Here is a 56,505-nt window from a genome sequence, read left to right on the forward strand (position 1 = left end):
GCCGTCGCGGCGGAGAAGCGCAGCCGGCGCAGCAGCCCGCGATCGAGTGCAGGCACGTCAGCAGTGACGGATTCGGGCATGGACGACTCCTTCGGGTCCTTCGCCAGCGTGCACACCCTACACCGACGCCTCGCCCCGGACGCGACGCCGTGTCATGAGGAACGAGACCGTATCCCACGATGATGCCGAAGCCGTCGGGCCCGGATCCGCCGGTTCGGCGTCAGGTCGGATCCCTGATAAGATCGGTGATTGGCTTGCGTGCCAGGTCCCACCCCTGCACGCTGCCGGAGGCGCCCCTCTACCGCCAGGCCGGCATGACCATCCATCACTCGAACGAAGGTTCCATCCGTGGCGAACATCAAGTCGCAGATCAAGCGCAACAAGACCAACGAGAAGGCGCACGAGCGCAACAAGGCCGTCAAGAGCGAGCTGAAGACCGCCGTCCGCAACACCCGCAAGGCCATCGCCGGTGGCGACAAGGCCGCCGCCGAGGCCGCGCTGAAGACGGCGTCGAAGAAGCTCGACAAGGCCGTCAGCAAGGGTGTCATCCACTCGAACCAGGCCGCGAACCGCAAGTCGTCGATCGCGAAGCAGGTCTCCGCTCTCTGAGCCGGATCCGACTCTGACGAAGGCCCGTTCCCTCTGGGAGCGGGCCTTCGTCGTGTCCGCGCTGCTCGTCCGGTTCCCGCGTCCGAGGTGATCCCGTGCGAGGCGCGCTCGCGCAGCCGTCAGCGGACGGACTCGCCGTAGGGCGCGCGGGTCGCGATCACGGTGATCATGCGCTCGAGCGCGAAGATCGGGTCGCGGGCAGCGCCCTTGACGTCGGCATCCGCGCGCGCGGTGGCCTGGATCGCGAGGCCCAGGCTGCGCTCGTTCCAGCCGCTCAGGTCACGGCGGGCGCGGTCCACCTGCCAGTCCTTCATCCCGAGTCGGGCGGCGAGGGCCGCATTGGACTCCCTGGATCCAGCCACCCGTGCCATCGACCGCAGCTTCATCGCGAACGCGGCGACCATCGGCACCGGATCCGCGCCGGAGGCCAGCGCGTGCCGGAGCGCGATGAGCGCATCACCCAGGCGCCCGGCGATGGCCGTATCGGCCACGACGAAGGCCGAGACCTCGACGCGCCCCCCGTAGTAGCGCTCGACGACGTCGGGCGTGACATCGCCCTGGACGTCGTTGATGAGCTGCTGGCAGGCGGCCGCGAGCTCGGTGACGTCGTCGGAGAAGGCGGAGACCAGGGCCCGCAGCGCCTGGGGCTGGATCCGGCGGCCTGCGGCGCGGAACTCGCCCGCGGCGAAGTCGGCCTTCTCGTCGTCGCGCTTGATGGCGGGGCAGACGATCTCGATCCCGCCACCCGTGCCCGCGCGGATCGCGTCGAGCAGCTTCTTGCCGCGCACGCTCGCTCCGGTGTGCCGGAGCACGACCGTCGCCCCCTCCTGAGGGTGCTCGAGGTACGCGACGGCCTCGGCGAGGAACGCGTCTGTGCAGCGCTCGACCCCGGAGATGCGCAGCAGGCGAGGTTCGCCGAACAGCGACGGAGACGCGAGCGCGAGCAGGCTGCCGCCCTCGTAGTCGTCAGCGCGCAGGTCGCTGACCTCGAGCGCCGGGTCCTCGGCGCGCAGGTAGGCGCGCACGCCCGCGATCGCGCGCTCCGCGCAGATCTCCTCGGGCCCGGACACCAGGACGATCGGCGCCGGCCGAGGCTCGCGCCACGGCACCTGCGGGATGTTCGTCGCCTTGCCTCCCCGTCGTGCGGCGGAGGACGAGCGCGGTGCGGGCATGATTCCAGCGTACCGGCGGGAGCGGACGTTCGCCCCGCCTCCCTGACCGGAGCGCGACACGGCGCCGAGCGGGGTCAGCGTTCGAGCCCGCAAGGGCGGTTACCCCGAGGTTCCGAGTCGTCCCCACCAGCGCACGCCATACCCTCCGCTCATGGGGACGACGCGGAGTAGGGGCGACAACGGTGAGCACCGAAAGTGGTCACCCACCATCGAGTCGTCCCCGACAGTGCACGCGATGGGGTCCGCTGGTGGGGACGACTCGGAAGTGGGGTGGTCCAGAGACGCAAGGGGGTGCTCGGGCGCGTGTGTGGGGGACGTAGGGGCGCTCATATGAGCGGTGGGAGAATGTTCACGCGCGCTTTGTTGTCGCCACCACCGCGGCGTGGTTGCATCGGTCCTCATGACAGATGAAACACATCTCCACCGCCACGCCGACGCCCCGCATCCCCGCTGGTGCTCGTGCGCTGTCCCGGATGACGTCGAGCAGGAGCGCCGCTCAGGGCTGAGCCGGCGCGGATTCCTCAGCGGTGTCTCCGCCGCGAGCGCCCTCGCCGCCGCGGGCTGGGTCGCCACCAGCTCCGACTCGGCGTCCGCGGCCGCGGGCGGCGTCGGCAAGTCCGTGACCATCACGATCATGGGATCCTCCGATATCCACTCGCACGCGGTCAACTGGGACTACTACAAGGACGCGGAATACTCCGACAAGGCCGGCAACGTCGTCGGCCTGTCTCGCGTCTCGAGCGTCGTCAACCAGATCCGCGCCGACCGCGGCCGCGACCGCACACTGCTCTTCGACGCCGGCGACACGATCCAGGGCACCCCGCTCGGGTTCTACTACGCGACGATCGACCCGATCACCACGAGCGGGGCGATCCACCCGATGGCCGCGCAGATGAACGCGATCGGCTACGACGCCGTGGCCCTGGGCAACCACGAGTTCAACTACGGCCTCGATTTCCTGGACACGTGGATCTCGCAGATGAAGGCCCCCGTGCTCGGCGCGAACGCCGTGCGGGCCGGAACCACCGTGCCCGCCTACACGCCGTACACGATCAAGACGCTGCACCCGAAGGGCGCCAAGCCGATCCGGGTCGGCGTGCTCGGCCTCACCAACCCGGGCATCGTCATCTGGGACAAGGCCAACGTGAGCGGCAAGCTCGAGGTGCTGGACATCGTCGAGACCGCGAAGCGCTGGGTGCCGGTGATCCGCGACCAGGGCGTCGACGTGCTGGTCGTGAGCGTGCACTCCGGCGACAGCGGCACCTCGTCCTACGGCGACGCGCTGCCCAACGAGAACGCCGCGGCGCTGCTCGCCGAGCAGGTCCCCGGCATCGACGCGATCCTGTTCGGGCACGCGCACAAGGACATCCCGCAGCGCTTCGTCACCAACGCGACCACCGGACAGCAGGTCGTGCTCAGCGAGCCGATGTGCTGGGGCCAGCGGCTCAGCGTGTTCGACATCGAGCTGCAGCAGGTCAAGGGCCAGTGGACCGTCGTGTCGAAGAAGGCCACGAACGTCAACACGAACACGGTCGAGGACGACCCGGCCCTGGTCTCGCTCGTCCAGGCACAGCACGACGCCGTGATCGCGTACGTCAACAAGCCGGTGGCGACCTCGACCGAGGAGCTCTCCGCCGCGGAGTCCTGCTGGAAGGACACGGCGATCCTCGACTACGTCAACACCGTGCAGGTCGACACGGTGGCGCAGGCCATCGCCGGCACGCCCGAGGCGGCACTCCCGATCGTGTCGATCGCAGCGCCCTTCAACCGGCAGGCGACCTTCCCGGCCGGAGAGGTCACGATCCGCGACGTCGCGGGGCTGTATATCTACGACAACACCCTCATGGCCTCGGTGCTCACCGGCGCCCAGATCAAGGACTATCTGGAGTACTCGGCGAAGTACTTCCAGCAGGTGGCCCCCGGCGCCCCGGTCGATCCCGCGAGCTGGACGAACGCGCTGAACACCCCGGACTACAACTACGACCAGTTCTCCGGCGTGGCCTACGACGTCGACATCGCGCAGCCGCAGGGATCCCGGATCCAGAACCTGTCCTGGAACGGCGCCCCGGTCGACCCGGCGCAGAAGTTCGTGGTCGCGGTGAACAACTACCGCCAGTCCGGCGGCGGCGGCTTCCCGCACATCGCGACCGCACCGGTCGTCTACAACGCGCAGGTCGCGATCCGCGAGGCCATCGTGGCGTACGCCTCGGCGGCCGGCACGATCGACCCGAAGGACTTCCACGTCGTGAACTGGCAGCTCACGCGCGCGGGAACCCCGGTCTTCTGATCGCCCACGGCGTCCCTCCTTCCCAACCCGGGGCGGAGGGACGCCGTCGTCCCTGCCCTACTTCACGGTCGGCGGAGCGGGGATCGCATAGCCGGACGGGGCGATGTTGGCATCGAGGGACTTCTTCCATGCGCCCGAGGAGATGTACTCCTTGAGCGCGGCGCGCACGGTGTCGAGCCGGTCGTCCCCCTGCTTCAGTCCGATCCCGTAATCCTCGTCGGTGAAACCCCTGCCGATCACGCGCAGCACGCCCTTGTACTCGGGCTGCGTCGCGAACCCGGCGAGGATGAGGTCGTCCGTCGACACCGCATCGACCGTGCCGGCGGCGAGGTCGCGGACGCACTCGGACCAGGACGGCACCTTCACGACGGTGATCTTCCCGCGGTAGTGCGCGGTGAGGTAATCGATCGAGGTCGTCCCTGCGGCCGCGCACACCTTCTTCCCGTCCAGCGTCTCGGGTCCGGTGATCGTGTCGTCGTTGCGGCGGATGAGCAGATCCTGGTGGGCCACGAAGTACGGCCCGGCGAACGCGATCTCCTTCTCCCGCTCGGCGGTGATCGAGAACGTCGAGACGACGAGGTCGACCCTGCCCGAGGCGAGCGCGCTCACCCGCTCGGCCTGATCGATGCGCTGCCAGGTGATGTTCTTCGTGGGCACGCCCAGCTTGCCTGCGACGTAGTTCGCAGTGTCGATGTCGAACCCGGCGTATCCGGAGTCGGTCTTGAGGCTCACGCCGGGCAAGTCGTCGGCGATGCCGATCGTGAGCGTGCCGGATCCCGTCGCGCTGTTGTCGCCGGTGTTCTGCGGGGTCCCAGAGGAGCAGCCGGAGACGAGCACGGACGCGGCCACGAGGCCGATCGCGACGGCGCTGAGACGGCGCATGTCACCGGCCCCCATCGCTCTTGCCGTGGGATCCGTCCGGCGGGTTCTTGTCCGGCTCCTCGAGGTTGTCCCACTCGTGCATCTCGATCTCGATGGGACCGATCTCGATGCCCTCGTCCTCGTCGTCCTCGTCCCGGTCGTGCACGTCGAACTGCACGGTGCCGAGGGCGGCGATCGACTCGGTGCGCGGGCCGGGCTCCCGAGGCGGGTAACGCAGGCCGCTGTCGGTCCATTTGCTGAGCATGCGCCCGTCGGCGTGTGCGGCCACCCGGCCCTTCACGAGCAGCCAGCCGAGTTCGAAGATCACGAGCAGCACGGGGATGCCGACGACGACGACGACGAAACCCGTCTTGTGCCAGAAGTACGGCGACGCCTGCCATCCCGAGATCGCCATGCCCACGATCACGAACACGAGGAAGGCGATGCCCAGATAGCTCGTCCAGGGCGTCCCCGGCGCTCGGAAGCCGCTGGGTGGCAGCACTCCCCTGTCGGTGAGTCTTCGCAGCCGCAGCTGGCAGACGAAGATCGTGCCCCAGGTGAAAACGACGGCGATCGATGCCGCCTCGAGGGCGATCTCGAAGGCGTCGGGGCTCACGGCGTTCAGGATGGATCCGAACACGTAGACCACGGCGGTCATCACGATGCCCGCCCACGGGACGCCGGACCGGCTCATCTTGAGCGTGAAGCCCGGCGCCTGCTTGGCCATGCCGAGGCTGCGCAGCACGCGGCCCGTCGTATACAGGCCGGAGTTCAGCGACGACATCGCCGCGACGATGAGGATCGCCTGGATCACGTTGGCCATCCACGGCATGCCCATCCGCCCGAACACGGTCACGAACGGGCTGATGCCGGGCGTGAACTCGCTGGTCGGCAGGATGCAGACCAGCAGCAGCAGCGCGCCGCAGTAGAAGACGGCGATCCGGACGATGACCGCGTTCACGGCCTTCGGCACCTCGCGCTTCGGGTCCTCCATCTCCCCCGCCGCGATGCCGACCATCTCGATCGCGGCGTAGGCGAAGACGACGCCCGACATCACGATGATCGGCCCGTACCAGGCGAAGCCGTCGCCGGCGGGCCAGAACCCGCCGGGATTGGACCAGAGGTTCTGGACGCCCGCACGGTGCCCGCCGACGTCGAAGCTGAACGCGACGACGACGACGCCCACGACGAGGAACACGATGATCGCGGTGACCTTGAGCACCGACGCCCAGAACTCGAACTCCCCGAACGCCTTCGCGGAGAGCAGGTTGACGACGAGCACGACGGCGAGCGCGATCAGCACCGTGGCCCAGGTGGGCATCTGCGGCCACCAGTACTGGATGTACAGCCCCACCGCGCTGAGCTCGGCGATGCCGGTGAGCGCCCAGTTCGTCCAGTACATCCATCCCGTGTAGTACGCCGCCTTCTCGCCGAAGAACTCGCGCATCCACGAGACGAAGGCGCCGGAGGTGGTGCGGTAGAGCACCAGCTCGCCGAGCGCCCGCATCAGGAAGTAGGCGATCACGCCCACGAAGGCGTAACTGAGCACGAGCGCGGGTCCGTTGCTGTGCAGCCGGGAGGCGGATCCGAGGAACAGGCCCGTGCCGATCGCACCCCCGATCGCGATCATCTGCACTTGGCGACGGTTCAGGCTCTTCTTGTACCCGACCTGTTCCGCGTCGTGCTCTGCACCGTGGTCCTCCTCGTGCGTGAGACTCCCGGCATCGGTCTGCGACATGCGATCCCCCCTGTCGTTCACCCGTGTTCGCCGGTGGGGCGGGTCGCAGGACGGCTCGGAGCATCGGCGCTGGCGTGTACTGAGGATGGCACGGTTTCTGGACCGGGGGCAATCGTCGCGCGGCGCGTTCCCGTTCAGGGACTCAGTCCCGCCGCTCCGCGATCTCCTTCACGCTGCGCACGAGGCTGTCCCACATCGTGGTGGAGTGCAGGGCCGCTGCTTCGTCGGGGTTGTTGTCCTGACTGAGCGTCAGCTCGACCGGGCCGTCACCCGTGATCGTCCAGGTCAGCGTGTGGTAGTTCTCCGGAATGTCGGGCTTCCCCGCGAGCGGGCTGAAGTGCGTACAGACGAGACGGCGCCCCCGCTCCGCCTCGAGGATCAGACCCTTGTCCTCGTAGGCGCGCCCCTGCCACTCCCCCCGCCAGCGGATCGGCCCGCCGACCGTCCAGTCCGTGACGACGGTCGTCCCGAACATGAACTCGCGGATTGCCTCCGGATCGGTCAGCACCTCCCAGACGCGGTGAGGGGACGCGTCGATCGCGATGCTCGCTGTGGCGACATGGTCCTCTGGCATGCTCTACTCCCGTCCGCTCGGCCCCAGCCTCATGATCCGCCGAAACCGCCGGCGCGTACAGAGCCGGGTCGCGGACGCGGTCCCGCGCGGTGTCGTCCGCGCACGGCATGATGAGGTGCGTGGATCCGGCGTGTGATCCCCTCTCGACGGAAGGCTCGGCGCGTGGCAGGCGACAACATGCAGGACTGGGTGCGGGCGCGTTCCGAGGAGCTCCCCGGCGTGACCGTGGACCAGCCGTTCGGGCCCGAGGTCGATGTCTTCCGGGTGCGCGGGTTGATGTTCATGGCTCTCTCGCCGTCGACCGCGACGGGCGTGACGCTCAAGTCGGCGCCGGCGGACGCCGAGGCCCTGCGCGCCACGTTCCCCGCGATCATCCCGGGCTACCACATGAACAAGCGGCACTGGGTCACGCTGCTCGCAGACGGAAGCCTCGAGCAGGGTCTCGTCGAGGAGCTCGTGACCGAGGCCTACCGCCTCGTCGTCGCGAAGCTCCCGCGGGCGCAGCGTCCGGTCGATCCGGAGATCTTCGGGCGGGCGTGACCCGACCCTCGAAGGTCGACGGAGCGCCGCGCCCGGCGGGCTTCCGCGCCGCGCCTATCCCGCCCGTGTGACGACGAGCGAGACGTTCTGCCCGCCGAAGCCGAACGAGTTGCTGAGCACGGCGTACTGGGCGAGGTCCCTGCGCTCCGTGACGACGTCGAGGTCGAGGCCGGGATCGATGCCGGCGGCGCCGACGCCCCGCGTCGGCGGGATCACGTCGTGCTCGACGCTGAGGATCGCGATCAGGGCCTCGATCGCCCCCGCGGCGCCGAAGAGATGTCCGAGCGCGGCCTTCGGCGCCGTCACCGTCGCACGGCCGAAGACCTCGCCGATCGCGATCGCCTCTGCCGCGTCCCCCACGGTCGTCCCCGTGGCATGCGCGTTCACGTGGCCGATCCGGTCGGGTGCGAGTCCGGCCTGCGCGAGAGCCTTCCGCATGGCCGAGACCTGACCTCGGCCGTCGGGAGCGGGGGCGGTGACGTGATGGGCATCGGATGCGATGCCGGCCCCTGCGATGACCCCGTGCACATGCGCGCCGCACGCCGCGGCGTGCTCTGCACTCTCCAGCACCAGGACGGCGGCGCCCTCGCCGAGGACGAACCCGCTGCGGTCCGCGGCGAACGGGCGCGAGGCCGAAGCCGGATCCTCGGCGTGTCGGGAGAGGGACTGCGCCTGCTGGAACCCGGCGACCGTGATCGGGGTGATCGCCGCCTCGGTTCCTCCGGCGATCACGACATCCGCCTCCCCCGCCCGGATCAGGCGGGCGCCGAGTGCGATCGCCTCCGCACCGGAGGAGCAGGCGGACACCGGCGTGTACGAGCCGGCACGGGCACCGTAGGTGATGCTGACCAGCGCCGCGGCCGCGTTCGGCATGAGCATCGGGACGGTGCGCGGAGAGACGCGGCGCGCTCCCGTGTTCTCCAGGACGTCGTCCTGCGCCAGGAGGGTCTGCACACCGCCGATCCCGGTTCCGATCGCGGAGGCGAGCCGCTCGGGATCGACGTCCGGCGATCCTGCGTCGGCCCACGCCTCGGCGGCCGCGACGAGGGCGGCCTGCTGCGAGCGATCCAGACGGCGCGCCTGCGTGGGAGCCAGGAGCCCCGCCGGATCGGTCGCCATCGTCCCGGCGACGACCCGGGAGAGCTGGTCGTCCTCATGCCCCGGGAACGTCATGAGTCCGATGCCGGACCGACCGGACAGCAGCCCCTCCCAGGTCGATGGCACATCGGCTCCGAGGGGCGTGATCGCTCCCATCCCCGTCACGACGACGTCTGTTCCGCGCATGCCCGGACCCTTCTTGTATGTGATACAAACAATGACTCATTTGTATCACATACAATGAGTGAGTGACCTCTCCCGCGCCCCCGCCCGCCATGCCGGCGGACGGTCGCGGGCACTCGACCCGGCGGCGGCTGATGGAGACCACGGCTCGGCTCGGCAAGGAGAAGCACGGCGTCGCACTGAGCGTGGCGGAGATCGCCGACGCGGCCGGCGTCTTCCCCAACCAGGTGACGTATCACTTCGGATCCAAGGACTCGCTCCTCGTCCACGCCGCGTTCCTCGGCCTGCTGCACGACACCCGGCGCATCGAGCGGATCGGTCGCCGAGCCGCCGACCCCGCGACCTTCCGACGCAACATCTCGCGCGCGGTCTTCGCGCTCCCCTCGCTCCCCCTGGTCGCAGGGGCGCTCGCGATCGGGATCGCCAAGGCGGAGCTCGCGCCGGTGATCGATCACCACCTGCAGCTGCTGTTCCGCCAGTCCGAGCGGTTCGTGGACGGCATCCTCCGCAGCCGGGGCTGGCGCGTGGGCCGCCCCCTCGACGTGGAGGTGCGGACGTTCTGGAGTGCGGCCCTCGGCGGTGCGCTCCTCGCGCACGCGGGCGCTCAGGGCACGGGCGCGGACCTGGACCTCGCCGGAACGCTCACGATCCACGACGACCACGAGTCGTCGCTCGCCGACTGACCGCAGGGCCGGGCACCGCCCCGGCGCTCTGCGAAGTTCGCCGCCGAGGGACGCGGATCCGGACGCTCTTCGGGGACGGTGCGATCCGAGGTCAGCCCACCGTCACGACCACCTTGCCGACGGTGCGTCCCGCCGCGAGGTGAGCGAGGGCGTCACGGGCCTCTGCGAACGACCAGGTGCGCTCGACGACCGGTGCGATGCGGCCGTCCGCGGCGAGCGCGAGAAGGTCGCGGAGCACCTCCGGTTTGGCTGTCGCGGTGAGCGGGCGCAGCGGGCGGCGGGAGAACGCAGAGAGCGCGGCCGCGCGGACGACGCGCGGGATCGGCCCGAGCACGCGTCCGCCCTCACCGGCGATCAGGATGGCGGATCCGCCGTCGCGCAGGAGCCTCCGCACCGCGCGCAGCGGACTGTCGCCCGCGATGTCCACGACGACCTCGAAGCCCCGCTCCGGCAGGTCGGCGAGGGACACGGTCCTGCGGTCGTAGATGGTCGACGCCCCCAGCGACGCGACGAGCGAACGGTTGCGCTCGGAGCACGACGCGTGCACCTCCGCCCCACGCGCCGCGGCGAGCTGGACCGTGAACGTGCCGACGCCTCCGGATGCGCCGAGCACGAGCACGCGGTCGCCCGCCGACACCGTGGCCCGGGCGAGCGCCTGCCACGCCGTACCGCCCGCGACCGGCAGGGCGGCGGCGGTCACGGGATCGACCTCGGCCGGGCGGGGCACCAGGCGGGCCGCCGGCGCGATCGCGTACTCGGCGAGCCCGCCCCCGCCGGGGATCTCCCCCACCAGCTCGTCACCCACCGCGAACCCGGAGACTTCGGGGCCGAGGGCGACGACGGTACCCGCCACATCCAGGCCGCGGACCGGCTGCTTCGGGCGCGACCAGCCGAACGCGCTGCGCAGCAGCAGCGGCTCGCCGGTCATGATGTGCCGGTCGGCCGCATTCAGGCCCGTCGCCCGCACCCGCAGCAGCACCTCTCCCCGTCGAGGTACGGGGACATCGATGCGCGTCCGCGCGACCTCGCCCACTCCCCCGTAGCGGGTCTGGATCCAGGCGTCCATGTCGTTCATCTCAGGCCTCCGGGTACTGGAAGACGTCGTCGAGGCCGACCTCGAAGACGCGGGCGAGCTGGAACGCGAGCTCGAGGGTCGGCGAGTACCGGCCGGCCTCGATCGCGATGAGGGTCTGACGCGTCACTCCGACGCGTGAGGCGAGCTCGGCCTGGGTGAGGCCGCGGGCATCGCGCAGCGCGCGAATCGAGTTCGTGACCCTGGTCGGCTTGACCATCAGAGGCCCCGCCGATACGCGACGAGCCGGGCGATGCTGCCGACGATCGCTGCGACCGCGAAGCCGAAGAACATCGTGTGGGCGATCCAGAACCAGTCGGCTCGCACGGCGCACAGGACCAGCACCCCGACGCCCGCGATAGCGAGGAAGGCCCGCTCGACCCGCGCGCCCATCCGAGCGATGTCGCGATCGCGGATGTCGCTCATCCCGACCCCTCCCGGCTCACGCGTGCCCGCCATGATGCCCCAGAGGATGTTGATGACGATCGTCACCGCAATGCTGGCGCCGATGGTCCACAGCATGATCGGCGCCCAGTCGACCGTGGTGAGCGGACCACTGCCCGCCTGGCGGAGCACCACCACGACGTACACCGCCATGGCGATGATCGTGACGATGAGGCCCGACCAGACGTTGCGCTCCTCGTAGACCATGAGCCGCCCCTTCTGTCAAAGATTCTTTACATCGATCGTACGGAGCCACGATCGGTGATGTCAAGAATATTTGACAGGGAAGCGTCGGACAGGGCTGCCTCAGGGCGCGGGCACGAGGACGTCGCGCACCAGCGCGTCGAGCTGCGCATCCGCGTCGAGGAACTGGCGGAGCGTGATGCGTGCGGCGCCGAACTCCGCGAACTCCTCGGGCGCCATGCCGTGGACGTCGTACGCGCGGCGGAACTCGCTGAGCGCGAGCAACTCGTCGAGGATGTCGGCGTCGACGGGTTCGTCGATGCGGACGGCGACGGGGATGCGGTTGGCGTCGATGCGATCCTGCCAGTCGAAAGGCGGCGAGACGACGAGGTCGCCGCCGACGAGTTCGGACCACTGCAGATGGTTGCGGAACGCCGCAGACAGCACACGGCTGCGAAAGCCCCGCTCGCGGAAGACCGCATAGGCCTTTTTGAGCGCGGCGACGCCGGCCCAGTCGAGCGTGCCGGGCTTCGTGAGCATGCGGTGCTTTGCCGTCCAGGACTTGAGCCAGTCGTCGAGGCGTCCGCCCATGATCGTCACGACATGACCGAACTCACGGTCGGGCAGCCCCTCGGCGGAACGGCGGTCGAGCGCACGCTCCAGCGCCTCTCCGACCGCGACCGCCTGCGGCACGGTGAAGCTGAGCGTCGCATTGATGCTCACCCCCCGATAGGCCGCCTCCTCCATCGCCGCGATCCCGGATGCCGTCGCGGGGATCTTCACGATCACGTTCTCCGCCAGCCCCGAGAACTCGACCGCCTGCGCCACGAGCGCATCGACGTCGCGATGCAGGCGCGGGTCGGTCTGAATGGAGAGCCGCCCGTCGCGCCCGCCGCTCGCAGCGAACGCGGGCTCGAGGAGCTTCGCCGCTTCGACGGAGAGCTCTTTGACGGCGGCCCAACCGAGAGCGGATTCCCCCCATGCCGGATGCTCGGCGGCCAACGCACGCAGGCGCGGCGTCCAGACCTCGGGGTGGCTGCGGATCGCGGTGAGAGCGATCACCGGGTTGCACGTGGCGCCCACCGCACCGAAGGAGATCGAACGGCGGAGCTCCTCAGGGTCCGCGGAGTCGTTCCACAGAGCCGTCGGAGTGTGGGCGGCGGCCCAGGCGAGCGGAGCAGCACCCTCAGGCGCGAGAGTCACGTCGCCCCCTTCCACGCGCCGCAGCATCAGACCGCGGCGCTTCCGGTCGCCGGCACGGCGAGCTCGCCGGTCACGTACTGCGCCCGCCCGAATCCGAACGACCAGTCCTGAGGGCCGTTCTCGACGTAGCCGATGAAGACGTCCTCACCGGCGACGCCGACGCCCTCGAGCCGTCGCGCGATCTCTGCATACAGCTGCTGCTTCGTCACCGTCGTGCGCCCTCGCTGCGTGAAGATCTGGATGATCACGGGGTCGGTGCGCTCGAAACCGAGCCCGGCATCCTCCGCGACGATGGTCGCCGCCGATCGCGAGGTGATCACCTGGAATCGATCGCGAACAGGGATCCCGTATACCGCGACGATCGAGTCATGGATCGCCGCGGCGATCTCGGTGGGGTTGGTGCGCGTGTCGCTGAGATCGATGCGGACGAGGGGCATGGCGGGTCTCCTTGAGGCGAGCGGAGCTCCAATGTATCATATTGTCCTGTCATACATACATTAACTCTGGAGGGCACATGAAGAAGCTCAACGTCGGCCTCATCTCGGTGGGTTGGATGGGACGTCTGCACTCACGCGCCTATCTGGCCGCAGCACATCACTATCCGGAGATCCCGGTGCGAGCCGTGCTGGCACGCGCTGCCGACCCGGATCAGCGCGGACGAGATCATGCCGTGGACGTGCTCGGCTACGCGGCCGCGGTGGCCGACTACCGCGAGGTGCTCGCCGACCCCGACATCGACGTCGTGTCCATCTGCGCGCCGAATTTCCTGCACCGTGAGATCGCGCTGGCGACGGCGGCAGCAGGCAAGCACTTCTGGATTGAGAAGCCGATGGGCCGCAGCGCCGAGGAGTCGCGCGAGATCGCGGAGGCCGCCGCCTCGGCCGGTGTCACGACCGCGGTGGGCTTCAACTACCGCCACGTGCCGGCGATCGCCCGTGCACGATCGCTCGTGCGGAGCGGCGCACTCGGCGAGATCACCAACGTGCGCGTCTCCTTCCTCGCCGACTATTCCTCGGATCCGCTCGGTGCGCTCACCTGGCGATTCGAGCGCGCCCGCTCCGGCTCCGGAGTGCTCGGCGACCTGCTCTCCCACGGCTTCGATCTCGCGCAGTACCTGGCCGGGCCGATCACCAGGGTGTCCGCCGACACGGAGACGTTCATCCGTCGGCGCCCGCTGCCGTCCGCAGGCGCGGCCAGCCACTTCAGCCGCGGCACGGTGGATGCGCCGACCGGCGAGGTCGAGAACGAGGACTATGCGGTCGTGACGGCCCGGTTCGAGAACGGGGCGATCGGCGTCTTCGACTCGAGCCGCATCGCGATCGGGCCCCATGCGGAGTACACGATCGAGGTCTACGGTACGCGCGGGTCGCTGCGCTGGGACTTCCAGAGGCTCAACGAGCTGCAATTCGCCGACGACGCATCGGGCTATCGCACCATCATGGCCGGCCGGGAGTTCGGCGATTTCGCACGTTTCCAGCCGGGCGCCGGCACGAGCATGGGCTTCGACGACCTCAAGACGATCGAAGCGTCGCTGTTCCTGCAGTCCGTGGCGGAAGGAAGGCAGATCGCACCGTCCGCGGCCGACGGCTGGGCCGCCGCGGAGATCACGGACGCCGCCCTCCGCAGCGCCGAGACGCACCAGTGGGTGACGGTCCCCCGCGTGGCAGGCACCACGACCTTCGACGCGTGAGAGCGCGCAAGAAGGGCGTGCACGGGATCCCGTGCACGCCCTTCTTGGCGTTGTTCAGTTCGCGCGCAGGTTCTGCGGCAGGAAGATCGTCCCCGTGGTGACCTCCTCCTCCAGCTGTTCCAGCGTGCGACCTCGGGTCTCCGGCACCGCCCGGTAGACGAAGAACAACGAGAGCGCACCGAGCGCCGCGAACACGAAGAACGTTCCGGTGATGCCGACGGCGGCGATGAGCGAGGGGAAGTAGAGCCCGAGGAAGAAGTTCGCGATCCAGAGGCAGAAGACGGAGACGCCCATGCCGAACGCGCGCATCTTCAGGGGGAAGATCTCGGACAGCGTCACCCAGACGGCGACGTTGAGGAACGTCTGCATCGAGCCGACGAACGCCACGACCAGGAACAGGATCACGAAGGGGCGCAGCGGGTTGCCCGCCGGGAGCATGATCGAGGCGATCCCGATGAGGACGTGACAGGCGGTTGTCAGCGCGAAGCCCAATAGGAACGTCTTGCGGCGACTGAACCTGTCCATGATGCTGACCGCGATGATCCCGCCGACCACCGCGATGACACCGGGGGCGATGTTCGCGATGAGGGCCGCGCTCTTGGAGAACCCGGACTCCGTCAGTACCTGCTGGCCGTAGTACATGATCGAGTTGATCCCGGTGAACTGCTGCGCGACGCCGAGGCCGATGCCGACCAGCAGGATGCGACGCAGCCATTTGTCACTCAGGATGCTCTTCCAGCCCAGCTTCTCCGCCTCTTCTTCCTCCCGGATCTTTTCGATCTGCGCAAGCTCGAGTTCCGCCCGTTCGGCGGGGCGCAGCTCGGACAGAACCTTCAGCGCCTTCTCATGGTGACCGTTGTCGGCGAGCCAGCGGGGCGACTCGGGCATCCGGAACATCCCGAGGAACAGCGCGAGCGCGGGAATCAGCTGGATGGACAGCATGATGCGCCACACGCCTTCGTGCTCGCCCCAGATGATCCCGATGATCGCATTGATCACGAAGGCCGCGAGCTGTCCGACCACGATGGCGAGTTCGTTGCGGCCGGCCAGAGATCCGCGGATCTCGTAGGGCGCGAGCTCCGCGAGGAAGACGGGCACGACCGTGGACGCACCGCCCACCGCAAGGCCGAGGAGGAACCTGCCCGCGATCATCACCTCGATGCTCGGCGCGAGAACGCACGTGAGCGCGCCGAAGAAGAACAGCACCGAGAGGAGCGTGATGGTCTTGCGACGCCCCCAGGCATCCGCGACGCGACCGAGGGCGACCGCCCCGATCGCGGCGCCGAGCAGAAGCGACGCGGTGACGAGACCCTCCGTGAAGGGTGTGAAGCCGAGCTCCTGCCCCATGGGGCCCAGTGCGCCGTTGATCACGCCGGTGTCGTAGCCGAAGAGCAATCCGCCGAGGGTCGCGATGAGCGCGACGACGCCCAGGCGCTTGCGATAGGGCCCGGGCGTCAGAGACGGAAGCGCCGACGCCGATGTGTCGTCGTGCGCGGATGGATGGGACATGGAGACTCCTTCGTCGTGCCTTTCCCCCACGATGCCATGGAAGCTATGTCCTGTCAACCTAACATTTACTGGCCGGCAGGGATCATCTCTGATGCGCCGGCCCTGTGCGGCCGTGGGTGACCGAGGAAGAAACGGATTTGACCATATGTCCATACATAGTCTTGACAGGCATGCCCCCATTGAGAGATTGTTAAGTCAAAGCACGGCAACGATGCCGACGAGGAGAAGACCAGATGGCGAAGAGGCCCGGTTCCCCCTCAGGCCGTTCGTCGTGCCGGCGCCCCGCTCCGGGCTGCACCACCCGACGAAAGGAACTCCTGTGACCCTGACCACATCTCGAAAGGCCGCGGCGATCGGCGCCGTGGCCGTCGCCCTTGCTCTCGCTCTCACCTCTTGCAGCGGCGGAGGTGCTCAGCAGACCGCGAACACCGGCGGAGGCGGAGGCAACGGTGACTCCGGCTACAAGATCGCGATGATCACGCACGAGACACCCGGCGACACGTTCTGGGACAAGATCCGCGCCGGCGCCGAGCAGGCGGCGAAAGACACCGGGGTGAGGCTCACCTACTCGAACGACCCGCAGGCGGACAAGCAGGCCCAGCTCATCCAGACGGCGATCGACTCCAAGGTCGACGGCATCGCGACGACGCTCGTCACGCCCGACGCCCTGGCCGGATCCGTCAAAGCGGCGCAGACGGCGGGCATCCCCCTCGTCGGCTTCAATTCGGGCATCGACCAGTACAAGCAGCTCGGTGCGCTGATGTACTTCGGCTCGGACGAGAACCTGGCCGGAAACAGCGTCGGGGAACGACTGGCCGGCGAGGGCGCGAAGCACCCGTTGTGCGTCATCCAGGCGGCCGGCTCGGTCGCCCTCGAGGCCCGTTGCGCGGGTGTCAAGGACAAGGTCGCCGGCACGGAGAACATCCAGGTCAACGGCACGGACGACTCCGCGGTCGTGTCGAGCCTCCAGGCGAAGCTCGCCCAGGATTCCTCGATCGATGCGATCGTGACTCTCGGCGCGCCGATCGCGATGGACGCCCTCAAGGCGATGAACCAGGCGAACAGCAAGGCGAAGCTCGTCACCTTCGATCTCAACCAGGACGCGGCGCAGGCGATCAAGGACGGCAAGATCGACTTCTCCGTCGACCAGCAGCCGTACGTGCAGGGCTACATGGCGGTCACCGCGCTGTACCTCTACATCAAGAACGGCAATGACGTCGGCGGCGGCCAGCCCGTGCTGACCGGCCCGTCGATCGTCGACAAGGCCAACATCGACAAGATCCTTCCGTTCACCAAGAAGAACACCCGCTGACCGGGTGGTGCGGGCCGGTCGCAAGCCGCCCGCACCATCGGTCTTCCTCGACAAGGAGATCCGCAATGAGTCAGCAGCTCACACCGGCGACGGCGGGCGCAGCGCCCTCCGAATCCGCCAACCGCATCACGCGCCACTGGTCGAACCGGTTGCTCGCCCGCCCCGAGTTCGGTGCGGCCGTCGCCGCCGTCATCATCCTGGTGTTCTTCCTCATCATCGCGCCGTCGTTCCGGTCGGCGGACTCGATCTTCACGATCCTGTACCAGGCCTCCACCATCGGCATCGTCGCCGTCGCGGTCGGCATGCTCATGATCGGCGGCGAGTTCGACCTCTCCGCGGGTGTCATGGTCACCTCCGCCGGACTCTTCAACGCGCTGTTCAGCTACTACCTCGGCGTCAACCTCATCGTCGGCGCCGTCACATCCCTCCTCTTCGCCCTCGCGGTCGGCTTCCTCAACGGCTACCTCGTCATGAGAACGGGCATCCCGAGCTTCCTGATCACACTGGGATCGTTCTTCGTCCTACAGGGCGCCAACCTCGGCGTCACGAAGCTCGTGTCCGGCACGGTGTCCAGCCCCGACATCACCAAGATGGACGGCTACGCCTTCATGCAGACGATCTTCGCCGGATCCTTCCAGATCGGGACAGTGACCGTCTGGAACACGGTCGTCTTCTGGCTCGTCTTCGTGGCGCTCTCGGGCTGGGTGCTGCAGAGGACGAAGGTCGGCAACTGGATCTACGCGGTCGGCGGCAACGCGGCGTCCGCGCGCGCCGTCGGCGTTCCGGTCACGCGCGTGAAGATCGGCCTCTTCATGACCGTGTCGTTCCTGGCGTGGTTCGTCGGCATGCACACGCTATACCGCTTCAACACCCTGCAGGCCGGCAACGGTGTGGGCAACGAGTTCCTCTACATCATCGCGGCCGTCGTCGGCGGCACGTTGATGACGGGCGGCTACGGCAACGCGATCGGCGTCGCGATCGGCGCCTTCATCTTCGGCATGACCTCTCTCGGCATCGTCTACGCCGGGTGGGATCCCAACTGGTTCCGCAGCTTCCTCGGCGTGATGCTGGTGCTCGCCGTGCTGGTGAATCTCTACGTGAAGCAACTCTCGACCAAGCGGAAAGTGGGATGACCGCCATGACCGATGCACTGCACTCCGCGGCCCCGGCCGGAAGAGGCACCACACTGATCCAGATGACGGACGTCGGCAAGACGTACGGCGCCGTGCGCGCGCTCAAAGGGATCAACCTGCGGGTGAATGCAGGCGAGGTCACCTGCGTCCTCGGCGACAACGGCGCGGGCAAGTCGACCCTGATCAAGATCATGGCGGGCCTGCACGACCACAACGAAGGGGTCATGCAGGTCAACGGGGGCGAGGCCCACTTCTCCTCGCCCAGGGACGCGCTCGCCGAAGGCATCGCGACCGTCTATCAGGACCTCGCCGTCGTCGGCCTGATGGAGACGTGGCGGAACTTCTTCCTCGGCTCCGAACTCGTCCGCGGGAGGTTCCCACTCGCCGGCATGAGGATCCGCGACATGAAGGAGATCGCCGACACGGAGCTGCGCAAGATGGGCGTCGTCGTCAAAGACATCGACCAGCCCATCGGCACCCTCTCCGGGGGCCAGCGGCAGTGCGTCGCGATCGCCCGCGCCGTGTACTTCGGCGCCAAGGTCCTGATCCTCGATGAGCCCACTGCTGCGCTCGGAGTGAAGCAGTCGGGCGTCGTGCTGAAGTACACCGCGGCGGCCCGGGACGCAGGCCTCGGCGTCGTGTTCATCACCCACAACCCGCACCATGCGTACATGGTCGGAGATCACTTCATCATCCTCAAGCTCGGCCAGGCGGTGCTCGACAAGAAGCGCGAAGAGGTGGCGCTCGACGAGCTCACCCGTCAGATGGCCGGCGGGGACGAGCTCACCGAGCTCAGTCACGAGCTCAAGGAACTCGGCGGCATGACCAACGCAATCAAGACCATCGAGCAGGGAGCCTCGGCGCGGCGGGGCTGACCTCCCGCACACGGGGAAAGAGGGGGCGGCGGAGCTTCAGCGGGAACCTCCGCCGCCCTCTCGTCTTGAGGGCTATGCGCGGGGAGGAGCGGTCGTGCCCCGCACCACCAGATGCGGCTCGAGCGTACGGTGCACGGCCTCGTCCGTGGAGCCGAGGATCCGCGCCACCAGCAACCGCCCTGCCTCACGGCCGACCTCGACACTCGCATCGTCGACCGTGGTGAGATCCACCAGCCGAGCCGTGGCCAGCGTGGAATTGTCGTAGCCGACAATGGACAGCCGCCCCGGCACGTCGTAGCCGAGCTCGCGCGCCGCACCGAGCGCTCCGAGCGCCATCGTGTCGTTCGAGGCGAAGACCGCCGTCACCTCCGGCATCCGGCGCAGCACGTCGAGCGCTGCGCGATAGCCGCCCTCCTCCGTGGCGGCCACGGACGGCGCCGCCGCGAACCACGGCAGCCCCGCCTCGGCGATCGCGGACGCGGCACTGTCCGCGCGAGCCGCTCCCGCCCCTCCCCCGGACGGCAGATGAGCGATCCGCGTATGCCCGAGGGACAGCAGGTGGTCGATGGCGATCCGCGCCCCTCGCCGGTCGTCGTTCGCCACCGAGTCCGCCGCCATCGAATGCCGTTCGCGTGTACCGGCGATCACCAGCGGCGGGGCAGCCGGTCCGAGCAGCGCGTCGGGGACGTCCATCGCCACGACGATCCCGTCGAGCCCGCTCGAGAGCAGGCCGTCCACGGGATCCTCCGCCGTGGACGCGGTCGCGACATCCACGACGCTCAGCCGATACCCCTCGGACCCCAGGACATCGTTCAGGCCGCGTGCAAGATCCACGAACCAGAGGTTCGTGTAGTCGTCGATGAGCAGGCCGACGGCATTGGTGCGCCTCGACGCGAGCGAGGTCGCCGCGCGGCTCGGCCGGTATCCGAGGTCGAGGATCGCCTTCTCCACGGCCCGACGGGAAGCGTCGCTCACTCTCGGCGCGCCGCGCAACACCAGCGAGACCAACGATTTCGAGACACCGGCGGCCGCAGCCACGTCGTAGATCGTGGGCTTCGCCGACCTCATCTGCCGCTCTTCCATCTCGCAGTCATTCCATCACACCTCAAGATGATCCCTCCTATTGACAGGACATATGCACAAGATTACGCTCAAATCCATTGGAGCGCTCCAGCAAGCGCCCGGATCCCGCCGACGGGCCTCTCTCGAAACGTCGGCCCACCCCGAGAGGAGAACAATGAGCACGACCGACATCGGTGTCGCCGTCATCGGAGCAGGAATGGCGGGCAAGGCCCACGCCGCGGCCTACCGCAGCGCGACGACCCTCTACCGCGCGGCGCTCCCGCCTGTCCGCCTGGTCGCGATCGCCGACGCCTACGCCCCCGTCGCCGTCGACACGGCCGCGCGGTTCGGCTACGACCGGCACGAAACCTCATGGCAGGCGATCGTGGAGGCCGACGACATCGACGTGGTGTCGATCGTCGTGGCCAACGCACTGCACCGCGAGATCGCCGAAGCAGCGCTCGCCACCGGCAAGCACGTGCTCTGCGAGAAGCCACTCTCCGACACGATCGCGGATGCCGAGGCCATGGTCCGGGCGGCCGCGCGATCGTCGCGTCTCGCACGGGTCGGGCTCACGTTCCGCCGCTCCCCCGGCATCGCCTTCGTGCGCAAGCTCGTGCAGGACGGCACGCTCGGCCGGGTGTTCCACGTCAACGGCGGGTACTTGACCGACTACGGCTGTGACCCTCAGACGCCGATCAGCTGGCGGTACAAGGGGCCCGCCGGTTCCGGCGCCCTCGCGGATGTCGGCAGCCACCTCAGCTACCTCGTCGAGTTCGTCGGTGCTGCGGACATCACCGGCGTTCGCGGAGGGCACCTCAGCACGGTCATCGCCCAACGGCCCAAGCCGCTCGGTGCGATCTCCGGCCGCGGCAAGGTCGAGGTCTCGGACGAGCAGGACACGGTCGAGAACGACGACGTCGCGGTGTTCTCCGCCGACCTCGCGAGCGGCGCGACCGCGACCATGCAGGTGTCGCGCGTCGCGGCCGGCCACCCCAACACACTCACGCTCGAGGTCTACGGCGAGCGCGGAGCCGCACGCTTCGACTTCCGCAACCCCGGTCAGGTCGAGCTCTTCCTGCACGAGGCGGACTCCGCGACGTCGGGATGGCGAACCATCGTCCTGGGGCCGTCCCACCCGTACTGGCAGGGCGGCCTGCCCATGGACGCTCCCGGCGTCGGCATCGGCCAGAACGAGGGCTTCGTCTTCCAGGCCAGGGCCATGCTCGAAGAGGTCGCCGGTCTCAGCGAGGCGGAGTCGCTGCCCCGCAACGCGAGCTTCGCCGACGGCCTCCGCAATCTGCGCCTTCTCGAGGCGGCCTCGCAGTCCGCACTGGCCGGAGGAATCGCCGTGCCCGTTCCTGATCCCGCCGCCGCGTCCCTGACCGCCTGAACATCCAGAGAACAAGGAGCCACCATGCGACTCGGCGTCTACAACGCGATCCTGCACGACCGCACGCTACCCGAAGCCCTCTCCGTCATCGCCGACCTCGGCCTGACGGGCATCGAGCTGAACACCGGCGGGTTCCTTCCCGCCGCTCACATCCCCACGTTCGACGAGATCCTCGCGTCCGACACGGCGCGCGATGACTTCCTCGGCGCCTTCGAGGGGACGGGCGTGAGCCCGGCCGGCCTGAACTGCAACGGCAACCCCCTGCACCCCAACCCCCAGATCGGCGAGAAGCACGCGGAAGACGTCCGCCGTGCGATCCGCTTCGCCTCCCGCATCGGACAGCACCGTGTCGTGACCATGTCGGGTCTGCCCGGAGGCGAGCCGGGCGCGGCGCACCCCAACTGGATCGTCAATGCGTGGAACTCCGCCGCCCTCGATGTGCTCGACTACCAGTGGAACGTCGCAGCGGCGTTCTGGCGTGAGATCGACGGCCTCGCCGGCGATCACGACGTCAAGGTCGCCCTGGAGCTGCACCCGCAGAATCTGGTCTTCAACGCGGCCGATGTGCACAAGCTCGTCGATCTCGCCGGCGTCGCGCACGTGGGTGTCGAGCTCGATGCCTCCCACCTGTTCTGGCAGCAGATGGATCCGATCGCGGTCGTCCGCCACCTCGACGGTCTGGTGTATCAGGCCGCCGCGAAGGATGTGCGGGTGAACCCCGAGAATGCCGCGCTCTACGGAGTGCTCGACAACTCGTTCCGGCGCCTGTCGCAGGACGAGCCGCGGGTGAACCTCGGCGGCGACGAGTGGGCCAACGAGTGGCCCGTGGACTCCGCATGGGACTTCGTGGCGCTCGGCAAGGGTCACGACGTCGGGTTCTGGACTGAGTTCCTGCGCGCCCTGCACGGGGTCGATCCGGACATGTACGTGAACATCGAGCACGAGGATGTCTCCCTCGGCCGCATCGAGGGCCTTCAGGTCGCCGCGGCGGTGCTCAAGGAGGCGGACGCTGCGCTGACCGCGTCGCTCTGAGCGTCGTTCCCCGGAGACGCGAAGGCCGGGGCGCTGTCGCGGCGCCCCGGCCTTCGCGTTGCCCGCGGTGGTCCTCAGCCGATGAGCTCTCGCACCCGCTGAAGCTGGAACCGCGAGACGTCGTCCGCGTTCTCGTCCTCGGCGAACACATTGGACACGATGACAGCGTCTTCGCGATCCAGGTATCCGATCGCCCGGAGCGTGCCGAACAGCTCCTGCCAGTCCACGTCGCCGTCGCCGATGCGGAGGTGCTGGTGGATGCGGGCGGCGTTGCCGGGCGGGTTGGAGATGTAGCGCAGCCCGTGCGAACGACGGTGATCGAAGGTGTCGGCCGTGTACACGGCTCCGAGACGGTCCCCGAGTTCAGGGAGGAGGGTCGTCGCCCGATCCCCGTAGTGGAAGGTGTGGGACGCGACATACACGAAGCCGATTGCCCGGGAGTTGAGACCGCGAAGGACCCGCCACGCCTCCAGGCCGTCCTCGACGAAGTCGTCGGGGTGCGGATCGATGTTCAGGCGAAGCCCCTCGCGCTCGACGATGGGCAGCAGCTCTTCCATCGACCGGTAGAACGCCGCCTCGGAGTCCTCCTGATGGTCGGGGCGGCCGGAGAACTCGGTGTTGATGACCGGGACGCCGAGTTCCACGGCCAACTGGATGACGCGTCGGAAATTGCGCACCGCCGCTTCCCGCTGCGGCTCCTCCGGCCAGGAGATCCGCTGCACCGGCAGGATCGCAGGGATCCCGACGCCGGCATCCGCGGCCGCCTTCTTGAACCTCGCCACGAGGTCGTCATCGGCCTTCGGGTACCGGAAGAACGGCGAGAAGTCGACGTGCGGCGTCACCTGCAGGTGCTCGTAACCGAGTCGCGCGGCGATCTCGGGGAGCTCCAGCAGCGTGGCGTCGTGATGGTACGGCGTGGGGTCGAGAGCGATCTTCACCATGTCTTCTCCTCGATCACTGTGCTCGTGTCACGCATAGAACGCGGGACGCTCGGTGGCCTCGACCGCGACGACGCCGCCGCCGAGGGCCTTCACCCCCGCCTCGCAGGCGAGGGCGACACGGTAACCGTCCCACGCGTTGGGTCCGTCGACCAGGGTGCCGTCGTGCACCGCGTCCACCCACCGCTGGACCTGCTGGTCATAGGCCGCGGCGAAACGGGTCACGAAGCTGACGTGCTCAGCGACCGCGAACCGGCCGTCGCGCCATGTCTGCAGGCCCGCGGGCTGACCGATCCGCGCGAGCCCCTTCTCGAAGACCGCCTCGGTCGCGACCTGGTAGCCGAACTGCACGCTCACATTCATCTCGACGTCGACGAGCACGCCGTTCTCGAGCTCCATGAGCACGAGGATGGGCTCGCGCAGATGCCCGGGCGAAAGCGAATTGCGGCGCGGGTACTTGACCTCCACTGTCCTGACCGGAGAGCCCGCCAGCCAGGGAACCACGTCGAACTCGTGCACGACGGAGTCGTTGATGAGCATCTCCTGCGTGTAGCCGTCGGGCACCGACGGATTGCGGTGCGCGCACCGCAGCATCATGAGCGCGCCCGAATCCCCCGTCTCCACGAGGGAGCGCAGGGCCTGGTACTCGGCGTCGAAGCGGCGCATGAAGCCCACCTGGATGTGCGGGCGGTCGAGCTTCTGCTCGAGCTGGAGGATCTCCCACGAGGACGCGGAGTCCGGCGTGAGCGGCTTCTCGCACAGGATCGGCAGCCTCGCCTCCAGCGCGGGGACCAGGACCGGCTCGTGGAACCTGCCGGGCGTCGCGATGAGCACGGCGTCCACCGCGCCGGCCGCGATGGCGTCTTCGATCCGCGCGAACGTCCGGGCGCCCGGCGCGTTCTGCGCGGCAGCGGCGGCCCGGCCGGCGTCGGGCTCGACGATCGCCGAGACGGCGGCCCCGGAGATCCGCCGGGTGATGCGGGCGATGTGATCCGCGCCCATGAGGCCGGCGCCGACGACGCCGACGCGAAGGTCGTTGGTCATGTCATGTCTCCTGGAGGGGTTCAGTGCACGCGGGCGAGGTGGGTGCACGAGAAGATGTGCTCGCGCGTCCGCTGGGCGATCGGGAAGGGGCGGTCGACGTCGCAGCCGTACATGTCCTGCTCGACGATCGCGAAGATCTCGGAGTCGATCGCCGCCACCGCCTCGATGATCGGGGCGAGGTCGGGCACGCCCTGCGGCGGTTCGATCATGATCCCCTGGGCGACGGCATCCGCGAACGGCACGTCGTTCTTCAGCACGTCGTACAGGAGCGAGGTGTCGACCTGCTTGAGGTGCAGATATCCGATCCGGCCGGGGCGCTCCTCGATGAGCTTGACGTTGTCGCCCCCGTAATACGCGAAGTGACCGGTGTCCAGGCACAGGTTGGTGTACCGGGGGTCGGTCTCGTCGAGGAAACGCAGCACTTCACGGGTGGTGCCCACGTGGCTGTCGGCGTGCGAGTGGAACTGCTGCGCGACGCCGAACTCCTCGAGAAGCGCCTTCCCGAGGCGATCGTGTCCGGCAGCGAGCTTCTTCCACTGCTCGTCGCTGAGCGTGCGCGGCTCCAGCACCTCGCTGGTCGCATCGCTGCGCCAGAGGTCGGGGATGACGACGAGGTGCTCGGCGCCGAGCTGCGAGGCGAGACCTGCCACGGCCAGAGCCTGGTCCCAGGCCCGCTGCCACTGGTCGTCGCCCTTGTGGAAGCCCGTGAACACCGTGCCCGCCGAGAGCTTGAGTCCGCGCGAGCCAAGCTCGTCCTCCAGCTGGTGCGGGTCCGTCGGCAGATAGCCATAGGGGCCGAGCTCGATCCACGAGTAGCCGGCCGTGACGACTTCGTCGAGGAAGCGCTGCCACGGCACCTGCTTCGGGTCGTCCGGGAACCAGACGCCCCACGAGTCGGGGGCCGTGCCGACGCGAAGGCCGGCGCGCTCGGTCGTGGCGATGATGGCGTCTTCGGGAAGGGAATCAGTCATGGGTTTCTCCGAGGGGTGTTCTTTGTCGGCTCAGCCGAGGAGCGGTTTCTGATGGGCCTGCTGCTGGAGGTACTCCGCACGGGCCTGCTGCGTGGACGCGAGGGTGGAGACCTCGGGCACCGGGACGTCCCACCAGCCCGCGCCGTCGGGCGCGTAGATCTGCGGGTCGCTGTTGATGTGGATGAAGGTGGCCCGATCCGAAGCCTTGGCCTCGGCGACCGCCGCCCTGAGGTCATCGATCGCCGAGGCGCTCGGCGCGATCTCGATCACGTCCAGGCCGTAGCTGCGGGCGTTCGCCGCCAGATCGACCGGCAGGATCCGCTCGCCCTGGAAGTTGCGGGTCTGCGGGTCGTACTCGCGATACCAGGTCCCGAATCGCTCGGATCCGACGGTCTCGGAGAGATGTCCGATCGACGCGTAGCCATGGTTCTGGATGAGGATGACGATGAGCTTGATGCCCTCGGCGACGGCCGTGACCAGCTCCGTGTTCAGCATGAGGTAGGAGCCGTCGCCCACCATCACGATCACGTCGCGGTCGTCGCCGTCCGCGACGAGACCGCGCTTGGCCCCGAGGCCCCCGGCGATCTCATAGCCCATGCAGGAGAACGCGTACTCGACGTGGTAGCCGAGCGGATCGCGCACCCGCCAGAGCTTGTGCAGGTCGCCGGGCAACGATCCCGCGGCCTGCACGATGACGTCCGCCGGCGCCGAGGACTGCTGCACCGCGCCGATGATCTCCGGCTGTCCCGGGAGGGCGAGCCCGGAGGGCGCGAACGCATCATCGACGAGCCCGTCCCACTCCGCCTTCTCGCGCGCGACGAGCTCGGCGTACTCCGGGGAGACTCCGAAGCCTTCCAGCGCGACGGCCAGTTCGACGAGCGCCTCGCGGGCGTCGGCGATGACCGGGAGCTGGGAACCGTGCTTGTACGCGTCGAACGAGGCGACGTTGATGTTCACGAAGACGACGCCGGGGTTCTGGAACGCCGAACGGGAGGCGGTGGTGAAGTCGCTGTAGCGCGTGCCGATGCCGATGACGACGTCGGCCTCCGCGGCGAGCCGGTTCGCCGCGAGGGTGCCTGTCGCGCCGACGCCGCCGAGGTACTGAGGGTGGTCCCAGTTCAGCACTCCGCCGCCCGCCTGCGAGCTGCCGACCGGGATACCGGTCTCCTCGGCGAGAGCCTTCAGGCGGCCCTCGGCGCCGGAGTACAGCACGCCGCCTCCCGCGACGATGAACGGCCGCTTCGCGCCGCGGATCGCCGCGACCGCACGGGCCAGCACACCGCGCTCCGGCAGCGGCCGGCGGAGGTGCCACTCCCTGTCCTGGAGGAAAGCGACCGGCACGTCCAGCGCCTCGGCCTGCACGTCCTCAGGCAGCGCGATCGTGACCGCGCCCGTCTCGACCGGGTCGGTGAGCACGCGCATCGCGGCGAGCGCGATCGAGAACAGCTGCTCCGGTCGCTGCACGCGATCGAAGAATCGCGACAGCGGGCGGAACGCGTCCGTCACCTGGATGCCCAGGTCGTGCGGATGCTCCAGCTGCTGCAGCACCGGGTCTGCCACCCTGGTCGCGAAGGTGTCGCTCGGCAGAAGCAGCGCGGGCAGCCGATTGGATGTCGCCAGCGCCGCTGCGGTCAGCATGTTGGCGGCCCCGGGACCGACCGACGCCGCGGCGGCGTAGGTCCCCCGCCGACGGTGCATACGCGCATAGCCGACGGCCTGGTGCACCATCGCCTGCTCGTTGCGGGCCTGGAAGTAGGGCATGAGGTCGGGGCTCTCGACATTGGCCTGCTTCAGCGCCTGGCCGATGCCGGCCACGTTGCCGTGTCCGAAGATCCCGAAGACGCCCGGGATCGTGCGCTCGCGGATGTCGCCGTCCACCGTCCACTGGTGCGCGAGGAATTCGATCAGCGCCTGGCTGACCGTCATGCGCCTGGTCTCAGTCATCTGCGCCGGCCTTTCTGCTGTCGTTCGTGAAGGGAAGCCGGGGATCGAGCTCCTGCCCGTCCCAGCTGTCGCGCACCCACGCATGCGCGGGGTCGTCGCTGATCAGCCAAGCCCGTTCCGGATCCGGACCGGCCATCACGTTCAGGTAGTAGAGGTCGTAGCCGGGGGCGGCGACCGCCGGACCGTGGTAGCCGTAGGGCACGAGCGCGATATCGCCGGTGCGAACCATGGCATTGGTGTCGATCTCCCCCGCGGGGGACGCATAGGTGCTGAACATACCGAACGCGGCGCCCTCGTCGGCGGATGCCGCGGCCGTCCGCGCGGGTGCGGACTCGAAGTAGTAGATCTCCTCGAGGCGGGACTCGTGGCCTGGGACGTGCTCGTCGTGCTTGTGCGGCGGATACGACGACCAGTTCTCGGCCGGAGTGATCACCTCGCACACGATCAGGCGTGCGGCGTCCAGGGCCTGAGGCGTCCCGAAGTTGTGCACCTGCCGGCTCGACGCGCCTCTGCCGCGCAGCTCGACGGGCGTCTCGGCCGCGGCGATGTACCGCCAGGGGCGCCGCTCCGTCGTCGGGGCTTCGGCGACGGCCACACGGCCACGGCCGCGGATCTCCGCCGTCGTGCCGGCCGGCAGGTAGAGCACGTCGGTCGGCCCCGCGAACACCGAGGGCCGCCCCTGGAGCTGCGTCTCCTCCTCACCCAGATGGTGGCGATGGGTCACCGTGAACGATCCGACGAGCGGAACGACGATCCGCTCGAGGGCCGCCCCCTCGAGGGCGAGGTGATCGCCGTCGATGATTTCCGCGATCCTGATGCCGGTGTGCTGCCAGCCCGGGGTCGTGGCATCGACGACGCTCTCCCAGCCGTCACGGCGGAGCTCGCCGCGACGGTGGAACCAGCGCTGTTCATTCATGTCGTGCTCTCGTGGGTCGATGTGCCAAGGGGAGGACCGCCGTAGCCGCGAGTCCCCAGCTCGCGGCTGCGGAGCGTGGTGCCGGTGCGCGTCCGATCAGTCGTTCTGCGGGAAGCCGAGGTTGATGCCGCCGTGAGCGGCGGGATCCAGCCAGCGGCTGGTGATGGCCTTCTCACGGGTGAAGAAGTCGAAACCGTGCACGCCGTACGCCTTCGCATCGCCGAACAGCGACTTCTTCCAGCCGCCGAACGAGTGGTACGCGACAGGGACGGGAATCGGCACATTGATACCGATCATGCCGACCTGCACCTCGTTCTGGAACCGGCGGGCCGCGCCGCCGTCGTTCGTGAAGATCGCGGTCCCGTTGCCGAACTGCCCCGAGTTGATGAGGTCGAGGCCCGCGTCGTACGACTGCACCCGCACGACCGACAGCACAGGGCCGAAGATCTCCTCGGTGTACGCGCGCGAGGTCGTGGGGACGTTGTCCAGCAGCGTCGGGCCGAAGAAGAACCCGTCCTCCGCGCCCTCCACCGAGAACCCGCGACCGTCGACGACGACGGTCGCACCATCGGCCTCGGCGATGTCGACGTACTCCGACACCTTCGATCGGTGGACGTCGGTGATGAGCGGCCCCATGTCCGGCTCGGGCGTGGATGCGCCGTTCCCGATGCGCAGGGTGCCGATGCGCTCGGCCACCTTCGCGATGAGTTCGTCGGCGACGGGCTCGACGGCGAGCACCACCGAGATCGCCATACACCGCTCCCCCGCGGCTCCATAGCCGGCGTTGATCGCCATGTCGGCGGCGAGGTCGAGATCGGCGTCGGGGAGAACCAGCATGTGATTCTTCGCACCGCCGAGGGCCTGGACGCGCTTGCCGTGCTTCGACGCCGTCTCGTAGATGTACTGCGCGATCGGCGTCGACCCGACGAACGAGATCGACTGCACGACCGGGCTCTCCAGCAGGCCGTCGACGGCGAGCTTGTCGCCCTGCAGGACGGTGAAAACGCCGTCGGGGAGGCCCGCCTCCTGCCACAACCGGGCCATCCACAGTGCGGCGGACGGATCCTTCTCGGAGGGCTTCAGCACGACCGCGTTGCCAGCCGCGATCGCGATCGGGAAGAACCACATCGGCACCATCGCCGGAAAGTTGAACGGGCTGATGATCCCGACGACGCCGAGCGGCTGCTTGAGCGAATACACATCGATGCCGGTCGACGCGTTCTCGCTGAACGCGCCCTTGACGAGGTGCGGGAAGCCGGTCGCGAGCTCCACGACCTCCTGGCCCCGCAGGATCTCCCCCATCGCGTCCGAGAGCACTTTGCCGTGCTCGGCGGTGATCAGCTCCGCCAACTCGCCCTTGCGCGCGTTCAACAGCTCGCGGAACGCGAACAGCACGGCCTGGCGCTTCGCGATCGAGTATCGCGACCAGACCTCGAAACCCGCACCCGCCGATGCGATCGCGGCGGCGATGTCCGTCTCGTCGGCGAGTGCGACCTCGGCGCGCACCGCGCCGGTCGCCGGGTTGTACACGGGCGCGGTGCGTCCGCCCGCGGGCACGACGGCCGCGCCGTTGATCCAGTGCCCGATGATGGCGGGCGTCTGCTCCGCCTCGATCGCGGGCGACGTCTCAGTGATGCTCATGCGATTGCTTTCCTTCGTCGGTGTCAGAGTCGGGTGTGGACGAGGCCGGCCGCGATGTCCACGGCAGCGGCGACATCGCCATCGGGCGGATAGAGGAGAGTGCGGCCCACCGTGAGCCCGCGGACGCCGGGGAGGGAGAGCGCGTCCTCCCACGCGGCGAACGTCTGGTCCGGATCGGCCCCGGAATCGCCGCCGAGCAGAAGCGTCGGCATCGTCGTCGCGGCCATGACGCGCTCCATGTCCTCCACGACCGGCAGTTTCATCCAGGTGTATGCGCTGGAGGCTCCGAGCCCGGAGGCGATCGCGATCGAGAGGATGACGGCATCGGTCGACAGGTCGTTCACGATGCGCCCATCGACCCAGCGGCTCATGAACGGCTCGAGCATGATCGGCAGTCCCGCAGCGGCCGCCTGCGAGACGGCATCGGCGGTCGCCTGCAAGGTGGGGGCCGTGGCGTCGTCGTCGAGATTCACGCGGATCAGCGTCTTCGCGAAGTCGATGCCGTCCGCCGCCATGGTCGGCACGTCGTAGCCCGTGTAGCGGTCGTCCATCTCGAATCGCGCCCCGCGCAGTCCCCCGCGGTTCATCGAGCCCACGACGATCTTGTCGTCGAGGAGGCCGAGGCCGGCGAGGTCGTCGATGATGTCTGGGGTGCCGAGCACGCCGTCGACGCCCGGGCGGCCGAGGGCGATCGCCATCCGCTCGAGCAGGTCGTAGCGGTCCGCCATCGCGGTCGGGTTCGCCCCCACGGCGAGCGCACCGCGAGCGGGGTGGTCCGCCGCGACGATGAACAGGCGTCCGTCGCCGTTGAGCACGTCTCGCCGACGCCGGCCCGTCAGCCGTGCGCGGAGCTGCTCGGGGTGCCGGGCACGGAGTTCGCGAAGCTCAGCGAACTCCTCCTCGCCAGGGGTCATCCTGCTCATCTCAGTACCCCTTCTCGAGGACGGCTTCGACCTCGCCGGCCGTGGGCATCGCGGTCGAGCACTCGCGGCGCGAGGCCACGATCGCGCCCGCGACGTTAGCGAAACGCATGATGCGCTCCAGTTCCCACCCGGACAGCAGGCCGTGGATGAGTGCGCCGCCGAACGCGTCCCCCGCGCCGAGACCGTTCACCACGTCGACGAGATGAGGCGGCACCTCGACCGTCTCGTCCCGCGTCTTGGCGAGGACGCCTTTGGGGCCCTGCTTGACGATGGCGAGTTCGACGCCTCGTTCGAGCAGCGCGTCGGCGGCGCGCAGCGGCTCGGTCTCACCGACCGCGATCTCGCATTCCTCACGGTTGCCGACGGCGACGGTGACATGCGGGAGGGCGTGGGCGACCTGCGTCGACGCGTCCGCGGGGTCGGCCCAGAACATCGGCCGGTAGTCGAGGTCGAGGATGGTGTGCTGTGCACGGTCCCGGGCGTGAAGCGCGGCGAAATGCGTGGCGCGGCTCGGTTCCTGGCTGAGGCCGGTCACGGTGAGCCACAGGACGCGGGCGCGCCGGACGGCAGCGAGGTCGAGGTCGGACGGTTCGATGTCGAGATCCGGCGCCTTCGGCTCGCGGTAGAAGTAGAGCGGGAAGTCATCGGGAGGGAAGATCTCGCAGAACGTGACCGGCGTCTTCAATCGTGGATCGACCCCGACGTATCGGTTGTCGACGCCGAGGCGGTCGAGTTCGCGCAGCAGGTAGCGCCCGAAGGGGTCGTCGCCGACGCGCGACAGCAGTGCGACGTCGTGGCCATGCCGGGCGGCCGCCACGGCGACGTTCGCGGCGCTGCCGCCGAGGTACTTGCCGAAGGTGTCGACGTCGGCGAGACCCCGTCCGTCCTGAAGGGGGTAGAGGTCCACGCCCAGCCGTCCGGCTGCAAGCACATCGAGTTCGAGGGTCGGTTCGCTCATACGCCGCCGGACACCACCTTCGCTGATTCGTCTCAGGAAGCACTTCGCCTCTGAATTGTCCTAACAATAACACAAGCTTCGTTCGTTGCAAGGGGACAATCTCGCATGACAAGGGCGCCAGGACGTAAGGTTGTGACGACATATTGTCGAACGGAGGCTTTCCATGGCGAACGACGATCCCCTCTGGCCGGACGAGCTCTTCCAGGACCTCGACCGGACCGGCCCTGTGCCGATCTACTTCCAGATCTCCAGCAGGCTCGAGACGGCGATCCAGTCGGGAGCCATCCCCCCCGGCGCACGGCTCGAGAACGAGATCGCGATCGGACAGCGCCTGGGCGTCTCACGCCCGACGATCCGCCGCGCCATCCAGGAGGTCGTCGACAAGGGCCTCCTTGTGCGCCGGCGCGGTATCGGCACCCAGGTCGTCCAGGGTCAGGTGACGCGGCAGGTCGAGCTCACGAGCCTCTACGAGGACCTCACCAGCTCCCATCACGCTCCCGGGACGATCGTGCTCGCACACGAGGTGGTGCCTGCGACCGAGCAGATCGCGGCCGCGCTCGGCCTCGAAGCGGGCACGGACATCGTCTACCTACGCCGCCAGCGCACCACCGACGGTGTTCCGGTGGCGGTGCTGGAGAACTATCTGCCTCCCGAATTCGGTGACATCACCACCGAGCAGCTGAGCGAGCGAGGGCTCTACCAGATCCTCCGCGCGCGGGGCGTCGCCATCCAGATCGCGAAGCAGCGGATCGGCGCTCGCCGAGCGGCGGGCGACGAGAGCGAACTGCTCGACATCGACCGCGGGGGTCCTGTCCTGACCATGGAGCGCGTCGCCTACGACAACTCGGGCCGGGCGATCGAGTTCGGCCACCACTGCTATCGGCCCGACATGTACAGCTTCGAGACCACCCTCGTCGCCAAGTAACCGCGTCCGAATGCTCGATCTGGCGCCGTGGGCGTGGGCCCTCCTCGCCCTCGCCGCGGCCATCGTCGGCGTCTCGAAGACCGCGCTGCCCGGGGCCAGCACGATCTCCGTCGCCCTCTTCGCCGCCTTCCTCCCGGCCCGGACGTCGACCGGTGCGCTGCTCCTCCTGCTCATCGTCGGTGACGTCTTCGCCCTGCTCGCCTATCGACGCCACGCGCATTGGCCGACGCTGCTGCGGCTCGCGCCCGCCGTGGTCGTCGGCGTCCTGTTCGGCGCACTCTTCCTGGCGTTCGCGAACAACGCGCTCGTGAAGCCCGTCATCGGCATCATCCTGCTCGGGATGGTGGCGATCACCCTCTGGCAGCGTCGCACCTCCCATCGCGATGCCCGCACGGGCCTCGCGATGACGGCCGGCTACGGCTCGCTCGGCGGCTTCACCACGATGGTGGCCAACGCCGGCGGTCCGGTCATGTCGATGTACCTGCTCGCCATGAGGACGCCCGTGAAGGTGTTCCTCGGCACCGCCGCGTGGTTCTTCGCCATCGTTAACATCGTGAAGCTGCCCGTCCTCGCCGGCCTCGGGCTGATCACGGTGCCGGTGCTCCTGGTGGATGCGGTGCTCGCCCCACTGGTCGTCATCGGGGCCCTGCTCGGTCGATGGCTGATCCCGCACGTGCAGCAGGCGCTCTTCGACCGCATCGTCATGATCCTCACCGTCGTCGGTGCGGGCTATCTGCTCGTTCCCTGATGACCCTGTCGCTGTGACGGCGCGACACACTACGCGCAGCGACGCCGCACTCCCGGAAGGGCTCAAAGTGGACTGCGCGACCGGGGAGTCTCAGGACCGATGATCACCACGAAGCCCTGCATCGCATCCCCTGCGCGGACTGGGAAGACACAGAAGGTGCATGCCGGTCCCTCACCGCGGACTCGGCATAAGCCACTGACACTATCGATAGCCATTCTCAATAGACTGGCTCGAACGGTCAGCTTCTCACCCGGCCGGTATGCAGCACGGACCGATAGGGATCCTCATGACGACACCGCACGAGCCCACGGAGCCCCCACGCGCCCGCCGGGTTCCCGTCATCGCGATCACCGGCCACCTCGGAGCGGGCAAGACCACGATGCTGAACCATCTCCTGCGCGCACCGGGCGCTCGGCTCGGCGTGGTTGTGAACGACTTCGGCGGCATCAACGTGGATGCGACGCTCGTGAGCGGCCAGATCGACGAGGCGGCGGCGATCTCCGGCGGTTGCCTGTGCTGCCTCCCCGACGCCGGCGGACTCGACGACGCGCTCGAGCGACTCTCGCATCCGCGGCTGCGCCTCGATGCGATCCTCATCGAGGCCAGCGGCGTCGCCGAGCCGGGGGCACTCGCGCGGGTGATCCGCTTCAGCGGGGCCGAACGCGTACGACCGGGCGGCATCGTCGAGGTCCTCGACGCGCACGAGCACTTCCGCACGGTCGACACGCACTCCGAGCCGCCGGCGCGCTATGCCGCCGCCTCGCTCGTCGTGATCGGCAAGACCGATCTGCTGGCCGATCACGAGCGCACCGACACGCTCGCAAGGATCCGGGAGCGGGTGCGCCTCCGTAATCCCTCGGTGCATCTCGTCGAGGCCCGCAAAGGGCGAATCGACCCTTCCCTCGTCTTCGACACCGCGAGCACCGAGGATCCCGTGGACGAGTTGCCGCTGGCGCGCCTGCTCCGCGAGGACGCGGGCCGGCACGATCACCCGCATGCGGAGGCCGTATCCGTCGCGCTCACGAGCCCCGTCCCGCCGGGGGCGCTCGTCGATCTCCTGGAGGATCCGCCGACAGGCGCGTACCGGGTGAAGGGCCGGGTGCGCGTGCGCGGGGCGAAGGGCGAGCGCGGCTTCCTCGTGAACGTCGTCGGCGCCTCGGTGCACGTGGAGCCCCTGGCGGAGGCACCCGAGGTCGGCGAGCTGGTCGCGATCGGCATGCATCTCGACGCATCGGAGGCTCACGCCCGATTGCGCGCGATCGCCGACGCTCCGGACGGCCGCCCCGATCCGGTCGGCCTGCGAAGGCTCCGTCGGCATCGCCGTCTCAGCGAGTAGCCGAGCAGGGGCCGGGCGAAGAGGTTCTCGGGAACCGACGACGACGTTGTGCCTGCCCGGTGCCGGGCAGGCACAACGTTCCGTTCCGGACGTCAGTCGGATGCGACCGCGATCTCGTTGGGAGTGTGCTCCAGCCGAGCAGTGGTGAGGGTCTCGCCGGAAGCGAGATCGACCACGTGCACGCTGTTCGCCGCAGGCTCCGTCACGTAGGCGACGTCACCGCGGACCTTGATCGCCGGATGCGGATCCTGCCACTCGACCGGACCCTTCCACGGCTCGACGACCGGGAACGACCGCGTGATCTCGCCGGACGACGGATCCAGCACGTGGATCGACCCGTCGGTCGCGAGGATGTACGCGAAGTCGCCGGGTCCGCGCGCCACGTCGCGGAACGTGTACTGCACCGCGGCGGGGAGGTCGACGACGCGGTAGGTGCTCGCGGCGGTGTCGATCAGGGTCACCGCGTTGAGCAGGTATCCCTCGGCGTCGCGATCCTTCTTGTAATCTCCGACGACGATCGAGCTCGTGGGAGAGACGAACGCGTTGCCCATCCGGCCATAGGCGGCGGGGGCGGCGAACTTGGTGAACGCTCCGTCCTTGTAGAGCAGTGCTCCGTCCTCGCAGCCGAAGACGACCGCGTCGCCCTTCGCCGCGCCCTCGCCGTGGATCCCCGGGCACTGCGCGTTCACGGCGGTCTGCTCCCAGCCGCCGTCCTTCGCGCGCAGCGCCTCGGCACCGGTCCGCGCCGTCTTGTCCCCCACGGTCGTCAGCAAGGTGCCGTCCTCGAGCGCGATCGAGACCCCGTGGTGGGCGCTCGCAGCCGTGTGCTCCTCCCCCGTCGGAACGGCGGCATACCCGCCGGCGAACGCATTCGTATCCAGGATCGTCGTGCCGCCCGTCCCGTCGTCGTAGAGCAGGGTCTTGCCGTCGTGCACCACCACATGGCCCGCCGTCGTGGCGGGGATGGTGAGGTCCGTCAGCGCGGGCTTCGCCGTGTCGAGCATCTGGAATCCGCGCGAGGTGGTCACGGCGATCGTGCGTCCGTCGCCGAACGGATTGACGCGCGTGAACTCCTCCGTGTCGAACTCCTTCACGGTCTCGAGCGTGGTGCCGTCGAGCACCGCGATCCCGTTCGGGTAGGTCACGGCGATCCTCTCCGTCGTCGTCGCCTCCGCCGAGGGCGCCGCGCCCCCTGCCGCGGAGCTCGCGCACCCCGTCGCGAGGACCGCGATTCCCGCGAAGACGGCTGCCGCCGTGAAGCGTCGCGTGTGTCGTTGCATCGTTCTTCCTTTTCTTCGAAGTGGCCTCATGCGCCGAGGCCGTGCGCGATGCGCGCCGTGTTGGCTCGCATCATCGTGAGGTAGCTGTCTGCTCCCTTACCCGGAGCCGTGAGTGATTCGGTGTAGAGCTCGACGACCTCGACCCTGAGATCGGCCTCCTCGGCGAGCACGCGGACCAGGCGATCGGGCTGGGACGACTCGGCGAACACCGCGCGCACACCCGCCTCCTCGATCGCTGTGACGAGGTTGCGCAGGTCCGCAGCGCTCGGCGCAGCGAGGGTCGTGCCGCCGGGGATTACCGCGCCCACCATGCGGAACCCGAACCGGTCGGCGAGATAGCCGAACACATGGTGATTGGTGACGAGGGCGCGCTTCTCGACCGGAATCGCTGCGAACGCGGCGGTCATCTCGGCGTCGAGCGCGGCGAGGTCGGCGCGATACGCGTCGGCGTTCGCCCTGATGGCGGCCGCATCGACGCCGTCGATCCCGGCGAGCGCAGGTTCGAGGGCGTCCACGACATCGCGCATCCTCGCCGGATCCGTCCAGAAGTGCGGATCCGGCGCGCCCCGTGCATCCCCGTCCGCGTACGGCAGCACGTCGATGCGGTCGCCGGCCACGAACATCCGCACCCGCGCCTCGGCGGCACGATCGAGATGCTGCTGCAGCCCCTCCTCCAGGCCGAGTCCGTTGGAGACCAGCAGGTCCGCCTGCGCGAGTCGGTCCGCCTGCTGCGCCGAGATCTCGAAGGAGTGAGGATCGGCATCCGGCTTCATGAGCGTCATGACGTCCGCCTGCTCCCCCGCGAGGCGCGAGACGACGTCGCCGAGGATGTTGGTCGTCACGACGATCTGCGGCCTGCCCGACGTGGCCCCTGCCCCGCTGCACCCGGTGAGCACGGCGCCGAATGCGATGAGAGCAGCCAGCAGGGCGAGGGCCCGGCGGGTCATCGACCCACCTCCGCGAAGAAGACGGGCCGGGTCGGCGTCTCGATCGTGCGCGCGATGCGCGCCCCGTCGGCGTAGTCGATCTCCCGGACCACGCCCTCGGCGGGCGATCCGAGGTACGCGCGCTGAGCGTCGGCCCACAGAGACGCCGCTCCGGGATCGCCGACGACCAGCGGCGCCGTCGCAGCGATCTCGGCGCCGTCGGCGTAGACCCGGATCCGCCCCTCCCCGTCCAGCGCGACGACGTGGCCGGCTTCGTCGTCGATCGCGACGGCGCGCACGAGCGGTCGCCCCGTCGCGACCCTGGACCACGCGCGTTCCCGGGTGTCGAGCAGGACGAAACCGTCGCCTCCGGTCACGCCGGCAACGGTCGGGCGACCCTTTCGTCCGTCGTAGCCTGCGGGGCGCGATCCGTCGTCGGGGAAGACGATCCTCTCGAAGACGGGCGCGCTCGCGTCTCCCGTGACGAGCACCGCTCCATCGGCGCACCCGATCGCAAGACCGGCTCGCGTGGTGATGCTTCCGGCCGGATCCGCGCAGACGGCTTCGGCACCGGACGGCGTGCCGGACGCATCGTGATACCGCAGCACGCGGTCGACGGCGATGACCGCGCCCTCGCCCCAGGGCGCCACGATCCCCCGCGCAGCCCCTGTGCGCAGACGGAACCCCTCCTCGATCCTCCCCTTCGAGAGCGCCTCGTTGTCGAGCAGCACGGCCTCGCCCGACCCCTCGAAGAAGATCCCGGTGGACCCGGCGGTCGCGAGCGGGCCGGTGGCGACCACGGCCGCCCCTTCGCCTCGGACCGCGCCGAGGATCGCGGGGGCCGCTCGGTAGTAGTGGAAGTGGTCGACGTGATCCCAGGTCCAGGCCCCGCTGTCGACGACCTCGATCCCCGCATCGGTCGTGACGAACGCGTAGCGGCCGTCGCTCGCGAGCGCGCGAGGCGCGCCGATGCGGCCCACGGCGGACGCGGCGCCATCGAGCAGGTCGATGAGACCGACCTCGCCGCGCTCGTCGACGGAGAGCAGCATGAGCGGCGGCTCGGCGACCTCCTCCGCGCCGGCGACCGCACCGTGTCCGGCCGTCGACGACGGTCCGGGAGCTCCGGCGGGCGTGGGCCCGGAGCACGCGGAAGCGGTCAGGAGGACGAGCACGGTGGCGAGCAGTGCGGTGACGCGATGCCGGGTCGCGGTGCGGTGAGGGGAGGGCATCGGGGCCTTTCCAGGGGTAGGGACGGTCGGAGGTTCACGCGCGCGAGGCGTCGGCGGAGAGCGGAAGCGCCTTCGCCACGGTGTCGCCGCGAGGTTCGGGCGCCTTCGTCATGAGCTCGTCACCGGACGCGTCCGGACGACGGGCGCGGAGCGCATGGATCGCGGCCCGCAGGATCCCGGACAGTGCCGCGAGCAGCACGGCGGCGCCCGCGATCGAGGCACCGGCCGCGGTTCCCGCGTGCCACGACAGGACCAGGCCGGCGGCGACGGCGAGGGCACCTAGGAGCGCGGCAAGTGCCATCGTCGCGGGAATCCGCGGCGCCCATGGCCGAGCCGCGACCGCGGGCGCGAGCAGGAGTCCGACCACCAGCAGCGTCCCCACCGCCTGATACGCCGACACAACCGCGAGCGTGACGAGGCCGACGAGCACGACGTGCGAGAGCCCGGGGCGCAGGCCGAGCGTCGCGGCGATCCTGCGGTCGAACGCGGCCGCGACGAAAGACCGGTGGAAGGCCGCTGCCGCGACGAGCGTCACCGCCAGCGCGACGGCGAGCACGACGAGGTCCGCCGCCTCGACCGCGAGGATGTCGCCGAAGAGCATCGCAGTGGCATCGGTCGCGAAGGTCCGCGAGTGCGAGACGACGATGACACCGAGCGAGAGCATGCTGACGAACAGCAGGCCGATGCTCGTGTCGAAGGACAGCCGCCCGCGCCGCTGCAGGATCCCGATCGCCCCCGCCATCGCCGTCGCGGACACCGCGGCGCCGGCCATCGGCGGCAGACCCACGACCGTGGCGACCGCGACGCCGGGGAGCATTCCGTGGCCGAGCGCCTCCCCCAGGAACGCCATTCCGCGGATCACGACCCAAGTGCCCACGACCGCGCAGATGGCGGCGACGAGCACGCCGCCGACGAGAGCGCGCAGAACGAAGGCCGCGCTGAAGGGATCGATGAGCCAGGACATGGGTCCCGATCCTAGCCACAAATGAGAATGATTATCAATTGCTACGGTTGTGGCTATGAGTCATCCCCGAGTCGCGATCCTCGCCACCTCGCTCCGCTTCGGCTACGGAGACGACATGGTGCTCCACGACGTCTCGACGAGATTGCACGCCGGCGAGACGACCGCGATCGCCGGGCCGAACGGCGCGGGGAAATCCACGCTGGTCGAGCTGCTCGCCGGCGTGCTCCGGCCGCACGCCGGCACGGTCTGGCGCGCCGATCGAGTGGCGCTCGTCGTGCAGTGCCCCGAAGCGCCGCCCGCTCTTCCTCTGACGGTGGCCGAGGTCGTGACCATGGGGCTCTGGTGCCGGGGCGAGCATCGGCGGAGGGGTATCGGCGGAGGCAGGCGCCGGAGAGTCGCCGAGGCGATCGGGCGGGTGGGCCTGGCAGGCCGGGAGCGAAGCCTGCTCTCCGAGCTCTCCGGAGGACAGCGCCAGCGCGTACTGCTCGCCCAGGGCATCGTCCGCAGCCCCGGGATCCTCCTCCTCGACGAGCCCGCCGCCGGCCTGGATACCGAGAGCCGCGCGCGGACCAGGACGATCCTCGCCGAGGAGGCCGCCCGCGGCGCCGCTGTCGCCTGCGTGACGCACGATGAGGACGCGATCGCCGCCGCCGACCGCGTGATCCGGCTCGAGGACGGCCGGATCACGGCGGACTGAGATCGACTCCGGACGCGTTCGACGTCCCGCAGTCAGTCGCCGACCCGCAGATCCCGGATCAGAGCGGCCACGTAGGCCTGGAAGTCCGCCACGAGGTCGATGCGCTCCGGATCCAGCAGCCATTGCGTCTGCAGGCCGTCCATGACCGCGATGATCTGTCGTGCGATCCGATCGGGATCGATGTCCGCGCGGTACTGCCCGGACGCGATCCCGCCGCGCACGCTGTGGGCCATCGTCGCGCCGATGCTCCGGTACCGTTCGCGCGCCCACTCCGCAGCCGGATGCTCGACGGTCACCGATTCCCCGACCACGACGGCGAAGAGACGCGCAAGATCGGGCACGGTGACGTTGAGCTCCAGCAGGCGCGCGTTGTACTCGAGATCGGCGATGCCGACGGGGCTGCCCGCCGCCTCCCAATTGCGATCCGACGCGCGGTCGCGGTCGCGCAGGATCTCGATGAGGAGCTCGTCCTTCGATCGGAAGTGGTGACGAAGGCCGGCCTCCGAGATGCCGACCCGCTCGGCGATGCGCGTCATGGTGGACCCGCGATAGCCGTATTCGGCGAACTCGCGCAACGCCGCGCCCTGGATCCTGGCTCGGGTGCGCTCACCGACGGGGTAGCCGCTCGCCCGCCGCGCCGGGGAGGCCTGGGCTTCTTCTGCGGGCATGAAAGCGAGTCTAGGGGACGCATAAATCTCGTTTAGGTAACAAACCACGATCCGTCACGGTTTTTGCCTCTACGCTCGGGGCCAACCCGAGCGAAGGGGGCGCTGGTGCCCGAATCTCCCGCGACCGCGACCACAAGCCCGCGACCGGCGATCCAGGCCGACCTGCATGATCGCGTCGCGTCGTTGACCGGCCAGGACGGCTGGCGCACCCGCCCGCTCCCCGCCATCGGCTTGCGCTCGCTGAGCCTCTCCGACGGCCCGGCCGGGGTCCGCGGTGGCGCCTTCGGGATCGAGAGCGAAGGCGTGCTGCTGCCGAATCCGACGTCCGTCGCGGCGGGATGGGACGAACGCGCAGCCGAGCGGGCGGGGCGACTGCTCGGCACGGAGGCGCGTCGCGCGGGCGTCGACTGGCTGCTCGCCCCCGTCCTGAACCTGCAGCGCACGCCGTTCGGGGGCCGCCATTTCGAGTGCCTCTCCGAGGATCCGCAGCTGACCGCTCGGATCGGCGTCGGGCTCGTGCGGGGAATCCAGTCCGCAGGCGTCGCCGCGACGGCGAAGCACTTCGTCGCCAACGAGTCGGAGACCGAGCGGCTGTCCTACGACGCCCGGATCGACGAGACGACGCTGCGCGAGGTCTACCTCGTTCCCTTCGAGGCGGCCGTGCGCCGCGGCGACGTCGACGCGGTCATGGCCGCGTACAACAGCCTCAACGGCGTCACCGCCACCGAGAACGACGGGCTGCTGCACCGGATCCTCCGCGAGGAGTGGGGTTTCCGCGGCGCGGTCGTCTCCGACTGGGGCGCCGCACGATCGACCGCGGCCACCGCGATGGCCGGCCTCGACCTGTCGATGCCCGGCCCGGACGGCCCCTGGGGCCCGACACTGGTCGACGCCGTCCTGCACGGCGCCGTGCCCGAGGAGGCGATCGACGAGAAACTCGCCGCGCTGTCCCGGGTCGCTGCGCGCCGCGACCGCGCGACCACGTCCTCGGAGGCGCACGATGCCGACGACCTCGATGAGACGCTCGCCGACCTGGCGGCGTCCGGCATGGTGCTGCTCGAGAACGATGGGACGCTGCCGCTCCGCGCACCCGCGCGTATCGCCCTCATCGGCCCGCTCGCCGAGCGGCTGACGCTGCAGGGCGGAGGCAGCGCCAAGGTGCGCCCGACCCCGATGCCGGGGCTCGGGGAGCGGCTGCGGCAGGCCCTCGGAGACGGCACGACCATCACCGTCGAGCCCGGCGTCTCGATCCACCGCAATCTTCCCCCGCTCGCGGACGAGCGCATCCCCGCGGGAATCGCGGTGCGCTTCGAGGACGCCTCGGGCGCGACGCTTCTCACCGAGCACCGCCGGCATGCCGATCTCGTCCTGGACGAGGCGGTCCCCGCAGGCGCCGCCCGCATCGTGGTGTCCGCCACGGTCCGCCTCACCGAGGTGGGTGTCCACGGGCTGTCCGTGCGCGGCAACGGCACCTACTCGGTCCGCATCGACGACGGGACCCCGCAGGCATTCGACCTGGCGGTGCCCGACCGCGATCCGCTCTCACCGCTCGTCGAACCGTACGAGCATCGCATCGACATCGCGGGCGACCGCGAGGTCCTGCTCACCGTCGTGCACGAGTGGGATGCCGAGGCCGACTGGCACCTCATCGATCTGGGGCACCTGCCGCCCACGCCCGAGGACGATCTCCTGATCGCCCGTGCCGTCGATTCCGCACGGGACGCCGACGTCGCGATCGTCGTGGTGGGAACGACCGCCGAGTACGAGACCGAGGGCGTCGACCGCCAGAGCCTCGCACTGCCCGGCCGCCAGGACGAGCTCGTCCGCGCGGTGTGCACCGCGAACCCGCGCACCGTGGTCGTGGTGAACGCGGGATCCCCGGTCCTGCTCCCCTGGGCGAAGCTCCCCGCAGGCGTGCTGTGGGCGTGGTTCCCCGGCCAAGAGGGCGCCCGTGCCCTCGCCGACTGCCTGCTCGGACGACGCGAGCCCGCAGGACGCCTTCCGGTCGCGATCCCGTCCGGCGAGAGCAGGCTCCCCTCGGTTGCACCCGTCGACGGCGTCCTCGACTACGGCGAGCGCGATCGCTTCGGCTCCCGCGCACAGGTCGCACCGCGCTACCCGCTCGGCTACGGCCTCGGCTACTCCCAGTGGGAGTACGACGCGGCCGAGGCCACGACGCGAGAAGACGAGCTCGTCGTGACCGTCCACGTCCGCAACACCGGTACGCGCGCTGGCCGCGACATCGTGCAGGTGTATCACGACGAGGTCGGTGGGCCGCCGCGACTGCTCGGATTCTCTCCAGTGACGGCCGACGCCGGCGCCGCCGCCATCGTCGACGTCCGGATCTGGCGTGAAGCGCTCCGACGCTGGACGGATTCCGGCTGGCAGGTGCCCGGCGGTCCCCTCCGCCTCACCGTGAACCGCTCCATCGCCGCACCCGCCCTCTCCCTGGACGTCGCACTCCCCCGCACCTGATCTCCACCCACCCGAAAGGAGAACCCATGGCTCTCAACGACGAACCCTCCGCTCCCGCCCTCACTCCCGCAGCGACGGCTGTGCCGTCCCGCCCGCGACTCGGCACCCTCGCGATCACCCTTCCGACGACGATGATCGTCCTGTTCATGGTGTGGACCGCGGTGCCGAGCATCCTCCTCCCGGTGCAGGTGCAGGCCCTCACGGGATCCACCGACGCCGGCGCCCTCGCAATCGCGAGCGTGCTGGGCACCGTGGCCGCCGCGATCGCGAATCCGGTCTTCGGTCACCTCTCCGACCGCACCCGCTCGCGATTCGGGCGACGCGCGCCCTGGATCGTGGTCGGCGCGGTCAGCGGAGCGGCCGTGCTGCTGCTGCAGATCGCGGCGCCGTCGATCGCCGTGCTCGGGCTGTGCTGGGCAGCGACCTGCCTGACGCTCAACGCCTTCCAGGCCGCGTTCATGGCCGTCGTCCCCGACCGGGTGCCGACCGCGCGGATCGGTCTCGCGTCGTCGCTCATCGGCACCGGGCTCAACGCGGGCGTCCTCGTGGGGTCGCTCATGTTCGTCGTGTTCCCCGAGCTCGCCGGGTCAGGCGGCTACGTCCTCCTGGCGATCCTCATCGTCGCGGTCGCCGTGCTGTTCGTCGTGGTCAGCCCCGACACCGACTCCCGGGCGCTGCCCCGTGAGCCCTTCCGTCTCCGTGAGTTCTTCGCGACCTTCTGGGTCAGCCCGCGCCGCCACCCGGACTTCGCGTGGGTCTTCATCGCGCGGGTACTGCTCATGCTCGGCTACTTCCTCCTCTTCGCGTTCCTCATGTTCGCCCTGCAGGACTATGTCGGGCTCGCACAGGACCAGGCCGTGCCGCAGGCCGCTCTCCTCTTCGCGATCAACGGCGCCGCGTCGGTGGTCGGATCGATCCTGGCCGCCCCGATCGCCGACCGTACCGGGCGCCTCAAGGTCTTCGTGCTGATCGCCGGCGCCGGCCTCGCCGTCTCGCTCGTGATCCCGCTCGTGCAGGCCAGCATGGTCGCGATGTACGTCTTCGCGGTCGTGAACGGCATCGCCTTCGGCATCTACATGTCCGTCGACACCGCGCTCGTGAACCGCGTCCTGCCCCGCCCGGAGGACGCGGCGAAGGACCTCGGGATCATGAACCTCGGGATGGTGATCCCGCAGGTGCTCTCCGCCTCGATCGGTGCCGTCGTGGTCTCCCTCGTCGGCTACGCAGGCCTGTTCGCGATCGCCGCGGTGATCGCGGTGATCGGCGCCCTCGCGATCCTCCCCGTGCGCAAGGTGGCGTGAGGTGACGGACTGCGCCTCTCCGATCGCGGAGACCGGCCTGGGCCGGGTCCGCGGCGTCGCCCTCGAGGATGGTCTCGTGTTCCGCGGGATCCGCTATGCCCGGGATCCCCTCGGCGACCTCCGCTTCGCGCCGCCGGCGGAGCCCGAGCCGTGGTCGGCGGTGCGCTCGGCCGAGGAGTTCGGACCCGCCGTGCCGCAGACCATCGATCTCGGGCGCCGGGAGATGTTCGGCCTCCCCGACTACGTGACCTCCGAGGTCGGATCGCTGACGCTCAACGTCTGGACGCCCGCGGTCGACGACGCCCGCCGCCCGGTGCTCGTCTGGATCCACGGAGGCGCGTTCTCCTGGGGATCCGGATCCGATCCCGTCTACGACGGCCACCGGCTGAGCACTCGGCGCGACGTCGTGGTCGTGACGATCAACTACCGGCTGGGCGCGCTCGGGTTCCTCGCCCTGCCCGGAGTCCCGGGTTCCGGCAACGTGGGACTCCTCGACCAGCTCGCCGCCCTCCGCTGGGTGCGCCGGAACATCGCCGGCTTCGGAGGAGATTCCGACAACGTCACGATCTTCGGACAGTCGGCAGGGGCGGTGAGCATCGCCGCGCACCTCGCCGCCCCGCCGTCCCGCGGCCTCTTCCACCGGGCCATCATGCAGAGCGGGAGCGGCGAGATGGTCCTGTCCGCCGAGGAAGCCTCGACCCGCGCTGCCGAGTTCGCCCGCCTGCTCGGCACGGTCCCGGAAGACCTCGAGCGCCTGCGCACCATTCCCGTGGAGGACCTGCTCACCGCTCAGGAGCGGTTCGACGCGATCATGGAGGAGCGCGGAGAACTGGCCGCATTCCTGCCGGTCATCGACGGGATGCTGCTGAGCGAGCGCCCGCTCGACGCGGTGTCCGCCGGCCGCGGCGCGCCCGTCCCTCTCCTCCTCGGCAGCACCAGGGACGAGGCCCGCCTCTTCACCGAGCTGCTGCCGGGCCCGGAGCCCAGCGAGGAGGATCTCCTCGCACTGCTGTCAGACCATCGCGATCCCACCGCCGCGCGTTCCGGCTATGCCGCACTCGATGAGCGCACGGCGCCGCGCGACCTGTTCGCCGCGATCCTCGGCGACCGGCTCTTCGCCGCACCGACCGAACGGCTGGCGGTGGCGCACGCGCGCGCCGGCCACCCCACCTGGCGGTACGAGTTCCGCTACCGCTCGCCGATCCGCGACGGCGCGCTCGGCGCCTGCCACTCGCTCGACATCCCGTTCGTCTTCGATCTGCTCGAGACGGACGCCGCGCGCCGCTTCGCCGGCTCGCACGCCCCTGCCGCCCTCGCGGAGCGGATCGGCGCAGGCTGGGTCGCCTTGGCCCGCACCGGCATCGCGGATTGGCCGCCGTTCGATCCTGAGTCGCGTCGCACCCTGCTGCTCGATGAGCACTCGGCGCCGGTCGACGATCCCTATGGCGCACGGCGGGCACTGTGGCCGGAGCAGGAGCAGCAAGGCCCGCCGGCGCCCGACTCGGTCTCGACGGCGGCCCGATTTGCATAATATGTAGACCAGCCTATTCTAAGGGTCATGACATCCAAAGGCGACCTGACGAAGGCACGACTCGCAGAGTCCATGCTCGAGCTCATCCAGACCAGCGGCTTCAGCGGCACGGGCCTGAATGCCGTGATCGAACACGCTGCGGCTCCCAAGGGGTCGATCTACTTCCACTTCCCCGACGGGAAGGAGGGCCTCGGCGTCGCCGCGGTCGATCTCGCCGCGAAGCAGTTCGAAGCGCTGATCGCCGAGACCGCCGCGTCCGCGGGCAGTGCTGCGGGAGCCGCCCGCGCCGTGATCGAGGCGCTGGCGACCATCGTCGGCGAGAGCGACTTCCGCCTGGGCTGCCCGGTCTCCGTCGTCACCCTGGAGATGGGTGCAGAGAGCGAGCGACTGCGGCAGGCGTGCGCCTCGGCCTTCGAATCGTGGATCGCCCCTACGGCGGCGCTCCTCGAGACCGACGGCGTCGGCGCCGAGGAGAGCCGCCCCCTGGCGACCGTCGTGGTGTCGATGATCGAGGGGGCCGTCATCGTCTCTCGCGCCACGCGGAGCGTCCAGCCCCTGCTGTCGGCCGCCGACATCGTGGCGGACCTCATCGGCCGGCGCTCGACCGCGGGAGGGAAGCGATGACCCCCGACGAGGGATCCCGTCACGCCCTGGTCTTCGGAGCTTCAGGGCTCGTCGGCCGACACCTCATCCTGGCCCTCGCCGAGGCCGGGGCGAACGTCACCGCAGCAGTCCGGAACGCCGCGTCCGGAGCACGTGTCGAGCAGTGGCTCAGGGAGCACGGCCTGACCCGGAGCATCGGCATGACGATCGTCGACTTCGATGCCCCGGAGATCCTCGCCGGGGGGCCTGCGGCCTTCCCGTTCATCACCGAGATCCACAACTGCGCCGGGTCCTACCGGTTCGGCATGACGACTCAGGAGGCCCGCACCGCGAACGTCGGCACCGTCGAGAAGCTGATCGACTTCGCCGCAGATCTCCCCCGCCTGCAGCGCGTGGTCCACATCTCGGGCTACCGCGTCGGCGGACAGGACCCCGCGACCGTTCCGTGGTCGGACGACCACCGCACCGCCGTCTACGACGAGCTCGGCGCCTACGAAGCGTCGAAGGTGGAATCCGACGCGATCTTCCAGGCCCGAGCCCTGGAGCGCGGGATCCCCTGGACGATCGTCAATCCGTCCAGCGTGATCGGCGACAGCGTGACCGGAGAGTCCGACCAGCAGATCGGGCTGGCCACCACCATCGAGCAGATCTGGGACGGCACCGCGGCCGCGCTGCCCGGGAACGACTCGACCTTCCTCCCGGTCGTCACGGTCGACCATCTGGCCACCTTCATGGCGGCAGCAGCGGTCGATCCGGCTGCGATGGGCACGGCCTACTGGGTTCTCGACGACGCGACCCCGCCGCTGACGGATCTGCTCACGCAGGTCGGCCGGCACCTCGGCGCGAAGGTCCCGGGTCTGAAGATCCCGGTGAGCGTCATCAAGCGGCTTCCGCAGTGGGTCACCAAGGCGGATCCGGAAACGCTCGGTTTCTTGTCCTCCGACCGCTACCCGACGGCGTCCGCCGTCGAGCTCGCCGCGAGAAACGGCATCCCAATGCCCGACGTGCGGTTCTCGCTCGACCGGTGGGCCGACTACATGGCCGCGCACCGGTTCGGGGCGGCGGAGGGCGAAGAGCGACGGTTCGTCGACGCCGGTGGCGTGAGGACGTTCGAGCTCGGCGCATCCGGATCCCGCCGCCTGATCCTTCCCGGCCTTCCGGTCAACGCGGACACCTGGGCCGCCGTGGCGTCGCGCATCGGCGCGCGCGCCGTCGATCTGCCCGGGCTCGGCCTCAGCGGCGGAACGGGCGTTCAGGACTGGGAGCGGTGGCTGCCCGCCGTGCTGGGCGAGGAGCCCGCCGACCTCATCGGCCACTCCCTCGGTGCGGCTGCGGCCCTGGTCGCGGCGGACCGGTACCCGGCGCGGGTGAATTCCCTGACGCTGGTCGCGCCGTTCTTCCTCCAGGCTCCGGCGGGCACTTCAACCGCGCTGCGGCCGCTGGTCGCCGCCTACCTGCGGCACACGGACGCGGTCCGGCTGTCACGGATGCTGACCGGATCCGAAGCGAGCGCAGCCGCTCTCGCTTCGAGTCGCAGCGACCTCAAGCGGAGCGGGGCGAAGAGGGTGGCCGAACAGCTCGCCCTCGCGGGATCGAAGCGGTGGCGCGCCGAGCTCCGCGGGGCGCTGACCCGGTTCCGCGGCCCGGTCCGCATCATCACGGGCACCGAGGATCCGCTCGCCGCGGACGCGGTCGAACTGCTCAGGTCGCTTCCGAACGTCGAGCTGATCTCGGTGCCGGGCGCCGGCCACCATCCGCAGCTGACCCACGGCGATACTCTCGTCGAGCTGCTCCAGGGATCGTTCGCGACGGAGACGACCGAAATCTCGGCCGCTCTGCCGTCCTGACGGACATCGACGAGAGCCCCGGGTCGCACCGGGAACGACAGAGGCCCGGATCACTGATATTCCTCAGTGTTTCCGGGCCTTCTCTGTTGGCTGGGGTACCTGGACTCGAACCAAGAACAACTGAACCAGAATCAGCCGTGTTGCCAATTACACCATACCCCAAGGGCGAAACCTGGGCCTCGCACCGAGAGTCAAGCCTACCCGAGCGGGCACCGGAAGCGCAAAACGACCCCGCTGCGGTCACACTCGGGCGCGTCGCGCTCCCTGAGACGCTCTGGAACGCAGTCCGACCTTCTGGGGCGCGTCATGCCGCGAAGACGATGCATAGCGCGCCCCACCTCGCGTGAGTCCGCCCCAAGACGGAGTGGGACGAGGGAACGGGTCAGCCGAGGAACGCCGCCAGGGCGCGCAGGCGCCGCAGCGTCTCGTCCTTGCCGAGCAGCTCCATCGACTCGAACAGCGGCGGGGACACCCGGCGACCGGTCAGGGCGACCCGCGGCGGGCCGTAGGCGACGCGGGGCTTGAGTCCCAGGCCGTCGACGAGCGCGGCCGAAAGGGCGTCCTGGATCGCTTCGGTCGTGAACGACTCGAGCGGCTCGAGCGCGGCGGCCGATGCCGTCAGCACCTGCGCGGCGTTCGCCGGGAGTCCCTTGAGCGCGTCCTCGTCGTACGACACCCGGTCGGAGAAGAGGAAACCGAGCAGGCCCGGAACCTCGCCCAGCAGCTGCACGCGCTCCTGCACGAGCGGAGCGGCGCGGAACGCGAGCACGATCTGCTCGTGCGTCGGCTCCCCCTCGAACACGTCGGCGGCGGCGAGGTACGGCAGGATCCGCTCGGCGAAGTCCTTCGCCTCGAGAATCCGGATGTGGTCGCCGTTGATCGACTCGGCCTTCTTCTGGTCGAAGCGCGCCGGGTTCGGGTTCACGTTCACGATGTCGAACGCCGCGGTGAACTCCTCCAGCGAGAACACGTCGCGGTCGGGTCCGATCGACCAGCCGAGCAGCGCGAGGTAGTTCAGCAGCCCCTCGTGGATGAAGCCGCGGTCGCGGTGCAGGAACAGGTCGGCCTGCGGGTCGCGCTTGGAGAGCTTCTTGTTGCCGGTCTCCCCCAGCACAAGCGGCATGTGCGCGAAGCGTGGCACGAAGGTCGTCACGCCGGCGTCGATGAGCGCGCCGTAGAGTGCGAGCTGGCGCGCGGTGGACGGCATGAGGTCCTCGCCGCGCAGCACGTGCGTGATGCCCATGAGCGCGTCGTCGACCGGGTTCACGAGCGTGTACAGGGGCGCGCCGTTCGGGCGCACCACGACGAAGTCGGGGAAGGATCCGGCCGGGAAGGTCACCTCGCCGCGGATGAGGTCGACGTAGGTGAGATCCTCGTCGGGCACGCGCAGGCGCAGCGCGGGCTGCCGGCCCTCGGCGCGGAACGCGGTCCGCTGCTCCTCGGTGAGGTCGCGGTCGAAGTTGTCGTAGCCGAGCTGCTTCGCGCGGCCGTTGGCCTCGTTGCGGGCGTCGATCTCCTCCGCCGTGGAGTAGCTCTCGTACACGGCGCCGGAGTCCTTGAGCTTCTCGATCACGCCCTGGTAGATGTCGCCGCGCTGCGACTGGCGGTAGGGCTCGTGCGGGCCGCCCACCTCGACGCCCTCGTCCCAGTCGATCTTGAGCCAGGTCAGCGCGTCGACCAGCTGGCGGAAGCTCTCCTCGCTGTCACGCGCGGCGTCGGTGTCCTCGATGCGGAAGACGAGCTTGCCGCCGGTGTGCCGGGCGTACGCCCAGTTGTACAGCGCGGTGCGGACCATGCCGACGTGCGGCAGGCCGGTCGGCGAGGGGCAGAACCGGACGCGGACGTCGGATCCGGAGGCGGTCGTGGTGCGGGGATCGGGAGTAGCCATAGCCCTTCGATTCTAGTTGCGCACGGCGCATCCCCCGAGCAGGGTCCGGGGCCGGACGGAGGATCCCCGCCCGGCCCCGGACCGTGTGATCACTGTGCGACGAGCTGGGCGACGTAGCCCGGCACCATGGGCGCGCCCCAACCGGTCGTCAGGTCGTAGCCGCCCGTCGTGGCGTAGCCCGGAACCGCGTTCGGCGTCAGCGATCCGTCATCGGCGAGCGCCCACATCCGGTTGCTGTCGAGCACACCGCTCGGCGTCGTGCCATAGGTGCGCGGCACGATGTCGTTGAACGCCGAGGTGCGGTCGAACGACGCACTGTAGAGCGCCTTGTTCAGGTCGCCGATCGGGCCCTTGCCCACGGCGGCCCTCGCCTGGTTCGCGATCGCGGTTGCGGCGGCCGCCTGCGGCGAGGCCGCCGAGGTGCCTCCGTACACGCCCCAGGCCGCGGGGCCTTCGGTGCTCGGGAAGTACGTGTGGTAGACCAGCACGCCGCCGTTCACCGCCGCGTTCCACGCGATGTCGGGCACGCCGCGCGCACCGCCGACCGCGCCGGAGACCCCGTCCTGGTAGGCCGGCCGCGGGTACACGGTCGACAGGCCGCCGCCGGTGCCGATCTGGAAGCCGCCCTCGTTCCACACGGGCTCGGTGTCGCCACCCGAGTTCCACGCCCAGTACGCCGGGTTGCGGGCGCCGCTCGCGAGATACGGCACGTCCTCCGTCGGGTTCCAGGTCCAGCCGTCCTGCACCTGGGTTCCGCCGACCGAGGTCACGTACGGCGAGACGTTCGGGTAGCTGACCTCGGGCGTGGATCCGACCGTGCCGGCGCGATGCGAGCGGACGTATCCGGTGGATCCGTCATCGCCCGAGGAGGCGAAGAACGTGTCGCCCTTCGCCAGGCCCCGCTGGAAGGTCTGGTCGAACCGGTCGAACTGCGTCTTCGCCGCGGAGGCGGATCCGAAGGTCTGCTCGTCGGTGCCGAACGACATGGAGAACACCGTGCCGGACGGGTACTTCTGGATCGCCCAGTCGATCGCCTTCATCAGGTTGGGGACGCCCTGCACGCCCTGCGTCTCGGCGGGCGGCGTGGACAGCAGCACGATGTGCGCCTTCGGTGCCATCGCGTAGGCCCACTGCACGTCGAGGTTGGCCTCTCCGGCCCAGCCTGCGGCGGAGTTCGGGCCGGACTGCCCGACGCCCTTGCCGGTCGGGTTCTTGTAGTCGGGCGTGCCGAGGGGCGAGACCGCCTCGAAGTCCGGGGCGGGGCCGCCGAACGTCTGGGCGAAGAAGTTCAGGTCGTCGGCGGCGGTCGGGCTGCCGTAGGCGTCCACGAGCACGATCGTCTGCCCGGCGCCGTCGTTGCTGGACGCGAGCGGGCCGAGGCCGTAGTGCGCGCGCAGCTGATCCGGCGTGTAGCAGTGGATCGTGGTGGAGACGCGGTTGTCCGGGGCGGGCCGCTGGCAGGCGATGGCCCCGCCGTCGGACTCGGCCTGCGAGGTGAACGCGCTGTCCGGAGCCTGCGCCGCGAACGGCACCACGCTCGCCGCGGCCGGAGGTGGAGACGAGACCGGAGCGAGGGCGAGCGCCGTCGCTCCTGCCATCGCGGTGACGCCGAGTGCGGCGAAGAGGGTCCTGGTACGTGACATGCCAACCTCCTTGTTGACGGATCACCCGGGCCGCCGGGTCAGCGGCGCGGGACCGCCCATGACGCTACACCCGCACCAGCGCTCTGATACCCGATGTTCAGCGGTCTCATAAGAACGGATCCCGACGCATTACCGCGATCCCGGCGACGTGCTCCAGCGCCAGCACGTCGTCCTGCGCACGTTCGGTGATCAGGCCTTCGAACGCCCGCCGGAAGCGAGCTTGTTCGCGCGCGTCGAGCCCGAGATAGTAGGCGCCCGCACCGGCCACGCCGCCTTCGACCGACGCCCACAAGGCCGTTGCCGGTGCGTTCCAGATCCATTGCTTCTCGACCATGTCAGGAACGGGCCATCCTGCGTCGCCCAGCATCCGTGCGAAGCCGTCCGTTGTGCGCTCGAAGTCCTTGTCCTCCGGAAGCCGTCCACCCGCCGCTGCCTGCAGCCCGGCGCGCTCGCACACCTCCGCCCAGAGCCACGACGGCGACCGGATCCAGATCGTCGCCGCGGCCGCATCCCTCGTGACACGGCACAGCTCGGCAGCCGCAGCACGGGGATCCGGCACATGATTCAGGACGAAGTTCGCCACGACCGCGTCGAACGTCCGGTCTGCGTCCGGCAGCTCGGGCAGCGCGCCGTCGGTGATCCGGACGTCCGGGTGTCGCTGCCGCGCGATCTCCCTCATGCTCTCCTCCGGCTCCCGCGCGTCGACGATCCATCCGTCGGCGGCGAACGTCACGGCAAGGTCGCCCGTGCCTGCGCCGACATCGAGCAGGGTGCGGCCGTCACCCGCGCCCAGGAGTTCGCGGAGAGTCGCGCCCGTGCCCGCGCAGAGCTCCGCGTAGGACGCGGCGTAGGCCTCGCCGACTCCGCTCCAGGAGTTCGGGCGACCTCTCATCGCTTCCCGAAGGGCGACAGCACGACGATCGCGGCGACCACGACGAGGGCGGCGATCGCGAGCCCCGCGTAGGAGAACGACTGCAGGATCACGCCGGCCAGCACTGCACCGCCGGCCGCGCTCAGGCTCATGAGCGAGTCGCTGCGCCCCTGACGGCGCGTGCGCAGCGCGGGCGCGGACGCCTCGGTGAGCAGCGCAGCGCCGGCGACGGTCGCGGCGCTCCACCCGAGACCCAGGAGGATCAGCGCGACCATCACACCCCAGGTGGTCTCCCCCGCGAACATCGCGAAGCAGAGGGACACGACGAGCAGCGCCTGTCCGAGCAGCACCGTGCGCAGCCGGGCCCAGCGGTCCGCGAGGATGCCGAACACGGGCGACAGTCCGTACATCCCGGCGACGTGCATCGCGATGGTGACACCGACGAGCACAGTGACGTCGAGCTCCATCGACATGCCGTCGTGCATGCCGCCCGTCGCCCCGCCGGCCATGGCCATGTGCGACAGGTGCACCGGGGTCATCGCCATCACCGAGGCCATCGTGACGTGCGAGCCGGCGATCGCGAAGATCGCGTAGCGGGCGGCGACCGGGCGGTCGACGCGCTCGATGCCCGCCGCGACGGATCCGGTCTCGGGCAGCGTGCGCGAGGTGAGGAGCGGATCCGGCCGGAGCGCGATCAGATACAGCGCGAACGCCGCGATCTGCGCCACGAGCGAGAACAGGTAGGACCCGGTGTGCGGCGGCATGCCGATCGCCCGGCCGAGCTGTTCGCCCGGGCCGAGCAGCAGGGGCCCCGCAACCCCTCCGATCGTGGTCGCCCACACGACGACCGACAGGTCCCGACCGCGATGCTGAGGCTGGGCGAGGTCGGTCGCGGCGAACCGGGACTGCAGGTTCCCGGCGTTGCCCATGCCGATCATGATGATCCCGACCAGCAGCAGCGGGAACACGCGGATCGCCGCCGCACCGATCACCACAACGATGCCGACCAGGGCGAGCAGGTTGCCCGCCGTCAGCGCGAGGCGGCGTCCGCGCAGCCCGGCGAGGCGCGCCAGCGGGATCGCCGCCAGGGCGGCGCCGAGCGTCACCGAGGCGGTGGCGAGGCCCGAGAGCGCATCGCTTCCCGAGATGTCCGCCGCGAGCAGCGCACCCAGCGAGACGGTCGCGCCGAACGCGATCCCGCCGAGGACCTGACCGAGCGAGAGGATGCCGACCGTGCGGCGCTGGATCCTGCTCCGATCGAGCTCGGTCAGAGTCGCCCCGGTCACGAGGCGGGCAGGGCGTCGCGGACGGCGTTGCGCAGCGTCCCGATTCCGGTGATCTCGACCTCGACGGCGTCGCCCGCCTCGAAGGCGCCCACGCCGGCCGGGGTGCCGGTCATGATCACGTCGCCCGGAAGCAGGGTGAAGACGGCCGAGGCGTACGCGATGATGTCGGCGACCGAGTGGATCATGTCGGTGAGCGGCGCGTGTTGGCGCACCTCGCCGTTCACGCGGGTGGTGAGCTCCGCCGCGGCGAGATCGAGCTCGGTCTCGATCCACGGGCCGAGCGGGCAGAAGGTGTCGAAGCCCTTCGCGCGCGACCATTGGCCGTCCTTGCGCTGCAGGTCGCGCGCCGTGACGTCGTTGCCGACGGTGTACCCGAAGACGTACTGGTGGGCGTTCTCCGCGGCGACGTTCTTGGCGATGCGCCCGATCACGACGGCCAGCTCGCCCTCGTGCTCGGTGCGGTCGGACAGCGCGACGGGACGCACGATCGTGTCGCCGGGACCGATCACCGCGGTGTTCGGCTTGAGGAAGAGCAGCGGCTCGGCCGGCGCCTCGCCGCCCATCTCGGCCGCGTGATCGTGATAGTTCTTGCCGACGCAGACCACCTTCGAGCGCGGGATCACGGGGGCGAGCAGCGCGGCGTCCACGAGCGGCACTCGCTCCCCCGTCGTCTCATACCCCGCGAACATCGGGTCGCCGGCCAGCACGACCAGCTCGCCCTCGTCGAGGATCCCGTACTTGATGCCGTCGTTGTGGCTGAACCGAGCGATCTTCACGGTTTCAGCCTAGCCAGCGCCGCCCGCCGGCGGGGACAACGGCGGGCTTCCCCGGAGTCAGGCTTTGCGTGTCCCACTTTCGGCGGTGAAACCGGCCCCAAACCCACCGCAATCGGGACACGGTGGCACCAGAAGTGGGACACGGTGCTGCCCGCGGCCGGACGCGGGCCGTCGCGACGGACCATGTCCCACTTTCGGCGGTGAAACCGGGCCCAAACCCACCGCAATCGGGACACGGCGGCACCAGAAGTGGGACACGGTGCTGCCAGCGGCCGGACGCGGGCCGTCGCGACGGACCATGTCCCACTTTCGGCGGCAATTCGGGGCTCAACCCGGCCGAATTGGGGACACGGTGCCACCGATATCGGGACACGGCGGCACCAGAAGTGGGACACGGCCCGTCAAACGCGGACCATGTCCCACTTCTGGTTGTTGCAGGATCCGGATCCGGAAGGGTCAGGCGTGGTCGGCCTTGTTGCCGCCGGCCTCGAGCACGTCGCCCGCCGGGAGCTCCTTGTGTCCGCCGAACTGCAGGCGCATCGCGGAGAGCACCTGGTTGGCGAACAGATCCTCGTCGCGCGACGCGAAGCGCTCGAACAGCGAGGCGGCGAGCACCGGCACCGGGACACCGACGTCGACCGCGGCCTTGACCGTCCAGCGGCCCTCCCCGGAGTCGGAGACGCGTCCTGCGAGTCCCTGCAGCGTGGGGTTGCCCTGCAGCGCCGCCGCGGTCAGGTCGAGCAGCCACGACGAGATCACGGATCCACGACGCCACAGCTCGGCGACCTTCGGGGTGTCGATGTCGAACTGGTAGTACTCGGGCTCCTCGAGCGGTGCCACCTCTGCCGAGTGCTCCGCCTCGCGGATCCCCGCATCGGCGTTCTCGAGGAGGTTCAGTCCCTCGGCGAGCGCGGCCATGACGCCGTACTCGATGCCGTTGTGCACCATCTTCACGAAATGCCCGGCGCCCGACGGCCCGCAGTGCAGGAAGCCGAGCTCCTCGGGAGCGAGCTCCCCGGTACGGCCGGGCGTGCGCTCGACGTCGCCGACGCCCGGGGCGATCGTCTCCAGGATCGGCGTGATCGTCGCGAACGCCTCATCCGGGCCGCCCACCATGAGGCAGTACCCGCGCTCGAGCCCGAACACGCCGCCGCTGGTGCCGACGTCGACGTAGTTCAGCCCCTTCTCGCGCAGCGCCTTGGCGCGGCGCACGTCGTCGCGGTAGTTCGAGTTGCCGCCGTCGATGATGATGTCGCCGGGCTGCAGCACCTCGCTGAGCTCGTCGACCACGCGTCCGGTGAGGCCGGCGGGGATCATCAGCCAGACGACCCTCGGGCCGTCGAGCTTCGTGGCGAGGTCGGCGTAGCCGGTGGCGCCGATCGCCCCCTCCGCCACGAGCGTGGCGACGGCATCCGGGTTGACGTCGTAGACGACGCACTCGTGCCCTCCGCGCATCAGGCGGCGCACGATGTTCGCGCCCATCCGTCCGAGTCCGACCATGGCCAGCTTCATAGCAGGGGTCC

At 69.7% G+C, this 56,505-nt stretch carries 51 protein-coding genes and 1 tRNA gene (1 of these 52 only partly in view); 19 read left to right on the top strand and 33 right to left on the bottom strand.

Going from position 1 to position 56,505, the window contains the following annotated elements:
* Positions 1-80, bottom strand: the start of a protein-coding gene (locus tag ACFC1J_RS03785) for a GH1 family beta-glucosidase (protein WP_375902573.1). It extends 1,276 nt beyond the left edge of the window; 80 of the gene's 1,356 nt are visible here — the first part of the coding sequence; the start codon lies at positions 78-80; the stop codon falls past the left edge of the window.
* Positions 81-348: 268 nt separating this feature from the next.
* On the opposite strand from ACFC1J_RS03785, the gene rpsT reads away from it, so the two are divergent.
* On the top strand, positions 349-609 hold the full coding sequence (gene rpsT, locus ACFC1J_RS03790) for a 30S ribosomal protein S20 (protein WP_045270507.1): 261 nt from the start codon (positions 349-351) through the stop codon (positions 607-609).
* Between the two features lie 119 nt (positions 610-728).
* Here the strand turns inward: rpsT and holA are convergent, their stop codons facing one another.
* Positions 729-1,781, bottom strand: a complete 1,053-nt coding sequence (gene holA / locus ACFC1J_RS03795) for a DNA polymerase III subunit delta (protein WP_375902576.1) — start codon at positions 1,779-1,781, stop codon at positions 729-731.
* Positions 1,782-2,181: 400 nt separating this feature from the next.
* On the opposite strand from holA, the gene ACFC1J_RS03800 reads away from it, so the two are divergent.
* The gene (locus ACFC1J_RS03800; RefSeq protein WP_375902578.1) at positions 2,182-4,068 is read left to right on the top strand and encodes a bifunctional metallophosphatase/5'-nucleotidase; all 1,887 of its coding nucleotides are present in this window, start codon (positions 2,182-2,184) and stop codon (positions 4,066-4,068) included.
* Positions 4,069-4,125: 57 nt separating this feature from the next.
* On the opposite strand, the gene ACFC1J_RS03805 is transcribed toward ACFC1J_RS03800, so the two are convergent.
* The 3 genes from ACFC1J_RS03805 to ACFC1J_RS03815 form a co-directional block, all read right to left on the bottom strand.
* Positions 4,126-4,950: a transporter substrate-binding domain-containing protein gene (locus tag ACFC1J_RS03805; RefSeq protein ID WP_375902579.1), complete on the bottom strand. Its 825-nt coding sequence runs from the start codon at positions 4,948-4,950 to the stop codon at positions 4,126-4,128.
* Between the two features lies 1 nt (position 4,951).
* Positions 4,952-6,667, bottom strand: coding sequence for an amino acid permease (locus tag ACFC1J_RS03810; RefSeq protein WP_375902581.1), 1,716 nt, complete (start codon positions 6,665-6,667; stop codon positions 4,952-4,954).
* A gap of 142 nt (positions 6,668-6,809) precedes the next feature.
* The gene (locus tag ACFC1J_RS03815) at positions 6,810-7,241 is read right to left on the bottom strand and encodes an SRPBCC domain-containing protein (RefSeq protein ID WP_375902583.1); all 432 of its coding nucleotides are present in this window, start codon (positions 7,239-7,241) and stop codon (positions 6,810-6,812) included.
* Between the two features lie 162 nt (positions 7,242-7,403).
* Between ACFC1J_RS03815 and ACFC1J_RS03820 the strand changes: the two genes are divergently transcribed.
* On the top strand, positions 7,404-7,781 hold the full coding sequence (locus ACFC1J_RS03820; RefSeq protein WP_375902585.1) for an MmcQ/YjbR family DNA-binding protein: 378 nt from the start codon (positions 7,404-7,406) through the stop codon (positions 7,779-7,781).
* Positions 7,782-7,835: 54 nt separating this feature from the next.
* On the opposite strand, the gene ACFC1J_RS03825 is transcribed toward ACFC1J_RS03820, so the two are convergent.
* Positions 7,836-9,065 (bottom strand): beta-ketoacyl-[acyl-carrier-protein] synthase family protein, encoded by a 1,230-nt coding sequence (locus ACFC1J_RS03825; RefSeq protein WP_375902586.1) that lies wholly within the window; start codon positions 9,063-9,065, stop codon positions 7,836-7,838.
* A gap of 62 nt (positions 9,066-9,127) precedes the next feature.
* On the opposite strand from ACFC1J_RS03825, the gene ACFC1J_RS03830 reads away from it, so the two are divergent.
* Positions 9,128-9,745, top strand: coding sequence for a TetR/AcrR family transcriptional regulator C-terminal domain-containing protein (locus tag ACFC1J_RS03830; protein WP_375902588.1), 618 nt, complete (start codon positions 9,128-9,130; stop codon positions 9,743-9,745).
* Between the two features lie 91 nt (positions 9,746-9,836).
* Here ACFC1J_RS03830 and ACFC1J_RS03835 read toward each other — a convergent pair whose 3' ends face one another.
* The 5 genes from ACFC1J_RS03835 to ACFC1J_RS03855 all read right to left on the bottom strand — a co-directional run bounded on the left by ACFC1J_RS03835 (position 9,837) and on the right by ACFC1J_RS03855 (position 13,084).
* Positions 9,837-10,820, bottom strand: a complete 984-nt coding sequence (locus ACFC1J_RS03835; protein ID WP_375902590.1) for an NAD(P)-dependent alcohol dehydrogenase — start codon at positions 10,818-10,820, stop codon at positions 9,837-9,839.
* Position 10,821: 1 nt separating this feature from the next.
* The gene (locus ACFC1J_RS03840) at positions 10,822-11,037 is read right to left on the bottom strand and encodes a helix-turn-helix transcriptional regulator (RefSeq protein WP_292715427.1); all 216 of its coding nucleotides are present in this window, start codon (positions 11,035-11,037) and stop codon (positions 10,822-10,824) included.
* Positions 11,037-11,468: a hypothetical protein gene (locus ACFC1J_RS03845; RefSeq protein ID WP_375902592.1), complete on the bottom strand. Its 432-nt coding sequence runs from the start codon at positions 11,466-11,468 to the stop codon at positions 11,037-11,039. The genes ACFC1J_RS03840 and ACFC1J_RS03845 overlap by 1 nt, the downstream gene beginning before the upstream one ends.
* A 99-nt stretch (positions 11,469-11,567) precedes the next feature.
* Positions 11,568-12,674: a transaldolase family protein gene (locus tag ACFC1J_RS03850; RefSeq protein ID WP_375902594.1), complete on the bottom strand. Its 1,107-nt coding sequence runs from the start codon at positions 12,672-12,674 to the stop codon at positions 11,568-11,570.
* Positions 12,674-13,084 (bottom strand): tautomerase family protein, encoded by a 411-nt coding sequence (locus ACFC1J_RS03855; RefSeq protein ID WP_375902596.1) that lies wholly within the window; start codon positions 13,082-13,084, stop codon positions 12,674-12,676. The genes ACFC1J_RS03850 and ACFC1J_RS03855 overlap by 1 nt, the downstream gene beginning before the upstream one ends.
* A gap of 77 nt (positions 13,085-13,161) precedes the next feature.
* On the opposite strand from ACFC1J_RS03855, the gene ACFC1J_RS03860 reads away from it, so the two are divergent.
* On the top strand, positions 13,162-14,337 hold the full coding sequence (locus ACFC1J_RS03860; RefSeq protein WP_375902598.1) for a Gfo/Idh/MocA family protein: 1,176 nt from the start codon (positions 13,162-13,164) through the stop codon (positions 14,335-14,337).
* A gap of 54 nt (positions 14,338-14,391) precedes the next feature.
* Here the strand turns inward: ACFC1J_RS03860 and ACFC1J_RS03865 are convergent, their stop codons facing one another.
* Entirely contained in the window at positions 14,392-15,846 is a 1,455-nt protein-coding gene (locus ACFC1J_RS03865; RefSeq protein ID WP_375902600.1) for a sugar porter family MFS transporter, read from the bottom strand.
* 319 nt (positions 15,847-16,165) lie between these two features.
* Here ACFC1J_RS03865 and ACFC1J_RS03870 point away from each other — a divergent pair, with 319 nt between their 5' ends.
* The 3 genes from ACFC1J_RS03870 (at position 16,166) to ACFC1J_RS03880 (ending at position 19,166) form a co-directional block, all read left to right on the top strand.
* Positions 16,166-17,158, top strand: a complete 993-nt coding sequence (locus ACFC1J_RS03870) for a sugar ABC transporter substrate-binding protein (protein WP_375902602.1) — start codon at positions 16,166-16,168, stop codon at positions 17,156-17,158.
* 65 nt (positions 17,159-17,223) lie between these two features.
* Positions 17,224-18,291 (top strand): ABC transporter permease, encoded by a 1,068-nt coding sequence (locus ACFC1J_RS03875; protein ID WP_375902604.1) that lies wholly within the window; start codon positions 17,224-17,226, stop codon positions 18,289-18,291.
* A 5-nt stretch (positions 18,292-18,296) separates the two neighbouring features.
* On the top strand, positions 18,297-19,166 hold the full coding sequence (locus tag ACFC1J_RS03880; RefSeq protein WP_375902606.1) for an ATP-binding cassette domain-containing protein: 870 nt from the start codon (positions 18,297-18,299) through the stop codon (positions 19,164-19,166).
* 72 nt (positions 19,167-19,238) lie between these two features.
* Here ACFC1J_RS03880 and ACFC1J_RS03885 read toward each other — a convergent pair whose 3' ends face one another.
* Positions 19,239-20,234, bottom strand: a complete 996-nt coding sequence (locus tag ACFC1J_RS03885; protein ID WP_375902608.1) for a LacI family DNA-binding transcriptional regulator — start codon at positions 20,232-20,234, stop codon at positions 19,239-19,241.
* A 169-nt stretch (positions 20,235-20,403) separates the two neighbouring features.
* Between ACFC1J_RS03885 and ACFC1J_RS03890 the strand changes: the two genes are divergently transcribed.
* Entirely contained in the window at positions 20,404-21,621 is a 1,218-nt protein-coding gene (locus tag ACFC1J_RS03890; protein ID WP_375902610.1) for a Gfo/Idh/MocA family protein, read from the top strand.
* 24 nt (positions 21,622-21,645) lie between these two features.
* The gene (locus ACFC1J_RS03895; protein ID WP_375902611.1) at positions 21,646-22,653 is read left to right on the top strand and encodes a sugar phosphate isomerase/epimerase family protein; all 1,008 of its coding nucleotides are present in this window, start codon (positions 21,646-21,648) and stop codon (positions 22,651-22,653) included.
* Positions 22,654-22,727: 74 nt separating this feature from the next.
* On the opposite strand, the gene ACFC1J_RS03900 is transcribed toward ACFC1J_RS03895, so the two are convergent.
* From ACFC1J_RS03900 to iolC, 8 genes are all read right to left on the bottom strand, one after another.
* Complete coding sequence (locus ACFC1J_RS03900; RefSeq protein WP_375902613.1) at positions 22,728-23,594, bottom strand: sugar phosphate isomerase/epimerase family protein; 867 nt, start codon at positions 23,592-23,594, stop codon at positions 22,728-22,730.
* 27 nt (positions 23,595-23,621) lie between these two features.
* Positions 23,622-24,635, bottom strand: coding sequence for a Gfo/Idh/MocA family protein (locus tag ACFC1J_RS03905; RefSeq protein WP_375902615.1), 1,014 nt, complete (start codon positions 24,633-24,635; stop codon positions 23,622-23,624).
* A gap of 20 nt (positions 24,636-24,655) precedes the next feature.
* Positions 24,656-25,606: a sugar phosphate isomerase/epimerase family protein gene (locus tag ACFC1J_RS03910; RefSeq protein ID WP_375902617.1), complete on the bottom strand. Its 951-nt coding sequence runs from the start codon at positions 25,604-25,606 to the stop codon at positions 24,656-24,658.
* Between the two features lie 30 nt (positions 25,607-25,636).
* The gene (gene iolD / locus ACFC1J_RS03915; RefSeq protein WP_375902618.1) at positions 25,637-27,550 is read right to left on the bottom strand and encodes a 3D-(3,5/4)-trihydroxycyclohexane-1,2-dione acylhydrolase (decyclizing); all 1,914 of its coding nucleotides are present in this window, start codon (positions 27,548-27,550) and stop codon (positions 25,637-25,639) included.
* A complete protein-coding gene (gene iolB, locus ACFC1J_RS03920) occupies positions 27,543-28,466 on the bottom strand; it encodes a 5-deoxy-glucuronate isomerase (protein WP_375902620.1) in 924 nt (307 codons plus the stop codon). Before iolB ends, iolD begins: the two co-directional genes overlap by 8 nt.
* 96 nt (positions 28,467-28,562) lie before the next feature.
* The gene (locus tag ACFC1J_RS03925; RefSeq protein ID WP_375902622.1) at positions 28,563-30,107 is read right to left on the bottom strand and encodes a CoA-acylating methylmalonate-semialdehyde dehydrogenase; all 1,545 of its coding nucleotides are present in this window, start codon (positions 30,105-30,107) and stop codon (positions 28,563-28,565) included.
* A gap of 23 nt (positions 30,108-30,130) precedes the next feature.
* The gene (locus ACFC1J_RS03930) at positions 30,131-31,030 is read right to left on the bottom strand and encodes a class I fructose-bisphosphate aldolase (RefSeq protein WP_375902624.1); all 900 of its coding nucleotides are present in this window, start codon (positions 31,028-31,030) and stop codon (positions 30,131-30,133) included.
* Position 31,031: 1 nt separating this feature from the next.
* Positions 31,032-31,988: a 5-dehydro-2-deoxygluconokinase gene (gene iolC / locus ACFC1J_RS03935; protein ID WP_375902625.1), complete on the bottom strand. Its 957-nt coding sequence runs from the start codon at positions 31,986-31,988 to the stop codon at positions 31,032-31,034.
* 163 nt (positions 31,989-32,151) lie between these two features.
* Here iolC and ACFC1J_RS03940 point away from each other — a divergent pair, with 163 nt between their 5' ends.
* From ACFC1J_RS03940 to ACFC1J_RS03950, 3 genes are all read left to right on the top strand, one after another.
* Positions 32,152-32,913 carry a GntR family transcriptional regulator gene (locus ACFC1J_RS03940; protein ID WP_375902627.1) on the top strand — a complete coding sequence of 254 codons (762 nt, stop codon included), beginning with the start codon at positions 32,152-32,154 and terminating at the stop codon, positions 32,911-32,913.
* Positions 32,914-32,923: 10 nt separating this feature from the next.
* The gene (locus tag ACFC1J_RS03945) at positions 32,924-33,661 is read left to right on the top strand and encodes a sulfite exporter TauE/SafE family protein (protein ID WP_375902629.1); all 738 of its coding nucleotides are present in this window, start codon (positions 32,924-32,926) and stop codon (positions 33,659-33,661) included.
* Positions 33,662-33,947: 286 nt separating this feature from the next.
* On the top strand, positions 33,948-34,997 hold the full coding sequence (locus ACFC1J_RS03950) for a CobW family GTP-binding protein (protein WP_375902631.1): 1,050 nt from the start codon (positions 33,948-33,950) through the stop codon (positions 34,995-34,997).
* Positions 34,998-35,089: 92 nt separating this feature from the next.
* Here ACFC1J_RS03950 and aztD read toward each other — a convergent pair whose 3' ends face one another.
* The 4 genes from aztD to aztB are packed head-to-tail and all read right to left on the bottom strand — an operon-like array spanning position 35,090 to position 39,396.
* Positions 35,090-36,277, bottom strand: a complete 1,188-nt coding sequence (aztD, locus tag ACFC1J_RS03955; protein ID WP_375902633.1) for a zinc metallochaperone AztD — start codon at positions 36,275-36,277, stop codon at positions 35,090-35,092.
* A 26-nt stretch (positions 36,278-36,303) separates the two neighbouring features.
* A complete protein-coding gene (gene aztC / locus ACFC1J_RS03960) occupies positions 36,304-37,224 on the bottom strand; it encodes a zinc ABC transporter substrate-binding protein AztC (protein ID WP_375902635.1) in 921 nt (306 codons plus the stop codon).
* Positions 37,221-38,432 (bottom strand): ABC transporter, encoded by a 1,212-nt coding sequence (locus ACFC1J_RS03965; protein ID WP_375902637.1) that lies wholly within the window; start codon positions 38,430-38,432, stop codon positions 37,221-37,223. The genes aztC and ACFC1J_RS03965 overlap by 4 nt, the downstream gene beginning before the upstream one ends.
* Before the next feature lie 34 nt (positions 38,433-38,466).
* Entirely contained in the window at positions 38,467-39,396 is a 930-nt protein-coding gene (gene aztB / locus ACFC1J_RS03970; RefSeq protein WP_375902639.1) for a zinc ABC transporter permease AztB, read from the bottom strand.
* 55 nt (positions 39,397-39,451) lie between these two features.
* Between aztB and ACFC1J_RS03975 the strand changes: the two genes are divergently transcribed.
* The gene (locus ACFC1J_RS03975) at positions 39,452-40,093 is read left to right on the top strand and encodes an ATP-binding cassette domain-containing protein (RefSeq protein WP_375902641.1); all 642 of its coding nucleotides are present in this window, start codon (positions 39,452-39,454) and stop codon (positions 40,091-40,093) included.
* Between the two features lie 32 nt (positions 40,094-40,125).
* Here the strand turns inward: ACFC1J_RS03975 and ACFC1J_RS03980 are convergent, their stop codons facing one another.
* Positions 40,126-40,761 (bottom strand): TetR/AcrR family transcriptional regulator, encoded by a 636-nt coding sequence (locus ACFC1J_RS03980; RefSeq protein ID WP_375902643.1) that lies wholly within the window; start codon positions 40,759-40,761, stop codon positions 40,126-40,128.
* A gap of 105 nt (positions 40,762-40,866) precedes the next feature.
* Here ACFC1J_RS03980 and ACFC1J_RS03985 point away from each other — a divergent pair, with 105 nt between their 5' ends.
* The 5 genes from ACFC1J_RS03985 to ACFC1J_RS04005 are packed head-to-tail and all read left to right on the top strand — an operon-like array spanning position 40,867 to position 48,518.
* Positions 40,867-43,236 (top strand): glycoside hydrolase family 3 C-terminal domain-containing protein, encoded by a 2,370-nt coding sequence (locus ACFC1J_RS03985; protein ID WP_375902645.1) that lies wholly within the window; start codon positions 40,867-40,869, stop codon positions 43,234-43,236.
* A gap of 26 nt (positions 43,237-43,262) precedes the next feature.
* A complete protein-coding gene (locus ACFC1J_RS03990; protein WP_375902647.1) occupies positions 43,263-44,537 on the top strand; it encodes an MFS transporter in 1,275 nt (424 codons plus the stop codon).
* Position 44,538: 1 nt separating this feature from the next.
* The gene (locus ACFC1J_RS03995; RefSeq protein WP_375902649.1) at positions 44,539-46,068 is read left to right on the top strand and encodes a carboxylesterase/lipase family protein; all 1,530 of its coding nucleotides are present in this window, start codon (positions 44,539-44,541) and stop codon (positions 46,066-46,068) included.
* 27 nt (positions 46,069-46,095) lie between these two features.
* Complete coding sequence (locus tag ACFC1J_RS04000; protein WP_375902650.1) at positions 46,096-46,692, top strand: TetR/AcrR family transcriptional regulator; 597 nt, start codon at positions 46,096-46,098, stop codon at positions 46,690-46,692.
* Positions 46,689-48,518, top strand: coding sequence for an alpha/beta fold hydrolase (locus tag ACFC1J_RS04005; RefSeq protein WP_375902652.1), 1,830 nt, complete (start codon positions 46,689-46,691; stop codon positions 48,516-48,518). Before ACFC1J_RS04000 ends, ACFC1J_RS04005 begins: the two co-directional genes overlap by 4 nt.
* A gap of 87 nt (positions 48,519-48,605) precedes the next feature.
* Here the strand turns inward: ACFC1J_RS04005 and ACFC1J_RS04010 are convergent.
* The 7 genes from ACFC1J_RS04010 to gnd all read right to left on the bottom strand — a co-directional run bounded on the left by ACFC1J_RS04010 (position 48,606) and on the right by gnd (position 56,494).
* Positions 48,606-48,680, bottom strand: a tRNA-Gln gene (locus tag ACFC1J_RS04010).
* 220 nt (positions 48,681-48,900) lie between these two features.
* Positions 48,901-50,406, bottom strand: coding sequence for a glutamate--tRNA ligase (gltX, locus tag ACFC1J_RS04015; protein WP_375902654.1), 1,506 nt, complete (start codon positions 50,404-50,406; stop codon positions 48,901-48,903).
* Between the two features lie 89 nt (positions 50,407-50,495).
* A complete protein-coding gene (locus tag ACFC1J_RS04020) occupies positions 50,496-52,049 on the bottom strand; it encodes a S8 family serine peptidase (RefSeq protein ID WP_375902656.1) in 1,554 nt (517 codons plus the stop codon).
* Between the two features lie 106 nt (positions 52,050-52,155).
* The gene (locus ACFC1J_RS04025; protein ID WP_375902658.1) at positions 52,156-52,941 is read right to left on the bottom strand and encodes a class I SAM-dependent methyltransferase; all 786 of its coding nucleotides are present in this window, start codon (positions 52,939-52,941) and stop codon (positions 52,156-52,158) included.
* Positions 52,938-54,206 (bottom strand): MFS transporter, encoded by a 1,269-nt coding sequence (locus tag ACFC1J_RS04030; RefSeq protein WP_375902660.1) that lies wholly within the window; start codon positions 54,204-54,206, stop codon positions 52,938-52,940. Before ACFC1J_RS04030 ends, ACFC1J_RS04025 begins: the two co-directional genes overlap by 4 nt.
* Entirely contained in the window at positions 54,203-54,982 is a 780-nt protein-coding gene (locus ACFC1J_RS04035) for a fumarylacetoacetate hydrolase family protein (RefSeq protein WP_375902661.1), read from the bottom strand. Before ACFC1J_RS04035 ends, ACFC1J_RS04030 begins: the two co-directional genes overlap by 4 nt.
* Positions 54,983-55,438: 456 nt before the next feature.
* Positions 55,439-56,494 carry a phosphogluconate dehydrogenase (NAD(+)-dependent, decarboxylating) gene (gene gnd / locus ACFC1J_RS04040; RefSeq protein WP_375902663.1) on the bottom strand — a complete coding sequence of 352 codons (1,056 nt, stop codon included), beginning with the start codon at positions 56,492-56,494 and terminating at the stop codon, positions 55,439-55,441.
* Positions 56,495-56,505: the final 11 nt, after the last annotated feature.

This window comes from Microbacterium sp. NPDC056052 (assembly GCF_042266785.1).
GTDB lineage: Bacteria > Actinomycetota > Actinomycetes > Actinomycetales > Microbacteriaceae > Microbacterium.

Excerpts from the sequence above, each read along its gene's own strand:
- ACFC1J_RS03835 (WP_375902590.1), bottom strand. The coding sequence starts at position 10,820 with ATGAACGACATGGACGCCTGGATCCAGACCCGCTACGGGGGAGTGGGC.
- ACFC1J_RS03845 (WP_375902592.1), bottom strand. The coding sequence starts at position 11,468 with ATGGTCTACGAGGAGCGCAACGTCTGGTCGGGCCTCATCGTCACGATC.
- aztD (WP_375902633.1), bottom strand. The coding sequence starts at position 36,277 with ATGCAACGACACACGCGACGCTTCACGGCGGCAGCCGTCTTCGCGGGA.
- ACFC1J_RS04005 (WP_375902652.1), top strand. The coding sequence starts at position 46,689 with ATGACCCCCGACGAGGGATCCCGTCACGCCCTGGTCTTCGGAGCTTCA.
- ACFC1J_RS03930 (WP_375902624.1), bottom strand. The coding sequence starts at position 31,030 with ATGAGCAGGATGACCCCTGGCGAGGAGGAGTTCGCTGAGCTTCGCGAA.
- ACFC1J_RS04000 (WP_375902650.1), top strand. The coding sequence starts at position 46,096 with ATGACATCCAAAGGCGACCTGACGAAGGCACGACTCGCAGAGTCCATG.
- iolB (WP_375902620.1), bottom strand. The coding sequence starts at position 28,466 with ATGAATGAACAGCGCTGGTTCCACCGTCGCGGCGAGCTCCGCCGTGAC.
- ACFC1J_RS03860 (WP_375902598.1), top strand. The coding sequence starts at position 13,162 with ATGAAGAAGCTCAACGTCGGCCTCATCTCGGTGGGTTGGATGGGACGT.
- gltX (WP_375902654.1), bottom strand. The coding sequence starts at position 50,406 with ATGGCTACTCCCGATCCCCGCACCACGACCGCCTCCGGATCCGACGTC.
- ACFC1J_RS03945 (WP_375902629.1), top strand. The coding sequence starts at position 32,924 with ATGCTCGATCTGGCGCCGTGGGCGTGGGCCCTCCTCGCCCTCGCCGCG.
- ACFC1J_RS03850 (WP_375902594.1), bottom strand. The coding sequence starts at position 12,674 with ATGCTGCGGCGCGTGGAAGGGGGCGACGTGACTCTCGCGCCTGAGGGT.
- iolD (WP_375902618.1), bottom strand. The coding sequence starts at position 27,550 with ATGACTGAGACCAGGCGCATGACGGTCAGCCAGGCGCTGATCGAATTC.
- ACFC1J_RS03925 (WP_375902622.1), bottom strand. The coding sequence starts at position 30,107 with ATGAGCATCACTGAGACGTCGCCCGCGATCGAGGCGGAGCAGACGCCC.
- ACFC1J_RS03840 (WP_292715427.1), bottom strand. The coding sequence starts at position 11,037 with ATGGTCAAGCCGACCAGGGTCACGAACTCGATTCGCGCGCTGCGCGAT.
- gnd (WP_375902663.1), bottom strand. The coding sequence starts at position 56,494 with ATGAAGCTGGCCATGGTCGGACTCGGACGGATGGGCGCGAACATCGTG.
- ACFC1J_RS03825 (WP_375902586.1), bottom strand. The coding sequence starts at position 9,065 with ATGCGCGGAACAGACGTCGTCGTGACGGGGATGGGAGCGATCACGCCC.
- ACFC1J_RS03950 (WP_375902631.1), top strand. The coding sequence starts at position 33,948 with ATGACGACACCGCACGAGCCCACGGAGCCCCCACGCGCCCGCCGGGTT.
- ACFC1J_RS03810 (WP_375902581.1), bottom strand. The coding sequence starts at position 6,667 with ATGTCGCAGACCGATGCCGGGAGTCTCACGCACGAGGAGGACCACGGT.
- iolC (WP_375902625.1), bottom strand. The coding sequence starts at position 31,988 with ATGAGCGAACCGACCCTCGAACTCGATGTGCTTGCAGCCGGACGGCTG.
- ACFC1J_RS03855 (WP_375902596.1), bottom strand. The coding sequence starts at position 13,084 with ATGCCCCTCGTCCGCATCGATCTCAGCGACACGCGCACCAACCCCACC.
- ACFC1J_RS03890 (WP_375902610.1), top strand. The coding sequence starts at position 20,404 with ATGAGCACGACCGACATCGGTGTCGCCGTCATCGGAGCAGGAATGGCG.
- ACFC1J_RS03940 (WP_375902627.1), top strand. The coding sequence starts at position 32,152 with ATGGCGAACGACGATCCCCTCTGGCCGGACGAGCTCTTCCAGGACCTC.
- ACFC1J_RS03895 (WP_375902611.1), top strand. The coding sequence starts at position 21,646 with ATGCGACTCGGCGTCTACAACGCGATCCTGCACGACCGCACGCTACCC.
- aztB (WP_375902639.1), bottom strand. The coding sequence starts at position 39,396 with ATGTCCTGGCTCATCGATCCCTTCAGCGCGGCCTTCGTTCTGCGCGCT.
- ACFC1J_RS03990 (WP_375902647.1), top strand. The coding sequence starts at position 43,263 with ATGGCTCTCAACGACGAACCCTCCGCTCCCGCCCTCACTCCCGCAGCG.
- aztC (WP_375902635.1), bottom strand. The coding sequence starts at position 37,224 with ATGACCCGCCGGGCCCTCGCCCTGCTGGCTGCTCTCATCGCATTCGGC.
- ACFC1J_RS03900 (WP_375902613.1), bottom strand. The coding sequence starts at position 23,594 with ATGGTGAAGATCGCTCTCGACCCCACGCCGTACCATCACGACGCCACG.
- ACFC1J_RS04020 (WP_375902656.1), bottom strand. The coding sequence starts at position 52,049 with ATGTCACGTACCAGGACCCTCTTCGCCGCACTCGGCGTCACCGCGATG.
- ACFC1J_RS03905 (WP_375902615.1), bottom strand. The coding sequence starts at position 24,635 with ATGACCAACGACCTTCGCGTCGGCGTCGTCGGCGCCGGCCTCATGGGC.
- ACFC1J_RS03910 (WP_375902617.1), bottom strand. The coding sequence starts at position 25,606 with ATGACTGATTCCCTTCCCGAAGACGCCATCATCGCCACGACCGAGCGC.
- ACFC1J_RS03805 (WP_375902579.1), bottom strand. The coding sequence starts at position 4,950 with ATGCGCCGTCTCAGCGCCGTCGCGATCGGCCTCGTGGCCGCGTCCGTG.
- ACFC1J_RS03880 (WP_375902606.1), top strand. The coding sequence starts at position 18,297 with ATGACCGATGCACTGCACTCCGCGGCCCCGGCCGGAAGAGGCACCACA.
- ACFC1J_RS03965 (WP_375902637.1), bottom strand. The coding sequence starts at position 38,432 with ATGCCCTCCCCTCACCGCACCGCGACCCGGCATCGCGTCACCGCACTG.
- ACFC1J_RS03815 (WP_375902583.1), bottom strand. The coding sequence starts at position 7,241 with ATGCCAGAGGACCATGTCGCCACAGCGAGCATCGCGATCGACGCGTCC.
- ACFC1J_RS03975 (WP_375902641.1), top strand. The coding sequence starts at position 39,452 with ATGAGTCATCCCCGAGTCGCGATCCTCGCCACCTCGCTCCGCTTCGGC.
- ACFC1J_RS03800 (WP_375902578.1), top strand. The coding sequence starts at position 2,182 with ATGACAGATGAAACACATCTCCACCGCCACGCCGACGCCCCGCATCCC.
- ACFC1J_RS03875 (WP_375902604.1), top strand. The coding sequence starts at position 17,224 with ATGAGTCAGCAGCTCACACCGGCGACGGCGGGCGCAGCGCCCTCCGAA.
- ACFC1J_RS03885 (WP_375902608.1), bottom strand. The coding sequence starts at position 20,234 with ATGAGGTCGGCGAAGCCCACGATCTACGACGTGGCTGCGGCCGCCGGT.
- ACFC1J_RS03980 (WP_375902643.1), bottom strand. The coding sequence starts at position 40,761 with ATGCCCGCAGAAGAAGCCCAGGCCTCCCCGGCGCGGCGGGCGAGCGGC.
- holA (WP_375902576.1), bottom strand. The coding sequence starts at position 1,781 with ATGCCCGCACCGCGCTCGTCCTCCGCCGCACGACGGGGAGGCAAGGCG.
- ACFC1J_RS04025 (WP_375902658.1), bottom strand. The coding sequence starts at position 52,941 with ATGAGAGGTCGCCCGAACTCCTGGAGCGGAGTCGGCGAGGCCTACGCC.
- ACFC1J_RS03865 (WP_375902600.1), bottom strand. The coding sequence starts at position 15,846 with ATGTCCCATCCATCCGCGCACGACGACACATCGGCGTCGGCGCTTCCG.